This is a genomic window from Tepidimonas sediminis (genome assembly GCF_007556605.1).
Taxonomy (GTDB): domain Bacteria; phylum Pseudomonadota; class Gammaproteobacteria; order Burkholderiales; family Burkholderiaceae_C; genus Tepidimonas; species Tepidimonas sediminis.
Window position 1 is genome coordinate 1 of the sequence record NZ_VJND01000002.1, and the last position, 53,788, is coordinate 53,788.

The following is a 53,788-nucleotide window of genomic DNA, read 5'->3' on the forward strand; positions in this document are numbered from 1 at the left end:
CGCTACCCCCACCCCCCGCACCCCCGACCCCGACAAGGCCAAGGCCCTGCAGGCCGCGCTGGCGCAGATCGAGAAGCAGTTCGGCAAGGGCACCATCATGCGCCTGGCCGAAGGCGAGAAGGTCGAGGACATCCAGGTCGTCTCCACCGGTTCGCTCGGGCTGGATCTGGCGCTGGGCGTCGGCGGCCTGCCGCGCGGGCGCATCATCGAGATCTACGGGCCTGAGTCCTCCGGCAAGACGACGCTGACGCTGCAGGTCATCGCCCAGATGCAGAAGCAGGGCGGCATCTGCGCCTTCGTCGACGCCGAGCACGCGCTGGACGTGCAGTACGCGCAGAAGCTCGGGGTGGACCTGTCCAACCTGCTGATCAGCCAGCCCGACACCGGCGAGCAGGCGCTGGAGATCGTCGACAGCCTGGTGCGCTCCGGCGCGGTCGATCTGATCGTGGTGGACTCGGTGGCGGCGCTGACGCCCAAGGCCGAGCTGGAAGGCGACATGGGCGATGCGCTGCCGGGTCTGCAGGCGCGCCTGATGAGCCAGGCGCTGCGCAAGCTCACCGCCACGATCAAGAAGACCAACTGCATGGTCATCTTCATCAACCAGATTCGCATGAAGATCGGCGTGATGTTCGGCAGCCCCGAGACCACCACCGGCGGCAACGCGCTCAAGTTCTACGCCTCGGTGCGCATCGACATCCGCCGCACCGGCTCGATCAAGAAGGGCGAGGAGGTCATCGGCAGCGAGACCAAGGTCAAGGTCGTCAAGAACAAGGTCGCCCCGCCGTTCAAGACCGCCGACTTCGACATCCTCTATGGCGAAGGCATCAGCCGCGAGGGCGAGATCGTCGATCTGGGCGTGCAGTACAAGGTGATCGAGAAGTCGGGCGCCTGGTACGCCTACAACGGCGAAAAGATCGGCCAGGGGCGCGAGAACGCGCGCGAGTTCCTGAAGGAAAACCCCGACCTGGCGCGCGAGATCGAGAACAGGATCCGCGCCGCGGTGGGCGTGGCGGCGCTGCCGGCGGTGGCGCCGGACGACGAGGTGGAGCCCGACCTGTCGGCGCTGGACGAAGTGTGAGGCCGCGATGGCCGCTGCCGCCCCGACGCTGAAGGCGCGTGCGCTGCGGCTGTTGGCGCGGCGCGACTACACGCGCCAGGAGCTGGCACGGCGGCTGGCGCCGCACGCCGCCGACGCCGAGGAGCTGGAGGCGGTGCTGGACGAGTGCGCGCGGCGCGGCTGGCTGGACGAGGCGCGGGCGCTGGAGGCGCACCTGCACCGCCGCGCGGCAGGGCGCGGCCGCGCCCTGCTGCAGGCCGAGCTGCGCGCGCGTGGCCTCACCGACCCGCAGTTGCTGGAGGAAGCCGACGCGCGCCTCGCCGCCACCGAGGCCGAGCGCGCGCAGGCCGCGTGGGCGCGCCGCTTCGGCGCCGCGCCGCGCGACGCCGCCGAGCGCGCGCGCCAGCTGCGCTTTCTGCTCGCGCGCGGCTTTGCGCCGGAGGTGGCGCGGCGCACCGTGCCGCGCGCCGGCGCCGCGGCCGACGGCGACGCGCCGCAGCGTCTCTCCGTCGATCCCGACGCCGCCTGAGGTGCGGGGCCCCCTGCACCGCGCCGTCAGGAGGCGGGTGTAAGATCCGAACGCGGGGGTCGGTCAGCCCGTCCGGGGCCACCCCGGTGCCGCGTCAGACCGCCCACACCGTCCGAGGAATGCCCGCATGCGCGTCAACCTGCCCGTCACGCAGAAGGCCTATGATTTTCCTGCCGACCAGACGCTGATCTCGGTCACCGACGTCAAGGGCCGCATCACCTACGCCAACAACAACTTCGTGGCGGTCAGCGGCTACACCCGCGAGGAGCTGCTCGGCCAGCCGCACAACATCGTGCGCCACCCGGACATGCCGGAAGAGGCGTTCCGCGACATGTGGCACACCATCCTCGAAGAGGGGCGCCCGTGGACCGGCATCGTCAAGAACCGGCGCAAGAACGGCGACCACTACTGGGTGCGCGCCAACGCCACGCCGGTGCGCGAGGGCGACCAGATCGTGGGCTTCCTCTCGGTGCGCACCAAGCCATCGGCCGAGGAGATCGCGCAGGCCGAGGCGCTGTACGCGCGCATGCGCGCCGAGGCGCAGGCCGGCCGGCTGCGCACGCGGCTGCAGGGCGGCGAAGTGGTGCGTGCCGGCTGGCTGTTCGCGCTCGGGCGCAAGCTGCGCCCGGGTCTGCGCGGCCGCATCCTGATCGCCGTGGCGCTGGCTGGCCTGCTGCCGGTGGTGGGCAACGTCATCGACTGGCCGTGGTGGGGCGATGCGCTCAGCGCCGTGGTGATGGTGGCGTTGTCTGCGGTGCTGCTCGAATTCACCTTCATGCGGCCGCTGCGCCGCATCGTGCGCCAGGCCGAACACCTGGCCTCCGGTGACCTGGTCGAGCCGGTCGTCGTCGACGCGGAGCACGAGCTGCGCCGCATCCAGCTGGCGCTGCAGCAGGTCGAGGTGGGCGTGCGCACGGTGGTGCGCGACATCCGCCACGAGGTGGCCAACCTGCGCGGCGGCACGCAGGAGATCGCCGCCGGCAACCAGGACTTGTCGCACCGCACCGAAAACGCCGCCGCGAGCCTGGAGCAGACGGCGGCCTCGATGGAGGAGATCAACGGCACCACGCAGGAGACCGCTCGGCTTGCCGACCAGGGCGTGGCGCTGGCGCGCCAGACGCTGGAGCTGGCGCGCGCCGGCAGCGAGGCGGTGGGGGCGCTCTCCGGCACGATGCGCGAGATCACCGATTCGTCGCAGCGCATCACCGACATCATCCAGGTCATCGAGGGCGTGGCGTTCCAGACCAACATCCTGGCGCTCAACGCCGCGGTGGAGGCCGCGCGCGCCGGCGAAGCGGGCCGCGGCTTTGCGGTGGTGGCCGGCGAAGTGCGGGCGCTGGCCCAGCGCACGGGCGAAGCCGCCAAGCAGATCCGCCAGCTGATCACCGAATCGCGCGAGCGGGTGCTGGCGGGCGACGCCCGCACCGCCGAGGCCAACGAGCGCATGGCCGCGGTGATGGAGGCGGTGCAGCGCGTGGCGCGCATGTTCGAGGACGTGCACCACTCCGCCAGCGAGCAGACGCAGGGCGTGGCGCAGATCGCCGAGGCGATCGCCAACCTCGATGCGATCACGCAGCAGAACGCCGCGATGGTGGAGCAGCTCGCCGCCGCCGCCGTGTCGCTTGACGAGCAGGTGGGGGTGGTGCACGGCACGATCCGGGTGTTCCGCCTCACGCCCAAGGACAAGCTGCTGGTCAAGGAGGACGCGGTGGCGCTGCGCAAGCAGGCGCAGGCTCATGCCACCGATCCGGACCAGCTCGACTTCGACGCCGCCATCAAGGCCCACCAGCAGTGGCGCATCAGGCTGCGCAACGCGATCCTGAAGGGCGAAAAGCTCGACGTGGCCACGATCCGGCGCGACGACTGCTGCGCGGTGGGCAAGTGGATCTACGGCGCCGGCGGTCGGCAGTGGGGCCACCTGCCGCTGTTTCCGACGCTGGTGGAGCAGCACAAGAAATTCCACCAGGAGACCGGCCACATCGCCGAGCTGGTCAACGCCGGCAAGATGGACGAGGCCAACCGGCTGCTGCAGGGCGAGTCGGCCTTCATCCGCGCCGGCCGCGCGGTGGTGGACACGCTGCAGAAGCTCAAGGCGATGGTGCAGGGGCAGGCCAAGTCGGCGCAAATCCAGCAGCGCGCCGCCCCGCCCGCGCCGAAGGCCCTGCCAGCCACGCCCAAGCCGGCCGCGGCGCCGCGGCCGGGCGGCGGGGCCGCGGCCAAGCCGGCCCCCGCCACCACGGCCGACGACGGCGAGTGGGAGACCTTCTGACGGGGCGGGCCGGGGCGACGCGGTGCCGGGCGCCGCGCCGCACCCTTCAGCCGAGCCAGCGCCGCAGCCGCGCGATCGCCTCCTCGAGGTCGGCATGCGCGGTTGCGAGGGAGAAGCGCACGAAGCGGCCGCCATCGGCGGCGCCGAAGTCCGGGCTGGGGGTGACCACCACCTGGGTGCGCTCCATCATGGCGCGCACGAAGCCTTGGCTGTCGGTGACGCCGGCGCGCGCGAACAGCGGGCTGGCATCGGCCCAGACGTAGAAGGCCCCATCCGGCTCCACCGGCACCTCAAAGCCCAGCGCGCGCAGCGCGGGCACGAAAGCGTCGCGCCGCGCGGCGTACTCGGCGCGGCGGTGCTCGCACTCGGCCAGCGTTTCGGGCTCGAAGCACGCCAGCGCCGCGTGCTGGGCGAGGGTGTTGGCGCAGATGTAGTGGTTCTGTGCCAGCCGCTCCACCACCGGCACCAGCGGCTCGGGCAGCACCAGCCAGCCCAGCCGCCAGCCCGTCATGCCGAAATATTTGGAGAAGCTGTTGACGCTGATGACGTCCTCGCCCAGCGCCAGCGCGCTCTGACCGAAGCGCGCGTCGAACGACAGGCCCAGGTAGATCTCATCGATGACCAGGGCGCCGCCGCGCCGCCGCACGGTGTCCAGCACGCCGCGCAGCGCCGCGGCGTCGATCGACGTGCCGGTCGGGTTGGCGGGCGAGGCCAGCATCACGCCGCGCGTGCGCGATCCCCATGCCGCGTCGAGTTGCGCGGCGGTGGGCTGGTAGCGCGTGGCCGCCGCGGTCGGCAGCAGCGTCGGCGTCACGCCCAGGCTCGCCAGGATCTGCCGGTTGCACGGGTAGCAGGGGTCGGGCAGCAGCACCTCGTTACCGGCGTCGAACAGCGCCAGCGCCGCCAGCTGCAGCCCGGCCGACGCCCCCGCGGTGATCACGATGCGGCTGGCCGGCACGCTCAGCCCGAAGCGCTGCGCATACCACGCCGACAGCCGCTCGCGCAGGGCATCGAGCCCCAGCGCCGGCGTGTATGGGGTGTGGCCGGCGCGGATGGCCGCCTGGGCGGCTGCCTGCACCGCCGCCGGGGCGCCGAAGTCCGGCTCACCGATGTTGAGGTGCAGCATGCGCGGCGCCGCGGGCGGCAGCGTGGCCGCCAGGGCCGCCGCCTCCTTGGCCACCTGCATGACGAGGAAGGGCGCCACGGCCCGGGCGCGCGCGCTGGGGGAGGGAGTGGGCAGGGGGGTGGTGCTCATTTGCCGATGCAGAAGCGCGAGAAGATCGCACCCAGCAGGTCGTCGGCGCCGAAGGCGCCGGTGACGGTGCCGAGGGCTTCCTGCGCCAGGCGCAGTTCCTCGGCCAGCAGCTCCAGCGCCGGCGCCGGGCCGTGCAGCTGCTGCGCGGCGGCCTGCAGGTGGGCCTGCACGCGCCGCAGCGCCTCGACGTGGCGTTGCCGCGCGCTGTAGAGGCCCTCGGGCGTGTGGCGCTCGAAGCCGACCACCTCGAGCAGTCGCTGGCGCAGGGCCTGCAGCCCCGCGCCGCTGCGCGCGGACAGGCGCACGCCGCCGTGGCCGTCTGCACCGGGTTCCACGCCGGCGGCGTCGGCCTTGTTCCAGACCTCGATCACCGGCACCTTCTCAGGCAGGCGGGCGCGGATCGCCGCGTCGGCCTGGGCGTACGCCGGGTCGTGCGCGCGCGTCAGGTCGTGCACGAACAGCACCGCGTCGGCCTGCGCGATGCGCTGCCAGGCGCGCTCGATGCCCAGGCGCTCGACCTCGTCGACCTCGGCGCCGTCGCGCAGCCCGGCGGTGTCGATCACGTGCAGCGGCACGCCCTCGATCTGGATCGCCTGCTGCACGACGTCGCGCGTGGTGCCGGCGATCGGCGTGACGATGGCCACCTCCGCCTGCGCCAGCGCGTTGAGCAGCGAGCTCTTGCCCGCGTTGGGCTGGCCGGCGATGACCACGTGCAGCCCCTCGCGCAGCAGCGCGCCCTGCCGGGTGCGCGCCAGCACCTCCGCCAGCTGCGCCTGCAGCCGCTCGAGTTGCCCCTCGGCGTCGGCCTGGCGCAGGAAGTCGATCTCCTCCTCGGGGAAGTCGAGCGTGGCCTCGACCAGCATGCGCAGCTGCACCAGCGCCTCGTGCAGCGCCTGCACCGCGTGCGAGAACGCGCCGGCCAGCGAGCGCGCGGCGCTGCGCGCGGCGGCCTCGGTGCTGGCGTCGATCAGGTCGGCCACCGCTTCGGCCTGCGCCAGATCCAGCTTGCCGTTGAGAAAGGCGCGTTCGGTGAACTCGCCGGGCCGCGCCAGCCGCAGCCCGGGCAGGCGCGGCCGGCCGCTTTGCGGATCGGGCTCGGTGGCGGCCTGCAGGCAGCGCTGCAGCAGCAGCTGCAGCAGCACCGGCCCGCCGTGCGCCTGCAGCTCCAGCACGTCCTCGCCGGTGCAGGAGTGCGGCGCCGGAAACCACAGCGCGATGCCGTGGTCCAGCGCCGTGCCGTCGGCGTCGAGGAACGGCCCGTAGTGGGCGTGGCGCGGGCTGAGTGCGCGGCCCAGCAGCGGCGCGTGCAGCGCCGCAAGGCCCCGGCCGCTCAGGCGCACGATGCCCACCGCGCCGCGGCCCGGGGCCGTGGCCACGGCCACGATCGGCTCGTCATGGCGCGGCAGCATCGCCGGGCGTTACTTGAACTTCGGCAGGTTGAACTTCAGCGGCACGCCCATCGTGTGGTTGATGTAGGCCTGCTGCGCGATCGTCAGCACGTTGTTGACGATCCAGTACAGCACCAGCCCCGCGGGGAAGAAGAAGAACATCACGCTGAAGACGAGCGGCATGAGCCACATCAGCTTGGCCTGCAGCGGATCGGGCGGCAGCGGGTTGAGCGCCGTCTGCACCACCGTGCTCAGCGTCATCACCAGCGGCAGCACGTAATACGGATCGGGCGAGGACAGGTCCTCGATCCAGCCGATCCACGGCGCGTTGCGCATTTCCACGCTGGCCAGCAGCACCCAGTACAGCGCGATGAACACCGGGATCTGGATCAGGATCGGCAGGCAGCCGCCCAGCGGGTTGACCTTCTCCTCGCGGTACAGCCGCATCATCTCCTGCTGCAGCAGCTGCGGCTTGTCCTTCAGGCGTTCGCGCATCTCCATGATGCGCGGGTTGATCGCCTTCATCCTGGCCATGCTGCGGTAGGCGCTGGCGTTGAGCCAGTAGAACGCCGCCTTGATCAGCACCACCAGCAGCACGATCGCCCAGCCCCAGTTGCCCACCAGCGCGTGGATCTTTTCCAGCAGCCAGTACAGCGGCTTGGCGATGATGGTCAGCCAGCCGTAGTCCTTGACCAGCTCCAGCCCCGGCGCCAGCCGCTCCAGCACCTTCTCTTCCTGCGGGCCGATCACCAGCTGCGCCGAGCTCGCTTGCGTGGCGCCGGGTTCCACCGTCAGCGCCGGCCCGATCTGGCCGACCGCGTACAGGTTGTCGACCTTGCGTGCGTAGTTCTCGCGCTCGATGCCCTGCGGCAGCAGCCAGGCGCTGAAGAAGTAGTGCTGCACCATCGCCACCCAGCCGTCGCGCGCCTGCCGCTGCAGGTCGGCGCGGCCCTTGTCGAGGTCGGCGAACTCGATCTTCTGATACTTGCCTTCGCTGCTGTAGACCGCCGGGCCGGTGAAGGTGGTGTAGAACGGCGTCTCGCTGCCGGCCTTGAGGCCGTCGCGCAGCAGCTGCTGGTACGGGCGCACGCGCGCGGGCGCCTCCCCCTGGTTGACGATCTCGTGCCGCACGTCGAGCACGTAGCTGCCCCGCTGCAGGCCGATGCGCTTGCGCAGCACCAGTCCGTCGACCGGGTCGGACTCGAACACGAGCTCCAGCCGGTCGCCGCCTTCGGGCAGCTCGATCGGGCCGCCGGCGACCGGGCTGACCAGCCGCATCGGTGTCTTGTGGTTGGGCGCGGCGCGTCCCTCGCCGATCAGCCCCGATTGCGCGACGTAGAGCCGCTGACCGTCGTCGACCAGCAGCTGCAGCGGCGTGAACGACTGCCGCAGCGCCTTGCCGGTCTCGGCGGCGTGCTTGAGCAGCCGGGCGCCGGCGACGGTGGCGCCCTCGCTGTCGAACGTCAGTTCCAGCACGTCGGTGCGCACGACGTGGCGCTGGCGCGGGATCGGCGTCGCGGCCGCCGGGGCCGCGCCGGGCGGCGTGGCGCTGGCGACGCCGGGCTGCGGCACGCTGGTCTGGCCGCCGGAGGCGCCGTCGGCCGGGGCGGTGGCGGCTGACCGCGGCGCGCTGGACGGGAAGAAGGTGGCGGGCTGGCCATGGTGCACCTGCCACCGGTCCCACAGCAGGATCAGCGAGAAGCCGAAGATCACCCACAGGATGGAGCGGCGGATGTCGTTCATGACGTCGTCGGGGGATCGGAAGGGGAGGAAGGTGCGGCCCAGTCGAACAGGCGCGGCGCCCGCGCCGGCACCGGATCGTGGCCGCCGGCGCACCACGGGTGGCAGCGCAGGATGCGTCGTGCCGCCACGTAGCCGCCCGCAGCGGCGCCGTGGCGCCGCAGCGCCTCCAGCGCGTAGGCCGAGCAGCTCGGCGTGAAGCGGCACGCCGAGCCGACCCAGGGGCTGAACAGCAGCCGGTAGCCGCGCACCAGCGCGATCAGCGCGGCCTGCGGCAACCGCGCCAGCGTCGCCAGCGGTCCGCCGGAGATCATGGCCGCGCTCCAGCGTACCCGGCGGCGAGCCGCTGCCGCAGCCGCGCCCCGAGCAGCTGCATCAGCTCGGCGCGCACCGCGCGCCGCAGCGGCGCCGAGGCGGCACTGGGGAATTCCGTGGTCGGCCAGCCGCGCTTGAGCCGCAGCACCCACGCGCCGGGCGGCGGGGGCAGTATGGCGGCCACGGCGCGTGCCTGACGCTTGATCAGGTTGCGCGTGACGGCGCGGCGCGCCCAGCGCCGCGGCACCACCAGGCCGAGCCAAGGCCCCGGCGCGGCCGGCAGCATCGGCTGCCCGCCCGCGTACGGCCACGGCACGCCGTGCAGCGCGAAGTGGGCCGTCTGGACCATCGGCGGGGTGGCGAGCACGGCCTCGAACTGCGCGCGCCGCCGCAACGGCTGCGGCCGCGGCGCGGGGGCGGGGCTGGCCGGGGCGGCGCTCACCGCGGCGGCGCCGGCGCTCAGACGGCCAGGCGCTTGCGGCCCTTGGCGCGGCGGGCGTTGATGACCTTGCGGCCGCCGCGCGTCTTCATGCGGACGAGAAAGCCATGCGTGCGGGCGCGACGGACTTTGGAGGGTTGGTAGGTGCGCTTCATGGAAATCGGCTCGTGGTCAAAGGGGCTACGTCCAGCGAAGGCGCGCCAGCCGGCAGCCAAGACCGGCAGCGCACGAAAACCCTCAATTATGGCAAAAGCCGCGCCGCACTGCCACACGACCGGTCCGGGCGGGGCGGCCGTGCCGGCGTGGCGGCAGGGTCATCCCGCTGTGGATAACTGGTGCGGCCGGCTACAATCCCGGCCAGTCATGAGTTCCGTGCGCTCCGTTTCCGATTCCGCCGAGGCGCGCCGCCCCGAGGCAGGGGCCGACCTGTGGTCGGCCTGCCTGCAGCGGCTGGCCCAGGAGCTGCCGGCGCAGCAGGTCGGCACCTGGCTCAAGCCGCTGGTGGCGCGCGTGGCCGACGACGGCTCGCGCGTGACGCTGACGGTGGCCAACCGCTTCAAGCTCGACTGGGTGCGCGCGCAGTACGCCGGCCGCATCAGCGCGGCGCTGCAGGAGCTGGCCGGCCAGCCGGTGGCGCTGGAGCTGGTGCTGGCCCCGCGCGAGGCGCCGGCGGCGCCGGCCGGCCGCGCGCCCGGGGCGCGCGCGGCGCTGCCGCTGCGCGCCGAGGCCGCGCTGCCGCCGCTGGCCGAATCCCCGGCAGCCGAGACGCCGCCGGCCGAACACCGCACGCGCCTGAACCCGGCGCTGACGTTCGCCACGCTGGTGGAGGGTTCGGCCAACCGCATGGCGCGCGCCGCGGCGATGCACGTGGCCTCCAGCCCCGGCCAGCTGTATAACCCGCTGTTCATCTACGGCGGCGTGGGCCTGGGCAAGACGCACCTGGTGCACGCGATCGGCAACCAGCTGCTGGCCGAGCGGCCCGAGGCCAAGGTGCTGTACGTGCACGCCGAGCAGTTCGTCTCGGACGTGGTCAAGTCGTACCAGCGCAAGACCTTCGACGCCTTCAAGCAGCGCTACCACAACCTGGACCTGCTGCTGATCGACGACGTGCAGTTCTTCGCCAACAAGGACCGCACGCAGGAGGAGTTCTTCAACGCCTTCGAGGCGCTGCTGGCCAAGAAGAGCCACATCGTGATGACCAGCGACACCTACCCGAAGGGGTTGACGGACATCCACGAGCGGCTGGTGTCGCGCTTCGACTCCGGGCTGACGGTGGCCATCGAGCCGCCGGAGCTGGAGATGCGCGTGGCCATCCTGATCAGCAAGGCGCAGGCCGAGGGCGCCACGATGCCCGAGGACGTGGCCTTCTTCGTCGCCAAGAACGTGCGCTCCAACGTGCGCGAGCTGGAAGGCGCGCTGCGCAAGATCCTGGCGTATGCGCGCTTCAACCAGCGCGAGGTCTCGATCGCCGTGGCGCGCGAGGCGCTCAAGGATCTGCTCAGCATCCAGAACCGCCAGATCAGCGTCGAGAACATCCAGAAGACGGTGGCCGACTTCTACAAGATCAAGGTCGCCGACATGTATTCGAAGAAGCGGCCGGCGGCCATCGCGCGGCCGCGCCAGATCGCCATGTACCTGGCCAAGGAGCTGACGCAGAAGAGCCTGCCGGAGATCGGCGAGCTCTTCGGCGGGCGTGACCACACCACCGTGCTGCACGCGGTGCGCAAGATCGCCGCCGAGCGCCAGGTCGACAGCGAACTCAACCAGCAGCTCCACGTGCTGGAGCAGACCTTGAAGGGGTAACCCGCGCATGATCGTCCTGCAAGCGACGCAAGAGCGGCTGCTGGCCGCGCTGCAGTCCGTCAGCGGCATCGTCGAGCGCCGCCACACCGTGCCCATCCTGGCCAACGTGCTGATCCGCCGTGACGGCGGCGTGGTGCAGTTCACCACCTCGGACCTGGAGATCCAGATCCGCGCCAGCGCCGACTTCGGCGGCGACGCCGGGCCCTATGCCACCACGGTGGGCGCGCGCAAGCTCATCGACATCCTGCGCACGCTGCCGGCGGAGCAGACCGTCACGCTGGACGCCAGCGGCGGGCGCGTGGTGCTCAAGGCCGGCAAGAGCCGCTTCACGCTGCAGACGCTGCCGGCGGAGGACTTCCCGCTGGTGCAGGAGTCGCCCGCGTTCGGGCCGGCGTTCGCGGTGCCGCAGAAGGTGCTCAAGCGGCTGCTGGCGCTGGTGTCGTTCGCGATGGCGGTGCAGGACATCCGCTACTACCTCAACGGCGTGCTGTTCGTCGCCGAGGGGCGCACGCTGACGCTGGTGGCCACCGACGGCCACCGGCTGGCGCTGGCCAGCGCCGAACTGGAGGTCGAGGTGCCGCGCCAGGAGGTGATCCTGCCGCGCAAGACGGTGCTGGAGCTGCAGCGCCTGCTGGCCGACCAGGACGAGCCCATCGAGCTGCGCTTCGCCAGCAACCAGGCCAAGTTCACGCTCGGCGGCCTGGAGTTCGTCACCAAGCTGGTGGAGGGCCGCTTCCCGGACTACCAGCGCGTGATCCCCACCGCGCACCGCAACGTCGTCGTCCTCGGTCGCCTGCCGCTGCTGGCGGCGCTGCAGCGCGCCGCCATCATGACCAGCGACAAGTTCAAGGGCGTGCGCCTGCACCTGGAGCCGGGCCTGCTGCAGGTGGCGGCCAACAACGCCGAGCAGGAGGAGGCGGTCGACGAGCTCGACATCGAGTACGGTGGCGACGTCATCGACATCGGCTTCAACGTGCAGTACCTGCTGGACGTGCTGGGGGTGCTGACGGCCGAGCACGTGCGCATCGAGCTGCAGGACGGCAACGCCTCGGCCTTGATCACCGTGCCCGGGGACGAGCATTTCAAGTACGTCGTGATGCCGATGCGCATCTGAAGCCCATCCATGACCGAACCGAATCCTTCCGCCGCGCCGGGCGCGGGCTACGGCGCCGACGCCATCCAGATCCTGGAAGGGCTGGAGGCGGTGCGCAAGCGCCCCGGCATGTACATCGGCGACACCTCCGACGGCACCGGCCTGCACCACCTGGTCTTCGAGGTGGTGGACAACTCGATCGACGAGGCGCTGGCCGGCCACTGCGACGACATCGTCGTCACCATCCACAGCGACAACTCGATCAGCGTGCTGGACAACGGCCGCGGCATCCCCACCGGCATCAAGTGGGACGACCGCCACGAGCCCCGGCGCAGCGCCGCCGAGATCGCGCTGACCGAGCTGCACGCCGGCGGCAAGTTCAACCAGAACGCCTACAAGGTCTCCGGCGGCCTGCACGGCGTGGGGGTCAGCTGCGTCAACGCGCTGTCGCGCTGGCTGCGCCTGACGGTGCGCCGCGACGGCAAGGTGCACTATCTGGAGTTTGCGCGCGGCGAGGTGGTGGGGCGCCTGGTCGAGGAGGCCACCGCGCCCGACGGCAGCCGCGTGCTCGTCTCGCCGATGCGGGTGCTGGGCGCCACCGACAAGCGCGGCACCGAGGTGCACTTCCTGCCCGATGCCGAGATCTTCCGCGAGAACCACGACTTCCACTACGAGATCCTGGCCAAGCGGCTGCGCGAGCTGAGTTTCCTGAACAACGGCGTGCGCATCCGGCTGATCGACGAGCGCAGCGGCAAGAGCGACGACTTCGCCGGCGCCGGCGGGGTCAGGGGGTTCGTCGAGTTCATCAACGCCGGCAAGAAGGTGCTGCACCCGACCGTCTTCCACGCCACCGGCAGCCGCCCGGCGGCCGACTACGGCGGCATCCCCGGCACCGAGATCGGGGTGGAGGTGGCGATGCAGTGGAACGACGGCTACAACGAAAGCGTCCTGTGCTTCACCAACAACATCCCGCAGCGCGACGGCGGCACGCACCTGACCGGCCTGCGCGCGGCGATGACGCGCGTCATCGGCAGGTACATCGAACAGAACGAGCTGGCCAGGAAGGCCAAGGTCGAGGTCACCGGTGACGACATGCGCGAGGGGCTGTGCTGCGTGCTCTCGGTCAAGGTGCCGGAGCCGAAGTTCTCCAGCCAGACCAAGGACAAGCTGGTCTCCTCCGAGGTGCGTGCGCCGGTGGAGGACATCGTGGCCAAGGCGCTGACCGACTACTTGGAGGAGCACCCGCAGGACGCGCGCATCATCTGCGGCAAGATCGTCGAGGCCGCGCGCGCGCGCGAGGCGGCGCGCAAGGCGCGCGAGATGACGCGGCGCAAGGGCGTGCTCGACGGTCTGGGGCTGCCCGGCAAGCTGGCCGACTGCCAGGAGAAGGATCCGGCGCTGTCGGAGATCTACATCGTCGAGGGCGACTCGGCCGGCGGCAGCGCCAAGCAGGGCCGCGACCGCAAGTTCCAGGCCATCCTGCCGCTGCGCGGCAAGATCCTCAACGTCGAGAAGGCGCGCTACGAGAAGCTGCTGGCCAGCCAGGAGATCCTGACGCTGATCACGGCGCTGGGCACCGGCATCGGCCGCGCCAGCGACGACGAGGGCGGGCGCGGCCGCAACGGCGGCGCGGACGACTTCGACATCACCAAGCTGCGCTACCACCGCATCATCCTGATGACCGACGCCGACGTCGACGGCGCGCACATCCGCACGCTGCTGCTGACGTTCTTCTATCGACAAATGCCGGAGCTGATCGAGCGCGGCCACGTCTACATCGCGCAGCCGCCGCTGTACAAGGTCAAGTCCGGCAAGGAGGAGCTGTACCTGAAGGACGACCATGCGCTGCAGGCCTACCTGCTGCGCGTGGCGCTGCAGGGCGCGCGCGTGCACACCGGCGGCGCGCAGCCACGCGTCATCGAGGGCGAGGAGCTGCAGGCGCTGGCGCAGCGGCACCAGGCGGCCGAAAGCGTGGTGATGCGGCTCAGCGCCGTGATGGATGCCGAGGCGCTGCGTGCGATTGCCGCCGGCGTGGCGCTCGACCTCGACGACATGGAGGCCGCCGCGGCCAGCGCCGCGGCGCTGCAGGCGGCGCTGCGCGCCGGCGCCCGCAACGGCAGCGCCCCCGAGGTGCGCGCCGAGCTCGACCCCCGCACCGACAAGCCGCTGCTGCGCATCAGCCGCCGCCACCACGGCAACGTGCGCTCGAGCGTCATCACGCAGGACTTCGTGCACGGCGAGGACTACGCGGCGCTGGCCGATGCCGCGCGCACGCTCTCGGGCCTGCTCGGCGAGGGCGCCAAGGTGCAGCGGGGCGAGGGCGAGCGCCAGCGCGAGGCGGCGGTGGACGACTTTGCCGGCGCGATGCGCTGGCTGCTGGCGGAGGCCGAGCGCACCACCACGCGCCAGCGCTACAAGGGTCTGGGCGAGATGAACCCCGAGCAGCTGTGGGAGACGACGATGAACCCGGCGGTGCGTCGCCTGCTGCAGGTGCGCATCGAGGACGCCATCGAGGCCGACCACGTCTTCACGATGCTGATGGGCGACGACGTCGAGCCCCGCCGCGCCTTCATCGAGGCCAACGCGCTGCGCGTGGCCAACCTGGACGTGTGAGGCGGAGTGGTTGACGCGGTGGTCGGGCATCCTTACATTCACAGAAAGGTAAGGAGACCGCGATGCACGAAGCCGCCGTCACCAGCAAGGGGCAGGTCACGATTCCGGCCGCGATCCGGCGTGCTCTGGGCTTGCGCGAGCACGACCGCCTGACCTTCACGCCGATGCCGGACGGCACCGTGGTGCTGCGCGCCAAGACGCGCAGCCTGCGCGAGCTGCGCGGCCTGCTGCCGGCGCCGCCGGGCGAGCCGCGGCCGGTCGAGCAGCTCGGGCTCGGGCAGGGCTGATGCCGTCGCTGGACACCAACGTCCTGGTGCGCTGGCTGGTGGCCGACGACGCGACGCAGGCCGACCGCGTGCTGGCGCTGCTGGCGCAGGCGCAGCGCCGCGGCGAGCCGCTGTGGGTGCCGGTGACGGTGGTGCTGGAACTGGAATGGGTGCTGCGCTCGCGTTACGGTTACCGCAGGGCCCAGATCCTCATGGCGCTGGACGCCCTGCTGCAGACGCGCGAGCTGGCCTGGCAGCACGAGGCGGCGGTGGAGGAGGCGCTGTGGCGCTGCCGCCGTGACGAGGCACCCGACTTCGCCGACTGCCTGCACCTGGCGCTGGCGGCGCAGGCCGGCCAGACCCCGTGGTGGACGTTCGATCGGCGGGCGGCGCGCGCCGATCCGGCGCGCTGGCTCGCCGCACCTTCGACCGACGACGCATGAACGAGATGACGACCGGCTCGATTCACCCTGACGGCCGCTGGCGCAGCACCTTCCGTGTGCCGGCGATGGACTGCCCGTCGGAGGAAAACCTGATTCGCGCCGCGCTGCGCGGGCTGCGGGGAGCGCGGCTGACGTTCGACCTGCCCGGGCGTACGCTGGTGGTCGAGCACGCCGGGCCGGCCGAAGCCGTGCTGCAGCGCCTGCAGCCGCTCGAGCTCGGGGCGCAGCTGGTGGGCAGCGTCGCGCTGACCGAGCCCGGCCCGGCCGGGGCGGAGGCCGACCTGGCCGCCGAGGCGCGCGTGCTGCGCGCGCTGCTGGCGATCAACGCGCTGATGTTCGTCGTCGAGCTGGCGGTGGGCTGGTGGGCGCAGTCCACCGGGCTGATGGCCGATGCGCTGGACATGCTGGCCGACGCGGCGGTCTACGGCACCGCGCTGCTGGCGGTGGCGCGCGGCGCGGCCAGCCAGGCCGCGGCGGCGCGCGTGGCCGGCTGGACGCAAGGGCTGCTCGCGCTGCTGGCGCTCGTGGAGGTGGCGCGGCGGGCCTGGTTCGGCAGCGAGCCGGTGTCGCTGCTGATGATGGGGGTGGGGGCGCTGGCGCTGGTGGCCAACGTGGCCTGCCTGCTGCTGATCGCGCGCCACCGCGACGGCGGCGTGCACATGCAGGCGAGCTACATCTTTTCCGCCAACGACGTGCTGGCCAACCTCGGCGTCATCGTCGCCGGTGCGCTGGTGCTGGCCACTGGCTCGCCGTGGCCGGACCTGCTGATCGGCACCGTGATCGCCGTGGTGGTGCTGCGTGGGGCGCGGCGCATCCTCGCGCTGACCTGAGGCCGGGCTGGCGCCGCGGCGCGTGCGCCGTCCGTCGCGGCAGGCTTGACGCCGACTCGGGCAAGCCGCCGCCGGTTCCCGCAAGAGTTCAATGATTCATGTAATATGTGAACATGATGAACGAGCGCGAAGCCGTGCAGGCGCTGGCCGCGCTGGCCCAGCCGGTGCGGCTGCGTGCCTTCCGCGCGCTGGTGCAGGCCGGCGCCGAGGGGCTGACGCCCGGCGCGCTGGCCGAGGCGCTGCACGTCACCCCCAGCGCCTTGTCCTTTCATCTCAAGGAGCTGCTGCACGCCGGCCTGGTGACGCAGCAGCGCCAGGGCCGGCACCTGATCTACCGTGCCGCGTTCACGACGATGCAGGCCCTGCTGGCCTACCTCACCGAGAACTGCTGCCGCGGCCAGGCATGCGCCGTGGCGGCGGACGAGCTGTCCTGCCCGACCTGAGTCCCCTTCCCCCTTCCTTGCGTGAGGATCATCCGATGAAGCGCTTCCATGTCCATGTCCACGTGCGCGATCTGGCCGGCAGCATCGCGTTCTACAGCCGCCTGTTCGGTGCCGCACCGGTGCGCGTCGAGGCCGACTACGCCAAGTGGATGCTCGACGACCCGCGGCTGAACTTCGCCATCTCGACCCGGGGCGCCACGCCCGGCGTGGATCATCTGGGATTCCAGGTCGACGACGCGGCGGAGCTGGCGGAGCTGAAGGCGCGCGCGCAGGCAGCCGATCAGGCGTTGCTGGAGGAGGGCATCACCACCTGCTGCTACGCGCGCAGCGACAAGCACTGGGTGACCGATCCGCAGGGCATCGCCTGGGAGCACTTCCACACGCTGCACGACATCCCGGTGTTTCGCGAGCAGGCGGCCGCCGCCGCGGCATGCTGCGCGCCGGCGCCGGAGGTGGCGCCGCGATCCAGCGCCGCGGCCGCCCCATCCTGCCGCGCCGGGGCGCGCGACCCGGCCAACCGTTGCTGCTGAAGGAGACCCGGGCGATGGCCGTGCGACCTCTCAACGTGCTGTTCCTGTGCACCCACAACTCGGCGCGCAGCATTCTGGCCGAGGCGCTGCTGAACCATCTCGGTGAGGGGCGGTTCCGGGCGTTTTCCGCCGGCAGCAGCCCGCGCCCGAACCAGCAGCCCAACCCGCTGGGTCTGCAGGTGCTGCGCGAGGCCGGCATCCCGACCGAGGGCCTGCGCAGCAAGTCGTGGGACGTGTTCGCCGCCCCCGGCGCGCCGGTGATGGATCTCGTCGTCACCGTCTGCGACGGCGCCGCCGGCGAGGTCTGCCCGGTCTGGCCGGGGCAGCCGGCGCGGGCGCACTGGGGCTACCCGGATCCATCGGCGGGCGACGCGCCCGACGAGGTCAAGCTGGCGGCCTTCCGTGCCGTGCGCGACCGGCTGCGCGCGCGGTTGACGAAGCTGGTGCAGCGCTGTCCCGCCGGGGCCGACGCGGCGGGGCTGCAGCGGCTGGCGCTCGAACTGGCCACGGAGGGCGACGATGAGCGCGCAGTGTGAGGTCACCGCCCGGCGTGCCGCGGGTGCGCCGATGGGCGTGTTCGAGCGCTACCTGACGCTGTGGGTGGCGCTGTGCATCGTGGCGGGCATCCTGCTGGGGCAGCTGTGGCCGACGCTGTTCCAGGCGGTGGCGCGGCTGGAGGTGGCGCAGGTCAACCTGCCGGTCGGGCTGCTGATCTGGGTGATGATCATCCCGATGCTGCTCAAGGTGGACTTCGGCGCGCTGCCGCAGGTGCGCCGGCACGTGCGCGGCATCGCCGTGACGGTGGCGGTCAACTGGCTGGTCAAGCCGTTCTCGATGGCGCTGCTGGCGTGGCTGTTCGTGCGCCAGCTGTTCGCGCCGTGGCTGCCGGCCGAGCAGCTCGACGGCTACGTGGCCGGCCTGATCCTGCTGGCCGCCGCGCCGTGCACGGCGATGGTGTTCGTCTGGAGCCGGCTGTCCGGCGGCGATCCGCTGTTCACGCTGAGCCAGGTGGCGCTCAACGACACCATCATGGTGTTCGCGTTCGCGCCGATCGTGGGCCTGCTGCTGGGGCTGGCCTCGATCAGCGTGCCGTGGGCCACGCTGCTGGTGTCGGTGGGGCTCTACATCGTGGTGCCGGTGCTGCTGGCGCAGGCGTGGCGGCGGGCGTTGCTGCAGCGCGGCGGCGAGGCGGCGCTGCAGGCCACGCTGGCGCGCCTGGGCCCTTGGTCGATCGCGGCGCTGCTGCTGACCCTGGTGCTGCTGTTCGGCTTCCAGGGCGAGGCGATCCTGCGCCAGCCGCTGGTGATCGCGCTGCTGGCGGTGCCGATCGTCATCCAGGTGGTGTTCAACTCGGCGCTGGCCTACTGGCTCAACCGCCGCGTCGGCGAGGCGCACTGCGTGGCCGCGCCGTCGGCGCTGATCGGGGCCTCCAACTTCTTCGAGCTGGCGGTGGCCACCGCGATCAGCCTGTTCGGCTTCGAGTCCGGCGCGGCGCTGGCCACGGTGGTCGGGGTGTTGATCGAGGTGCCGCTGATGCTGGCGGTGGTGGCGGTGGTCAACCGCACGCGCGGCTGGTACGAAGCCGGCGCGGCCCGCGCGGCGCCGGGCCGCTGAGGCCGGCTCAGTCGTCGTCCTCGTGGTGCACCGCAGCGCCGAGGGCTGGGACGCGCCAGCCAGCCTCGGTCTGCGGCCCGCGCGGCGCCTGCGTCCACTCCCACGCCCAGTAGGCCAGCACCGCCAGCACCAGCAGCCACGCCAGCCAGCCGCGGTTGTGCGTGACCAGGTCCGGGCCGCGGCCCGGGGTGCGGCCGGTCAGCATCGGCCGCGCCAGGTTCTGCCGCCGCCACGCGCTCAAGGCGGCCAGCAGCCCCAGGTGCGCCAGTACCAGCGCGAGCATCCCGTTGCCGAAGGCCTCGTGCACCTCCTCCAGCCACTCGCCGCCCCAGTCGTGGAAGGTGGCCACGCCGCTGGCCACCAGCGGCGGCGCCGCCAGCAGCAGCGCCGCGATGACGCCGGCCAGCGCCAGGTTCTGGCCCTGCCGGCCGGTGCCACCCAGCGCCGCCAGGTCACCGGTGCGCAGCGCCTGCAGCGTGGCGCGCGCCCACGCCGGGGCGGCGGCGAGCCTGCGCGCCAGCGCCGCCAGCCGCACGTGGCGCGGGCCGATGAGGCCATCCAGCACGCGCCAGCCCAGCAGCCCGGCCATCGTGTAGCCCAGCACGACGTGCACCAGCCGCCAGCGCTCGCCGTCGGCGGTCAGGTAGGCGCCCACGAAGCTGAGCGCGAACAGCCAGTGGAAGGCGCGCGTCGGCGCGTCGATCACGCGCCGGCCGGGGGTCGGCGAGGTGGTGGCGGCGCCCGGGGCGCGCTCGGGGAGACCGGGGCGGGTGGTGGCGATCATGGTGTCGACTCCTGAAGAAGCGGTCAATCGTCGAGGAAGGCGGAGCGGTAGCGCGCCGGCAGGCCGGCGGGCATGCGCAGGTCGTGCTCGTCGAAGCGGCCCTGCTCGGCGCCGCCGTGGCAGGCGGCGCAGTTGGCCGCGCTCTTGACGCTGGGCAGGCGCCAGACGACCTCGTCGAGCTTGCGGTGCTTGCGCTCGAACCAGGCGCTGCGCGTGATGCGGTCCTGCGGCGGCGGCTCGGGGCCGACGCGCTTGCCCGTGCCGGCGTGCGCCTGCAGCCAGGCGCTGAGCTGCTGCACGGTGGCGGCGTCGAGCGAGGCGTCGGTGCCGTAGTGGCGCTCCAGGCTGCCCATCAACCGCTGCCACGACGCCGCCGGCAGCAGCCCGGGCGGGTAGGCGACGTGGCAGGCGCCGCACTCGCTGCGGTAGGCGGGCGGCACCTGTGCCGGCAGGCGCACGCCGTCGGCCAGCGCCGGCCAGACGGGCAACGCGGCCAGCAGGAGGGCGGCCAAGCGCCGCGGGCGTGATCGGGACGAGAGGGAAGGCATGGTCGAGACTCTTTCGGGCGTCCGGGCGGGGTCAGCGCAGGCGGGTCAGCCAAGCCAGCACGTCGGCCTTCTCGGCGGCGGTGCAGGCGCGGCCGAGCACGTCGCCGCAGTTGCGCCGCAGCCACTTGTCGACCTTGGCGCGCTCGGTCAGCGCATCCGGGTTGGCGGCGGGGGCCAGCGGCGGGATCGTCTTGCCGGTGCTGGCGTGGCGGCCGGGGCGGGTTGGCAGGTCGCCGTGGCAGCTGCTGCACGACCACTCGCCGCCGTGGCGCTGGGTGAACAGGCGCTGGCCGGCGGCGGCGTCGCCGGCGCGGCCGGCCTCGGCCTCGAAGCGCGCCAGCTCCGCCGCCGGCGTGGTGTCGCCGGCGTGCGCCAGCAGCGCCGCCAGCGCCAGGCCGGCGGCCAGCGCCGCGCGGCGCGCGCAAGTGCCGGGGGTGCGCAGCAAAGAGCAGTCGGACATGGTGGACTCCTGAAGTCACGGCATCGAATGCCGGCAGCATGCCAAGGGGCGGTCGTCGCCAGCGTGAACGCCGCATTCATCTGGCATTAAGCTTTCAGCCGTCAGCATCGGCGTGGCCGTCGTGGAGCCGCCCATCGGGGGTGGCCGGCGGCACGGGACCAGGAAAGGCGTGGCGATGAGCAGACCAACGATCGGGTGGCGGACGCTGGCGGCGGCCGCCGTGGGCGCGCTGCTGGCCGGCCCGCTGCAGGCGGCCGACCCGGTGACCACCGCCCTGCAGCAGGCCTACGCGCCGTACCGCATGGCGCTGTTCCGCACCAACCAGAGCGACGTCGAGGCGGCGCGCGCGGCGCTGGCCGAGGCCCGCGCCGCGTGGCAGCGCGTGCTGCGCGAGCACGCCCAGCCGTCCGTGCCGTACGCCGGCGACCCGGAGTACGGGCGCACGCTGCAGCAGGTGGCGCAGGTGCTGGAGGAGGCCGCCACGCTGGTGGAGGCCGGCCGGCTGCCGGCGGCGCACGACCGGCTGGAGGCGGTGCGCGACCTGCTGGCCGCGCTGCGCCAGCGCAACCAGGTGATCGTCTTCAGCGACCACATGAACGCCTACCACGAGGCGATGGAGCTGGCGCTGACCGAGGGGCCGAAGCTGCTGGAGCAGCCGCAGGGCCGGCTGGCGCTGGCCGAGCACGCCGGCGTGCTGCACCACCTGGCGCAGCGGCTGCAGACGCAGGCGCCGCCCGAGCTGCGCGCGAGCAGTGAGTTCCGCGACGGACTGCAGGCGGTGCTCGCCTCGGTGCAGGCGCTGCGCGCGGCGGTGCAGCAGGGCGACGCCGAGGCGATGCGCAAGGCGCTGGGCGGCCTCAAGGGGCCGTACGCGCGCCTGTTCGTCAAGTTCGGCTGACCGGGACGGCGCGCGCGGCGCCTCGCCGCGCGGGCGCCGCCGCAGCGGCGGCCCCGGGCGCCCGGCCGCGGTTCATCCGCGGTTCAGCTCCTGTGCCCTATCCTCTCGGGCATGAATCGCGCTTGGCCGCCGCTGCCTGCCTGCTGCCCGCCGCGGTGGCGCTCCGGGCGGCGGCGCGCGTCCCTGGCAGCGCTCGTGACGCTGCTGGCCGTCGCCTGGTCGGGCGCGTGGGCCGATGGCGGCGGCGACCAGCGGCGCGCGCGCGAGGCCGTGCTGGCCGGCGAGATTCGGCCGCTGGCCGAGATCCTGCAGCGGGTGCAGCCGCTGCTTGATGGCGAGATCATCGCCACCGAGCTGGAGCGCGAGCACGGCCGCTGGGTGTACGAATTCAAGGTGCTGCGCCCCGACGGGCGGCTGGTCGAGTGGTACGTGGATGCGCGCGACGGCCGCGTGCTCAAGACCGAAGTGAAGAAAGGCAAGCGGTGAGGGTGCTGCTGGTGGAGGACGAGGCGGCGCTGGCGCAGCGGCTGGCGGCCAGCCTGCGCGCGGCCGGCTACACGGTGGACGTGGCCGCCGACGGCCGCCGCGCGTGGGAGCTGGGCGGCGTGGAGCCCTACGACGCCATCGTGCTGGATCTGGGTCTGCCGCAGCTGGACGGCCTGACGGTGCTGCAGCGCTGGCGCGCCGAAGGCGTGACGGCGCCGGTGCTGATCCTGACCGCGCGCGACGCGTGGCAGGACAAGGTGGCCGGCATCGACGCCGGGGCGGACGACTACCTGACCAAGCCGTTCCACACCGAGGAGCTGCTGGCGCGCGTGCGCGCGCTGATCCGCCGGGCGCACGGCGCCGCGCACCCGGTGCTGCGCTGCGGCGCGCTGGAGCTGGACACGCGCCAGCAGCGCGCCAGCGTCGATGGCCAGCCCCTCGTGCTGACGGCGCAGGAGCTGCGCGTGCTGTCGTACCTGATGCACCGCGCCGGTCAGGTGGTGCCGCGCACCGAGCTGGCCGAGCACCTGTACGGCAGCGACGCCGAGCGCGACTCCAACACCATCGAGGTGTTCGTCGCCCGGCTGCGGCGCAAGCTGCCGCCCGGCAGCATCGAGACGGTGCGCGGCCTGGGCTACCGGCTGGAGGCCGCCGCCGGATGAGGCGCTGGACCGCCTCGCTGCGCTGGCGCCTGCTGCTGGCGGCGCTGCTGGCGGTGTCGCTGGCGCTGGTGCTGGCCGGGGTGGTGATCGCGCGGCTGTTCGAGCGCCACGTGACGCAGCAGTTCGACCTGCGGCTGCAGGACCAGCTCACGCAGCTGCTGGCGGCGCTGGAGCCGGACGCCGACGGGCAGCCGGTGCTGGCGCGCCCGCTGGCCGACCCGCGCTGGCAGCGCCCCTACGGCGGCCTGTACTGGCAGGTGCAGGCGGTGGGGCGCGCCGAGGCGGAGCCGGCGCTGCGCTCGCGCTCGCTGTGGGACGAGCGGCTGGCGCTGGCGGACGATGCGCTGCCGGACGGCGCGCTGCACCGGCATGCGCTGCCCGGGCCGGCGGGGCAGCGGCTGCGGGCGCTGGAGCGCGCCGTGCAGTGGGGCGAGCAGGGGCCGCGCTGGCGCGTCGTCGTCGCCGCCGACACGCGCGAGCTGGAGCAGGCGCGCGCCGCCTTTCACGGCGCGCTGGCGCTGTCGCTGGCCGGGTTGGGGGCGGCGCTGCTGGCGGCGGTGGCGGCGCAGCTGTGGCTGGGGCTGCGGCCGCTGCGCGCGCTGCAGCAGGCGCTGCACGCGGTGCGCGGCGGCCACCAGACGCGGCTGCAGGGGCGCTTCCCTGCCGAGGTGCAGCCGCTGGTGGACGACTTCAACCGCGTGCTGGCGTACGACGAGCAGGTGGTGGAGCGGGCGCGGCGGCTGGCCGGCAACCTGGCGCACGCGATCAAGACGCCGCTGGCGGTGATGGCGACGCTGGCCGAGGAGCTGCGGCCGCGCGAGCCGGCCGCCGCCGCCGCGCTGCAGGAGCAGGTGCAGCGCCTGCGCGAGCAGGTCGACTGGCACCTGCGCCGCGCGCGCGCCGCCAGTGGCACGCATCCGTCGCGCCAGACGGCGGTGCAGCCGGTGCTGGAAGGGCTGTTTCGCGTGATGCGCAAGGTGCACGCGGCGCGTGCCGAGGGCGCCGGCGAGCTGGAGCTGACGCTGCAGGGCGAGCCGGAGGCGGTGTTCGCCGGCGAGGCGCAGGATCTGCAGGAGATGGCCGGCAACCTGCTGGACAACGCCTGCAAGTGGGCGCGCCGGCGCGTGCGGGTGTCGGTGCGGCGCGAAGGCCGGCGGCTGCTGCTCACGGTGGACGACGACGGCCCGGGCCTGACGCCCGAGCAGTGCCGGCAGGTGCTGGCGCGCGGGGTGCGGGCCGACGAGCGCGTGCCCGGCAGCGGCCTGGGGCTGGACATCGTGCGCGAGGTCGCGTCGCTCTACGGCGGCTCGTTGACGCTGGCGCGCGCGCCGCTGGGCGGCCTGCGTGCGCAGCTCGAGCTGCCGGCAGGTCAGGCGGCGGGCAGCAGCCGACGAATGGCGTGAACCGCGGCACGGTAGCGCGGAACTTCCGGGCCGGCGCCGGCCTCAGAACAGGCGTGAGTCGTCGTTGGGTTTGATGCGACCGCGAAGCGCGGCGCGACGCCGGTGGTTGCACGGCGCGCGCCAACATGGCCGGCCGGGGCGGTTCTCCTCCTCCCTCCCTCCTCCTGTTGTCCCGGTCGGTGCTTCGCGGTCTTTTTTTGTCCGTTCGCGGCCACGCGCGCCATCAGGCCGCGGGCGGCAGCGTCTCGGCAAAGCTCGGGCGCTGCATCAGCCGCTCGTGCAGACGCGCGAGGTTGGGGTAGGCGGCACGCCAGTCGATCGCCGGGAAGCGGAAGTCCAGGTAGCCCAGCGCCACGCCGACGGCGATGTCGGCCAGCGTCAGGTGCAGCCCGTGGCAGTGCGGCCGGTCGCCGAGGCCCAGGCTCATCGCCTTCAGGGCGCGCTGCACGGCGGCCAGCTGGCGGTCGATCCACGCCTGGCTGCGCTCGTGCGGCGCGCGGCCGCTCCAGACCTGCTCCATGCGCGCGGCCACCGCCGCATCCAGCACGCCGTCGGCCAGCGCTTCCCAGGTCTTGACCTCGGCGCGCTCGCGCCCGCTGGCCGGGATCAGCTTGCCCACCGGCGACAGCGTGTCCAGGTACTCGACGATGACGCGCGAGTCGAACACGGCCTCGCCGCCTTCCATCACCAGACACGGCACCTTGCCCAGCGGGTTGGCTTCGGGCACCGTGCTGTCGGCGGCCCAGGGGTCGGCCAGCTCGAACTGGAAGTCGAGCTTCTTTTCGGCCATGACGATGCGCACCTTGCGCACGTAGGGGCTGGTGAGGCTGCCGATGAGCTTGAGTTTCATGGTCATGGAGGATGGGCCTGGCGGCGCGGTCTTCCCCGCGGGAATCGGGCGCCGGCTGCGCCGATTGTAGAGAGGCCGGCGCGCCGCGGTGGCCGCGCGGGCGCCGGCGGCAGGGACGAGCGCCCCCTACAATCGGGGGCCACTATGCAAGCCCACGCTGACGCTTCCCTTGCCACGCCGGACGCCGCGCTGACGGCGCTGTCGCCGCTGGACGGCCGCTACGCCGCCAAGGTCGCCGCGCTGCGGCCGATCTTCAGCGAATACGGCTTCATGCACCGGCGCGTGCAGGTGGAGCTGACGTGGTTCGAGCGCCTGAGCGACCTCGGCCTGCCGGAGTTCCCGCCGCTGTCGGCGGCGGCGCGCGCGCACCTGCGGCGCGTGGTGCGGGACTTTGCGCCGGCGGATGCGGCGGCGATCAAGGCGATCGAGAAGACCACCAACCACGACGTCAAGGCGGTGGAGTACTGGATCCGCGGCCACGCCGAGCTGGGCGTGCCGGGGGTGTTCGCCGGCTGGCCGGAGCTGCAGCGCGCCGGCGAGTTCGTGCACTTCGCCTGCACCAGCGAGGACATCAACAACACCAGCCACGCGCTGCAGCTGCAGGCCGGCCGCGCGGTGCTGCTGCAGGGGCTGGACGCGATCGTGGCGCGCCTGCGCGAGCTGGCGCACGCGTGGGCCGAGGCGCCGATGCTGTCGCGCACGCACGGCCAGACCGCGAGTCCCACCACCGTCGGCAAGGAGCTGGCCAACGTGGTGGCGCGGCTCGAGGCCGCGCGCGAGCGCATCGCCGCCGTGCCGCTGCGGGCCAAGATGAACGGGGCGGTGGGCAACTACAACGCGCACCTGGCGGCCTACCCGGACGTGGACTGGGAGGCGTTCGCGCGCAGCGTGGTGGAGACGCCGGCGCCGGGGCCGGAGACGCCCCCGGAGGCGCCGATCGGCCTGGGGCTGACGTTTCAGCCCTACAGCATCCAGATCGAGCCGCACGACTACATGGCCGAGCTGTTCGACGCCGTGGCGCGCAGCAACACCATCCTCGTCGATCTGGCGCGCGACGTCTGGGGCTACATCAGCCTGGGCTACTTCAGGCAGAAGCTCAAGGCCGGCGAGATCGGCTCGTCGACGATGCCGCACAAGGTCAACCCGATCGACTTCGAGAACGCCGAGGGCAACCTGGGGCTGGCCAACGCGCTGCTGCGCCACCTGAGCGAAAAGCTGCCGGTGAGCCGCTGGCAGCGCGACCTGACCGACTCCACCGTGCTGCGCAGCATGGGCGTGGCGCTGGGCTACGCGGTGCTGGCGCACCAGTCGCTGCTGACGGGGTTGGGCAAGCTCGAGCTCAACGCCGCGGCGCTGGCGGCCGACCTGGACGCGGCGTGGGAGGTGCTGGCCGAGCCGATCCAGACCGTGATGCGGCGCTACGGCGTGCCGGGCGCCTACGAGCGGCTGAAGGAGGCTACGCGCGGCCAGCAGGTCACGCGCGCGGCGCTGCACGCGCTGATCGACGACCTGCCGATCCCGGAAGCGGAAAAGGCGCGCCTGCGCGCGCTGACGCCGGCGGCGTACACCGGCAAGGCCGCGGAGCTGGCGCGGCGCATCTGAGCCCGCAGGCGGTGCCGGACCGAAGCCGCGGCTGGCTGGTGCCGGCCCCCGACTGGGCCGCACGGGGGCTCAGGCGGCAGGCTGGGGCGGGGTCGCGGGTGCGCGTTCAGCTCCGGTGCCCTGCCGTTCCACCGCGCGCTCGGCGTAGATGTTGAAACGCCAGGCGCTGCCCTCGCGCGTGATGCGGCGCCACACCGCCCGCTTTTCGCCCGGCGTCATCGCCGGCCAGCGCGTCACCTCCTCGTGCGTGCGGCCGCAGCCCTTGCAGACCGCATCGCCCTGGTTGGTGGAGCAGATCGCGATGCACGGCGTGTCCGGGGTGGTGTCGTACCATGCCTTCCACGCTTCCCACGCGGCACGCGGCATGGTGCGCTCGTCGGCTTCGTCCTCGCCGAAATGGATCAGCAGCGCGTACACCTCCGCCAGCGCGCGCAGCGGCGCCGGCAGCGTGACGCCGTCGGGCGAGGGCTGGCGCTGACGCCAGAAGTTGATCGCGGCCTCGATGTCCGTGATGTGGATACCGGCCATGGTCGAGCCAGGATGAGTCATGCGCAACGTTTCCGGGGGTGCGCATGATAGCCGGGCCGGTTGCCCTTGCAGCGGATGCGGGTCCGCTTCTTCAGCGCCGCCGCGCCGCCGCCTCCTGCTCGCGCAGCAGCGCCTCGACGTGGCGCACGCGCGCGTCCAGCACCGCCAGCTCCTGCCAGTCCGTGCCGTGCTGCTGCCCGGCCAGGCGCTGGGTGGCGCGGAAGCGGTCCAGCGCGCCGGTCAGGTCCAGCTCGGCCAGACGTGCCTCGCCCTCGGCGCGGCCGGCGCGCAGCGGCTGACCGAGTGCGCGCTGCAACGGCGCCAGCGCCTCCCAGGCGCCGGCGTCGAGCGGGTGCTGCACGCACCACGCCTGCAGCCGTGCCGCCGTCTCGCGCACGAGCGGTGCGTCGGCGTACGGGGCGGCCCGGGCGGCCAGCAGCAGGCCGGCGCGTGTGCCGTCGGCAAGCACCTGCCGCGCCAGCGCAGGCAGGCGCGCGCGCTCGGCCGGCGGCAGCGCCGGTTCGTCGTGCAGCCGCGTGAGCGCCTCCAGCCGCAGCCAGGCAGCCGCGCGATGCAGCGCCGGCGAACCTTCCGTCTCCAGGCCGTCGAGCGCCTCCAGGGCGGTGCCGGCGTCGCGCCGCAGCGTGGCGGCCAGCGCGGCGCCGTAGCGGCTGCCGGGGTCGTGGCGCGGCGCCAGCGCGTGCCCGCGCAGGCGCTCGGCGCTGGGATCGGCCAGCACGCGCGCGCGCGCGGCCATCGCGGCATGCCAGTCGTCCGCCACCGGCGCCGGCGCCGCCGCCGTCGCGGGCAGCAGGCCCAGCCGAGCGCGCATGTCGGCGATGCGCTCGGTGGTCAGCGGATGGCTGCGCAGATAGGGAAAGCTGCCGTCGTCGTTGAGGCGCGCGGACTGCTGCAGCCGCTCGAACATGCCGATGAAGCCGTGGCCCGGGAAGCCGGCGGCCTGCAGCACCGCCAGCCCGATGCGGTCGGCCTCGCGTTCCATGTCGCGCGAGAAGTTGAGCTGGCCCTGCAGCGCCACCGCCTGGCCGCCGGCGATGGCGGCGCCGGCGATGTCGGCGTTCCTGGCCGCGCTGGCCGCCAGCGCCCCGAGGATCATGGCCGCCAGCACCAGCGGCGCCTGCTGGCCCTGGCGCGTCAACAGGCGCGCGATGTGGCGCTGCGTGACGTGGCTGAGCTCGTGCGCCAGCACGCTGGCCAGCTCCTCGGGTCGCTGCGTCACGCCGATCAGGCCCAGGTGCACGCCGAAGTAGCCGCCCGGCAGCGCGAACGCGTTGACGGTGGGGTCGCGCCCGAGCAGCAGCCGCCAGGCGAAGCGCTCGGCCAGCTCGTCGGGGAGCTCGCCGCGCTGGCGCGCGCCGGCCAACAGCGGCTGCCAGACAGCCTGCAGCAGCTCCGCCAGCGGTGCGTCGTCTAGGTAGGCCGGATCGCGGAAGAGCGCGCGCGCGATGCGGTCACCCAGCTCGCGCTCCTGCGCCAGCGTCAGTTCGCCGCCGTCGCCCAGCGTCGGCAGGCTGCCCTGCGCGCGCGCCGGCGGCGGGGCGGCCAGCCACGGCAGCAGCACCCCGGCTGCCGCCGCGCCGAAGGCGCTTCGCAGCACGCGCCGCAGCCAGTCGCGCCGGCTGCAGGCAGGCAGCGGGCGCCAGCGCGCCGGCGCGCCGTCGTTCGTCGTCGCCTCGTCCATGCGCCTATGATGCGCCAATCCGCGCGACAATTCCGCGCATGGACACGCCGCCGACTTCCTCGCCGCTGACCCATTTCGACGCCCACGGCCAGGCCCACATGGTGGACGTGGGCGCCAAGGCCGCCACGCACCGCGTCGCCGTGGCCGAAGGGCGCATCCGCATGCAGGCTGCCACGCTCGCCCTGATCGAGCAGGGCAGCGCGAAGAAGGGTGACGTGCTCGGCGTGGCGCGCATCGCCGGCATCATGGCCGCCAAGCGCACCAGCGACCTGATCCCGCTGTGCCACCCCGTGGCGCTGACGCGCGTGGCACTGGACTTCGTGGCGGAGCACGACCCGCCGGCGGTGCGCGTGCGCGCCACCGCCGAGACGGTGGGGCCGACCGGCGTCGAGATGGAGGCGCTGACCGCGGTGCAGGTGGCGCTGCTGACCATCTACGACATGTGCAAGGCGGCCGACCGCGGCATGGTGATCGGCGAGGTGCGCCTGCTGGAAAAGCTCGGGGGCAAGTCGGGCCACTTCGTCGCCGCACCGCTGCCGCCGGCGGTGTGAGCGGGAGCGGGCGCGCGCCCGCCCCACTGGGCACGGGGCGCGCCTCAGCCCCCGGCGCGGCCCCTCATGCGTAGGTGTAGACGCCGCGGCCGCTCTTGCGGCCCAGGTAGCCGGCAGCCACCATCTCCTTCAGCAGCGGGCAGGGGCGGTACTTGCTGTCGTTGAACTCGGCGAAGTACACGTTCATCACCGCCAGGCACACGTCCAGCCCGATCATGTCGGCCAGCGCCAGCGGCCCGATCGGGTGGTTGCAGCCGAGCTTCATGCCGGCGTCGATGTCCTCCGGGCTGGCCAGCCCCTCGGCCAGCACGAAGAAGGCCTCGTTGATCATCGGCACCAGGATGCGGTTGACGACGAAGCCGGGCGAGTTCTTGACCGTGATCGGCGTCTTGCCGAGCTTGAGCGCCAGGTCGCGCACGGCGTCGTGCGTGGCGTCGCTGGTCTGCAGGCCGCGAATGATCTCCACCAGCGCCATCATCGGCACCGGGTTGAAGAAGTGCATGCCGATGAAGCGGTCCGCGCGCCCGGTGACGGCGGCCAGTTGCGTGATGCTGATCGAGCTGGTGTTGGTCGCGACGATGGCCTCGGGTGCCAGCAGGCCGTCGAGCTGGCGCAGGATCTTGAGCTTGAGCTCGAGGTTTTCGGTGGCGGCCTCGATGACGAGCTGCGCGCCCTTCAAGTCGTCGTATTGGGTCGAGGTGCGGATGCGCGCCAGGGTCGCCTCCTTGTCGGCGGCGGTGATCTTGTCTTTCTTGAGCAGGCGATCCAGGCTGCCGGCGATCGTGGCCATGCCCTTGGCCAGGGCGGCGTCGCTGACGTCGATCATGACGACCTGCAGGCCGCTGGCGGCGCAGACCTGCGCGATGCCGTTGCCCATGGTGCCGGCGCCGACGACGCCGATGGTGTCGATGGACATGAGACTCCTCCGTGCGAATGGGTGGATGGCGATCGGGATGAGGCGATTATGCGCCGCCTCGCCGGGGCGCCCGGCCATGAAAAAGGCCACCCCGGGGGGTGGCCCGACATGGCCGGGATGGCGCGCGGATGCTCAGGCCGCCGCCTTGCTGGCCGTGCGCGGGGCCTTGGTGGCGGCCACGGCGGTGCTGGCCACGGCCTTCAGGTTGGCGTCGGCCAGCTCCGCGGCCTGCTTGACCGCCTTCTGCACCGACTCCATCGCGGCGGCGGCGGTGGTGACGGCCTGCTTCATCGCGGCCACGGCCGGTTCGGTGCCCTGCGGCGCGTTCTTGACCAGGCCGTCGAGCGTGGCGATGAACTGCTTGTGCGCCTCCTGGGCCTGGGCTTCCAGCGCCTTGGCCAGCTCGGTCTGCACGCCCGAGGCGATGTCGTAGACGTGACGATGGTAGGAGGCCACCTTCTCGCCCATCGGCTGGAAGACGGCGTTGTGCAGCGCCACCAGGTCCTGCATGTCCTTGACGGCCAGCGCGGTCTGGGTGTGCTCGGCAGCCTCGGCCAGCAGCGTCTTGACGGTCTGCAGGTTGAGCTCGGCCAGCTTCTCGACGCCGGCGAACGCCTTGTCGGCGAGGTCGAAGGCGGCGGCGACGTTTTTCTTGTGCAGGGCGACGAGTTGGTCGACGGTCATCATGGCAGGACTCCTTGTGTGTGGACGATGTTGCAGTGCAACAAAGCCTAGTATAGGGACCTCGCGTGACAACGCAAGGGCATTTGTTGCATTGCAACAAACGAGCCGACGAACGGTCGTTGCCGGCCCGCGGCGGGGGGCTCAGCGCGTGGGCGGCTGACCCTGCAGCGGCAGCTCCACCACACGCAGGTCCGGATCGTCCGGGTGCGGGCGGATGGCAAACCCCAGCCGCGCCACCAGCGCCAGCATGCCGGCGTTCTCGCGCAGCACCTGGCCGACGATGCGGCGCGTGCCGTGCGCGCGCAGGTAGCGGATGAGCTTGTCCATCAGGATGCGCCCGAGCCCGCGGCCTTTGAGGTCGGAGCGCACCAGGATGCCGTACTCGGCGCTGTCGTTGTCGGGGTCGCAGATGCCGCGCACCACGCCGAGCGTTTCCTCGCCGTCGCCGTCCGGGCGGGGGCGCGTGGCGATGAAGGCCATCTCGCGGTCATAGTCGATCTGCGTCAGGCGGGCGAGTTCGCTGTGCTCGATGCTGCGCCGGCTGTAGAAGATGCGCAGGCGGATGTCCTCCGGGTCGACGCGTTCGAGAAACGCCAGGTGCTGCGCCTCGTCCTCCGGCCGGATCGGCCGCAGCGTGATCACCCCGCCGTCCCAGGGCAGCACCTCGATGAGCTCCTGCGGGTAGGGCCGGATCGCGAAGTGCGCCGCGCCGCCGGGGCGGTGCGCGCTGACGCGCACGCGCGCATCGAGCGCCACGGCGCCCTGCGCGTCGACCACCAGCGGGTTGATGTCGAGCTCGGCGATCTCGGGTACGTCGGCCAGCAGCTGCGCCACCGCCAGCAGCGCGGCGTGGATGCTGGGCCGGTGCGCCGGCGGCACGTCGCGCCAGCCGCGCAGCAGCCGGGCCACGCGCGTGCGCTCGATCAGCGCCTCGGCCAGCGCGACGTTGAGCGGCGGCAGGGCCACCGCGCGGTCTCCCAGCACCTCCACCGCGGTGCCGCCGGCGCCGAACAGGATCACCGGTCCGAACAGCGGGTCGATGGTGGCGCCGACGATGAGCTCGTGGGCGTGGCGCCGCTGCACCATCGGCTGCACCGCGAAGCCCTCCAGCCGTGCGCCGGGACGCCGCTGCGCCACGCATTGCAGCATGGCGCTGGCGGCGCTGCGCACCTCGGCGGCGTCGTGCAGGTTCAGGCGCACGCCGCCGACGTCGGACTTGTGCGTGATGTCGGGCGAGAGGATCTTGAGCACGACGGGGTAACCCAGCGCCTCGGCGGCGGCCGCGGCGGCTTCCGGCTCGGGGGGTACGCAGCGCACCGGCGTGACCGGGATGCCGGCCAGCGCCAGCAGCTGCTTGGCCTCCGGCTCGCTCAGCCACTCGCGCCCTTCGGCCAGCACCCGCTGCACCAGCGCCTGGATCGCCGGCAGGTCCAGCCCGATGCCGGGCGGCGCCGGCGGCGTCTCCAGCAGCTCGGCCTGGTGGCGGTGGTACTGGCGCAGGAACGAGAACGCCCGCACCGCTTCCTCCGGCGTGGCAAAGTCCGGGATGCCGGCGGCGCGGAAGCGTTGGCGCGCGGCGGCCACCGCGCCGCTGCCGAGCCAGCAGCCCAGCACGCGCGGCGGGCGCTCGGCCGCCATGGGCAGCAGCGCCTGGGCGATCTCGTCGCTGGGCACGATGGCGGTGGGGGCCTGCACGAACAGGATCGCACTGTCGCGGTCCTCGCGCAGGATGCGCAGCGCCTCCACGTAGCGCTGCGCGGGCGCATCGCCGATGATGTCCACCGGGTTGGCGCGCGACCAGTTGCCGGGCAGCACCTCGTCGAGCCGGCGCACGGTGGTCTCGTGCAGGGTGGCCAGCTCCACGCCCATGTGGGCGGCGGCGTCGGCGGCCATCACGCCGGCGCCGCCGCCGTTGGTCAGCACCAGCAGCCGCTCGCTGCGGTTGTCGCGGAAGCGCGCCAGGATCTCCGCGGCGAGGAACAGCTGGTGCAGCGTGTGCACGCGCAGCATGCCGGCGCGCGAGATCGCAGCGTCGAACACCTCGTCGGAGCCGGCCAGCGCGCCGGTGTGCGAGCAGGCCGCGCGCGCGCCCTGCGCCGAGCGGCCGGCCTTGACCAGCACCACCGGCTTGTTGCGCGCGGCGGCGCGCGCGGCCGACATGAACTTGCGCGGTGCGGTGACCGACTCGACGTACATCAGGATGGCGCGCGTGCGCGCGTCGCTGCCCAGGTAGTCGAGCATGTCGCCGAAGTCGACGTCGGCGTGCTCGCCCAGCGAGACGAAGTGCGAAAAGCCGATGCCGCGGTCGTTGGCCCAGTCCAGCACGGCGGTGACCAGTGCGCCGGACTGCGACACGAAGGCGATGTTGCCGGGGGCGGCGCTGGCGTGGGCGAAGCTGGCGTTGAGCCCCAGGTGCGGCACCAGCATGCCGATGCAGTTGGGGCCGAGGATGCGCAGCGTGTGCGGGCGCGCGGCCTGCAGCATGGCCTGCTTCAGGCCGGCGTCCAGTCCGGCCGTGATGACCACCGCGGCGCGGCAGCCGCGCGCACCCAGCCGTCCGATCAGCTCCGGCACCGTGGCCGGGGGTGTGCAGATGACCGCCAGGTCGGGGGGGGCGGGCAGTTCCTCCACCGTGGCCACCACCGGCGCGCCCAGCGCCGGGCGGCGCGGGTTGACGGCGAACAGCTCGCCCTGGAAGGTGCCGTGCAGGTTGCGCCAGACGGTGGCACCGACGCTGCCGGGGCGGTCGGAGGCGCCGACCACCACGACGCGGCGCGGCTGGAAAAGGGCATCGAGGTTGCGGATCGTCATCGCGAAGGCTCCTGCGGGCGGGCGCGGCGGCCCGGGTCGACGGCGGGAGGAGGGGAGGCGCCCGGGGCCATCCAGGCGATCAGCGACTGGCGCATGGCCTCCTCCACGCTCATCGCGATCGGGTTGACCCAGGCGCGCGGCACGAAGACGGTGTAGCCGCCGATCATGTAGCCCATCGGCAGGTAAACGGCCACGCGGTCGCCGTCCAGGAAGCCGGCCGGCAGCCCGTGGGTGTGCTGGCGCGTCACCAGGCCCACCACCTCCCACTCGGCGCCGGGCGGGCGCACCACCACCACCTGCTGCGCCGGGCGGTCGTGGCGGTGCGGCGCGAAATAGTCGGCAAAGCTCTTCAGCGACGAGTAGATGCTCTTGACCACCGGCAGGTTGGTGAACGGCAGCTCGATCCAGCCCAGCACGCGCGAGGCGGCCTGGCTGGAGACGAGCAGGCCGGCCAGCAGGATCAGCGCCAGCGTCAGCACCAGCCCGAGGCCGGGGAAATAGACCTCGCCGATGAAGGGGCGCAGCAGCTGCAGCGCCAGCCGCTCGGACCACACCACCAGCGCCCACAGCAGGTACACCGTCAGCGCCAGCGGCAGCAGCGCCAGCAGGCCACGCAGCAGCAGTTGGGACAGGCGTCGCATCATCGGGTACTGGGTTCGGCCGTGGCGGCGGCGTACAGGGCGTCGCGCGGCGCGCCGGTGATCGCCGCCGCCAGCCGCGCCGCACGCGCCGGCGGCAGCTCCTGCAGCAGCAGCGCCAGCACGCGCCGCGCCTCGGGCGTCAGCGCGCCGCCATCGTGCGGCGCGGATGTGTCGGGCGGATGAACGAGCAGCGTGAACTCGCCGCGGCGCCGCTGCGGCTCGGCCGCCAGCCAGGCGGCCAGCCCGGCGCACGGCAGCGTGACGATCTCCTCGAACTGCTTGGTCAGCTCGCGCCCGACGGTGAGCGTCCGCGGGCCCAGCGCGCCAAGCTCGGCGGCCAACAGCTCGATGCGGTGCGGCGCCTCCAGCAGCACGAGTCCGGTGGGCAGCGCGGCCCAGTGCCGCCAGGCCTCGGCGCGCGCGCGGCCCTTGGGCGGCAGGAAGCCGACGAAGGTGACGGCCTCGGCGCTCACGCCGGCCACGCTCAGCAGCGCGGTGACGCTGCTGGCGCCGGGCACCGGCACGCAGCGCAGGCCGGCGGCGCGCACCGCCGCGCACAGGCGCGCGCCGGGGTCGCTGATGCCGGGCGTGCCGGCGTCGCTGACGTAGGCGACGCGCTGGCCGGCGCGCAGCCGCTCCACCACGCCGCGCGCGGCGGCGACCTCGTTGTGCTCGTGCAGCGCCAGCAGCGGCCGCTGCAGGCCGTAGCCGCGCAGCAGCTGCGCCGTGTGGCGCGTGTCCTCGCATGCCACCGCGTCGGCCAGCGCCAGCACGTGCAGCGCGCGCAGCGTGATGTCGGCGCGGTTGCCGATCGGCGTGGCCACCACGTACAGCGCCCCGGCCGGATAATGCTGGGCGGCGGCCAGCGCGGCGGGATCCGCGGCGCTGGCGGGGGCGCAAGGCGCGCCGGAAGGGAGATCTTCGGCCATGGCGACGACGGCAGGACGGCGGCGGGCGACGGGCCCCGGCCCCACCACCAAGGCGCGCGGCGACGCCGCCGAGGCGCTGGCGTTGCGCCACCTGCAGGCACGCGGCCTGCGCCTGGTGCGGCGCAACGTGCGCTCGCCCGGCCGTGGGGGCGGGGAGGTCGACCTCATTATGGCCGAGCCGGACGGCACGCTGGTCTTCGTCGAGGTGCGCCAGCGCAGCCGTGGGGACCACGGGGGTGCCGCCGCCAGCGTCGGCCGGGTCAAGCAGCGGCGCATCGTCTGGGCGGCGCGGCACTTCCTGGCGCGGCTGTCGCCGGTGCCGCCGTGCCGTTTCGACGTCGTCGTCATCGACGGGGAACTCGACGGCGCCGCGCCGCCTCGCATCGAGTGGCTGCGCGCCGCCTTCGATGCCGGCGCCTGGGATTGAGAGGAAGGACCGCACCACCGCACCGCTTAAGATTGCGCCCCATGCTGACGCCGCGCATCCAGCAGCATTTCGTCGACGGAGCCGACCTGCAGTACCAGTGCGCCCAGGCGCTGGGCGCCCAACTGGAGGCCGCCGCCGGCGTGTTGCTGCACGGCCTGACCAGTGGCGGCAAGGTGCTGGTGTGGGGCGGCGGCGTGGCCGCCGCGCTGGCGCAGGCCTTCGTCGCGCAGCTGGTGGGGCGCTTCGAGCGCGAGCGGCCGGAGCTGGCCGCGCTGGCGCTGGGCACCGCCGTGGCGCCGGCCGACGCGGCGGCGTGGCCGACGGTGCGACAGCTGCGCGCGCTGGGCCTGCCGGGTGACGTGCTGGTGCTGCTGAGCGCCAGCGTGCCGGCGGCCGACGCGCTGGCGCTGCTGGAGGCCGCGCACGAGCGCGAGATGGCCGTGGTGGCGCTGACCGGCGCGCGGCCCGGCGAGCTGCCCGACGCGCTGCGTGACGGCGACGTCTGGGTGGCGGTGCCGACCGAGCGGCCGGCGCGCGTGCTGGAGGCGCAGCTGGTGGCGCTGCACGCGCTGTGCGACGCGCTGGATGCCCAGCTGCTGGGCGACGAGGACATGGAGACGGTGACCGCATGAGCAGGACAGGCAAGCAGGAGACCGTGTGCCGCAGGGCGCTGGTGCTGGTGTTGGCGACGGCGCTGGGGGTGGCGTCCAGCGGCTGCGCGCCGCTGGTGGCCGGCGCCGCGGTGGGCGGCACGGTGCTGGTGGCCACCGACCGCCGCACCGCCGCCACGCAGCTGGAGGATCAGACCATCGAACTGAAGGCGGCCAACCGCGTGCGCGAGCAGCTCGGCGAGCGCGCGCGCGTCAACGCCACCAGCTTCAACCGCAAGGTGCTGCTGACCGGCGAGGTCGCCTCCGAGGCCGACCGCCAGACCGTGCTGCGCATCGTGCAGGGCGTGGAGAACGTCGCCGGCGTGGTCGACGAACTGGCGGTGATGGGTTCGCCGTCGCTGACGGCGCGTTCGTCGGATGCGCTGGTGACCGCGCGCGTCAAGGCCGCCTTCGTCGATGCCAAGGACCTGTCGGCCAACGCCATCAAGGTCACCACCGAGCGCGGCACGGTCTATCTGATGGGGCTGGTGACGGCGCGCGAGGCGCAGCGCGCCGCCGACATCGCGCGCACCGTGCCGGGCGTGCAGCGCGTGGTGCGCGTGTTCGAGATCATCAGCGAGGCCGAGCTGGCGCGCCTGCAGCCGCCCCCGCCGAAGCAGGACCAAGCCGCGCCGGCCGGCGGCCGCTGAGGCGCCGCGCCGCCGCCCGCCGCGGGCGGCGGCGTCAGCGCAGGCGGCGGATCAGGCTGGAGGTGTCCCAGCGCCCGCCGCCCATGGCCTGCACGTCGGCGTAGAACTGGTCCACCAGCGCCGTCACCGGCAGGCGCGCGCCGTTGCGCCGCGCCTCCTGCAGGCACAGCGCCAGGTCCTTGCGCATCCAGTCCACCGCGAAGCCGAAGTCGAAGCGGTCCTCCACCATCGTCTTGCCGCGGTTGTCCATCTGCCAGCTCTGCGCCGCGCCCTTGCCGATCACGTCCAGCACCAGCTTCATGTCCAGCCCGGCGCGCTGGCCGAAGGCGATGGCCTCGGCCAGCCCCTGCACCAGCCCGGCGATGCAGATCTGGTTGACCATCTTGGCCAGTTGGCCGGCGCCGCTGGCGCCGATGCGGGTGACGGCGCGCGCGTAGGCGCCCATCACCGGCCGCGCGCGCGCGAACGGCGCCTCGTCGCCGCCGCACATGATGGTGAGCTGGCCGTTTTCGGCGCCGGCCTGCCCGCCGGAGACCGGTGCATCGACGAAGTGGCACCCGCGCGCGCGCGCGGCAGCGTGCAGCTCGCGCGCCACCTCGGCCGAGGCGGTGGTGTGGTCGACGAACACCGCATCGGCCGCCATGCCGGCCAGCGCCCCCTCGGGCCCGAGCACGACGCTGCGCAGGTCGTCGTCGTTGCCGACGCAGGCCATCACGAAGGCGGCCCCTTCGGCGGCGGCGCGCGGCGTGGCGGCCGTGCGCACGCGGTCGATGCCGCGCGCGGCCATGGCCTGCACCAGGGCCTCGGCCTTGGCGGCGGTGCGGTTGTAGACGGTGACGGTGTGGCCGGCCAGCGCCAGGTGCGCGGCCATCGGCCAGCCCATCACGCCAAGGCCGATGAAGGCCACGCGCTGCGGGGCAACGGCATCGTAGGAGGGCTTGGGGTTGACGTTGGGCATGAGAGTGCGGTTCAGACGATCTGCAGGTGTTCGGTGCCGGCGGCCAGGTCGCTGTTGCGCGCGCGCTGGCTCTCCAGCTTGATGCGCAGCTTGATGTCGTTTTGCGAGTCGGCGTTGCGCACCGCGTCCTCGTAGGAGATCTGGTAGGCCTCGAAGGCGTCGAACAGCGCCTGGTCGAAGGTCTGCATGCCGACCTCGGTGCTGCGCTTCATGACCTCCTTGATCTCGTTGATCTCGCCCTTCATGATGAGGTCGGCGATCAGCGCGCTGTTGAGCAGCACCTCGACGATGGCCACGCGCCCCTTGCCGTCCTCGCGCGGCAGCAGGCGCTGCGCCACCATGCCGCGCAGGTTGAGCGAGACGTCCTTGAGCAGCTGCGCGTGGCGCTCCTGCGGGAAAAAGTTGATGATGCGCTCCATGGCCTGGTTGGCGCTGTTGGCGTGCAGCGTGGCCAGGCACAGGTGGCCGGTCTCGGAGAAGGCGATCGCGTGCTCCATGGTCTCGCGGTCGCGGATCTCGCCCATCAGGATGACGTTGGGCGCCTGGCGCAGCGAGTTCTTCAGCGCGATCTCCCAGCTGTCGGTGTCGATGCCGACCTCGCGCTGGGTGACGATGCAGTTCTTGTGCGTGTGCACGAACTCCACCGGGTCCTCGATGGTGACGATGTGGTCGTGCGTGTGCTCGTTGCGCCAGTCCACCATCGCCGCCAGCGTGGTGGACTTGCCGGTGCCGGTGCCGCCGACGACGATGCAGATGCCGCGCTTGGCCAGCGCCAGCTGCTTGAGGATCTGCGGCAGGCCGAGCTCGTCGATGGTGGGGATCTTGGACGGGATGGTGCGCAGCACCAGCCCGACCTTGCCCATCTGCACGTGGGCGTTGACGCGGAAGCGCCCGATGCCGGCCGGCGCGATGGCGAAGTTGCACTCCTTGGTGCGCTCGAATTCCGCGGCCTGCTTGTCGTTCATGATGGCGCGCGCCAGCGCCTGGGTGTGCTGGCCGGTCAGCGGCTGCTGCGACACCTTGGTGATGACGCCGTCGACCTTGATGGCCGGCGGAAAGTCGGCGGTCAGGAACAGGTCGCTGCCATTGCGGCTGACCAGCAGCCGCAGCAGCTCATGGATGAAGTTGGTGGCTTGGTCGCGTTCCATCGCGCGCTCCTGCAGCGGGGCGGGCCGCCGTCAGACGGGGAAGTTCTCGGGATTCTTGGCCTTGGCGCGCGCCTCGGCGGCGGTGATGACGTTGCGGCGCACCAGATCCATCAGCGCCTGGTCCAGCGTCTGCATGCCGTACTGCTGGCCGGTCTGGATCGCGGAGTACATCTGCGCCACCTTGTTCTCGCGGATCAGGTTGCGGATCGCCGGGGTGCCGATCATGATCTCGTGCGCCGCCACCCGCCCGCGGCCATCGGCGGTCTTCAGCAGCGTCTGCGAGATCACCGCCACCAGCGACTCCGACAGCATCGCGCGGATCATGTCCTTCTCCTCGGCGGGAAAGACGTCGACGATGCGGTCGATGGTCTTGGCGGCGCTGGAGGTGTGCAGCGTGCCGAACACCAGGTGGCCGGTCTCGGCCGCGGTCATGGCGAGGCGGATGGTCTCCAAGTCGCGCATCTCGCCCACCAGGATCACGTCCGGGTCCTCGCGCAGCGCCGAGCGCAGCGCCGCGGCGAACGAGTGCGTCATCGGCCCGACCTCGCGCTGGTTGACCAGGCTCTTCTTGGACTCGTGCACGAACTCGATCGGATCCTCGATCGTCAGGATGTGGCCGGGGTCGTTCTCGTTGCGGTGGTTGACCATGGCCGCCAGCGTCGTCGACTTGCCCGAGCCGGTGGGGCCGGTGACCAGCACCAGCCCGCGCGGCTTCATCGCCAGGTCGGCGAAGATGCGCGGGCAGTTCAGGTCCTCCAGCGTCAGCACCTTGGACGGGATGGTGCGGAACACCGCCGCCGCGCCGCGGTGCTGGTTGAAGGCGTTGACGCGGAAGCGCGACAGGCCCGCGATCTCGAACGAGAAGTCGACCTCCAGAAATTCCTCGTACGCCTTGCGCTGCGCGTCGGTCATGATGTCGTAGACCATCGCGTGAACCTGCTTGTGATCCAGCGGCTCGACGTTGATGCGGCGCACGTCGCCGTGCACCCGTATCATCGGCGGCAGCCCTGCGGACAGGTGCAGGTCGGAGGCCTTGTTCTTGACCGCGAAAGCCAGCAGTTGCGTGACGTCCATCCCGAATTTCCGAGGTTGGACGGACGGGCCGGCCTCCCCCAGCCGGCCCCGGTCCGTGTGCATTGATCGACGGGTTCATTATGGCAACGATTGCCGACAACCTCCAAACCGTGCGTGAGCGCATCGCGCGCGCCTGCGCCGCCGCCGGGCGCGACCCGGCCGCGGTGCGGCTGCTGGCGGTGTCCAAGACCTTCGGCCCGGCGGCGGTGGCCGAGGCCGCCGCCGCCGGCCAGCGCGCCTTCGGCGAGAACTACGTGCAGGAAGGCGTGGAGAAGATCGTCGCGTTGCGCGAGGCCGGCGTGGCGGGTCTGGAGTGGCACTGCATCGGCCCGCTGCAGAGCAACAAGACGCGGCTGGTGGCCGAGCACTTCGACTGGGTGCAGTCGGTCGACCGGCTCAAGATCGCGCAGCGCCTGAGCGCGCAGCGCCCGGCGCATTTGCCCCCGCTGCAGGTGTGCCTGCAGGTCAACGTCGATGGCGCGCCGACCAAGGCGGGCGTGGCGCCGGCCGAGGCGCTGGAGCTGGCGCAGGCGGTGGCAGCCTTGCCGCGGCTGCGGCTGCGCGGGCTGATGGGCATCCCCGATCCGCAGCCGGATGCGGCGGCGATGCGGCGCGTGTTCGCGCAGGCCGCGCAGCTGTTTCACCAGCTGCGCGCGCAGCTCGGTGCGCCGGACGACTTCGACACGCTGTCGCTGGGCATGAGCGACGACCTGGAACTGGCCATCGCCGAGGGCAGCACGCTGGTGCGCGTGGGCAGCGCGATCTTCGGGCGGCGGGCCTACGCCGCCCAAGCCGATCCGGCGGCTTGACCGGTGCCGGAGGGTGCCCCGGTCGCGGGGGCGTGCCGGGCACCGGCGCCTGCCGTGCGTCAGTCCAGCGCCATCAGCGTGGCGTTGCCGCCGGCGGCGGCGGTGTTGACGCTGACGCTGAGCTCGGTCAGCAGCCCCGCGGGCGGCTGGGCCGCGTCGGGCATGCCGGTGACGACCGGCACCACCGGCCCCGCGAGCGCCGCCAGCGCCTGCTGCAGCGTCACCAGCTGCGCGGCGTCGCCGTCGAACCACGCCACCTCCGGCGCCGTCGGCAGGGCGGCCAGCGCCGCCGCCATCGGGGCGGCGTCCACCAGCTCCAGCGGCTGGCCGCCCTGCGCCCGCACCACGTCGGCCATCGCGCGGCGCGTGGCAGCGTCGCGCGCCACGCACAGCACGTGCCGGCGCGGCCGCAGCGTCCAGGTGTCGCGCTGCCCCGTCGGGCCGCGCAGCACCACCGGCGCGCGCCAGTCCGACGGCTCAGCTGCCCCCATGAAGGCGCGTGCGCGCGCCACCGCGTCGGCGGGCGGGTCGGCCAGCAGCCGGTAGAGGTAGAGCGGCCCGCCGGCCTTCGGCCCCGTGCCTGACAGCCCTTCGCCGCCGAACGGCTGCACGCCGACCACCGCGCCGATCATGTTGCGGTTGACGTAGTGGTTGCCGGCGCGCACCCGCTGCGTCAGCGCCTCGATCGTCTCGTCGATGCGGCTGTGCACGCCGAACGTCAGGCCGTAGCCGGTGGCGTGGATGGCCTCGATCAGCGCCGGCAGCTGCCCGCGCCGCCAGCGCAGCACGTGCAGCACCGGGCCGAACACCTCGCGCTCGGGCAGGCGCAGGCCGTCGAGCTCGATCAGCGTCGGCGGCACGAAGGTGCCGGCCTGCGCCTCGGGCGGCAGCGGCAGCTGCCAGACGGCGCAGCCGCGCGCGCGCATCGCCTCGATGTGCGCGACGATGCCGGCGCGCGCCGGCTCATCGATGACCGGGCCGACGTCGGTGGCCAGCCGCGTGGGTGGGCCCAGGCGCAGCTCGCGCATGGCGCCGCGCAGCATCGCCAGCAGGCGCGGCGCGGCCTCCTCCTGCACGCACAGCACGCGCAGCGCCGAGCAGCGCTGGCCGGCGCTGTCGAAGGCCGAGGCGAGCACGTCCTGCACCACCTGCTCCGGCAGCGCCGAGGTGTCCACGACCATGGCGTTCTGGCCGCCGGTCTCGGCGATCAGCGGCACCGGCTGCGCGCGCCCGTCCGCGCCGCTGCGCGTGCGGCCCGCCAGCGCCCGCTGCAACAGCCGCGCCACCTCGGTGGAGCCGGTGAAGACCACGCCGGCGATGCGCGCGTCGGCCACCAGCGCCGCGCCGACCGTCTCGCCGGGGCCGGGCAGCAGCTGCAGCACGTCGCGCGGCACGCCGGCCTCGTGCAGCAGCGCGGTCATGCGCGCGGCCACCAGCGGCGTCTGCTCCGCCGGCTTGGCCAGCACCGGGTTGCCGGCGGCCAGCGCGGCGGCGAGCTGCCCGGTGAAGATGGCCAGCGGAAAGTTCCACGGGCTGATGCACGCCACCGGCCCGAGCGGCCGGGCCGCGCGCGGCCAGTGCGCGTCGGTGATCTGCGCGGCGTCGAAGCGCAGGAAGTCGATCGCCTCGCGCACCTCGGCCACCGCGTTGGCCGCGGTCTTGCCGGCCTCGCGCATCAGCAGCGCCACGAACGCCGGCATCTGCGCCTGCAGGGCATCCGCCGCACGGCGCAGGATGTCCGCGCGCGCCTCGGGCGCGGTGGCGGCCCAGCGCGGTGCGGCGGCCTGCGCCGCGGCCACGGCGGCGGCGACGTCGTCGGCGCACGCCTCGGCCACCGTGCCGACGACGTCGCCGTGGTCGGCCGGGTTGACGACGGGGCGGGCCGCGCCTCCGCCAGCGGGCGTCAGCCCCTCGGCCAGCCGCGGCGCGGCGTGCGGCGGCGCGGCGCGGCTGGCGTCCAGCGCGCGCTGCAGGGCGGTGAGCGTCCCTTCGTCGTTCAGATCCAGCCCGGCGCTGTTGGCGCGCATCGGGCCGTACAGCGCCGCCGGGGCCGGGATGCGCGGGTGCGGCAGGCCCGGCGCGCCTTCCGCGCGCGCCCAGCCCTCGACGGTGGCCACGGGGTCTTCCACCAGCGCCGCAAGCGGCACGCGGGCGTCCGCGATGCGGTGCACGAACGACGTGTTGGCGCCGTTTTCCAGCAGGCGGCGCACCAGGTAGGCCAGCAGCGTCTCGTGCGTGCCGACCGGGGCGTAGATGCGGCACGGCCGGCCGAGCCCTCCGGCCTCCACCGGCGCCACCACCTGTTCGTAGAGCGGCTCGCCCATGCCGTGCAGGCACTGGAACTCGTACTGGTGCGGGTGCCAGGCGGCGGGGTCGGCCATCTCGTGGATCGCCGCCAGCGTCTGCGCGTTGTGGGAGGCGAACTGCGGGAACACCGCCTCCGGCGCGGCCAGCAGCCGCCGCGCGCACGCCAGGTACGACACGTCGGTGTAGGCCTTGCGCGTGTAGACCGGGTAGTCCAGCCCGTCGAGCTGGGCGCGCTTGATCTCGCTGTCCCAGTAGGCGCCCTTGACCAGCCGCACCAGCAGCCGCCGTCCGCTGCGCCGTGCCAGCGCGATTACGTGATCGACCACCGCCGGCGCGCGCTTCTGGTACGCCTGGATGACGAAGCCCAGGCCCGCCCAGCCGGCCAGCGACGGCTCGTGCGCCAGGCGCTCGAGCAAATCCAGCGACAGCTCCAGCCGTTCGCTCTCCTCGGCGTCGATGTGCAGGCCGATGTTCACCTTGCACGCCGCTTCGGCCAGCGCGCGCAGCCGCGGGTAGAGCTCCTCCATCACGCGCGCATACTGGGCGCGGCCGTAGCGCGGGTGCAGCGCCGACAGCTTGATCGACACGCCGGGCCCGTCGATCACGCCGCGGCCGGCGTTGGCCGCGCCGATGGCCTCGATCGCGCTGCGGTAGGCGTCGAAGTAGCGCTGCGCGTCCTCCTCGGTCAGCGCCGCCTCGCCGAGCATGTCGTAGGAGTAGCGGAAGCCCTGCGCCTCGCGCGCGCGGGCGCGCTCGAGCGCCTGCTCGATCGTCTGGCCGGTGACGAACTGCTCGCCGAGCAGCCGCATCGCCATGTCCACCGCGCGGCGGATCAGCGGCTCGCCGCCCTTGCGCAGCAGGCCGGTGAGCGCCGCGCCCAGCCCTTCCTCGCTGTGGGTGGCGGTCAGGCGCCCGGTCAGCAGCAGGCCCCAGGTGGCGGCGTTGACGAAGGTCGAGGGGCTGCGGCCCAGGTGAGCGCGCCAGTCGCCGCGGCCGATCTTGTCGCGGATCAGCGCGTCGCGCGTGGCCGCATCCGGGATGCGCAGCAGCGCCTCGGCCAGGCACATCAGCGCCACGCCCTCCTGCGACGACAGGGCGTATTCCTGCAGCAGCGCCTGCACCAGCCCCTCGCGGCCGCGCTGCGGGGCGCGCCGGCGCAGCCCCTCGGCCAGCCGCCGCGCCAGCGCGGCCACGCGCGCGCCGGTGGCGGCGTCCAGCCGGGCCTCCTCCAGCAGCGCCGGCAGCAGCTCGGGCTCCGGCGCGCGCGCACGCGCCGGCAGCGCCGCCATCGTCGGGGCGCGCGCGATCGGGCCGTCGGCGAAGCGACTGACCCCGTGGGCAGGGTCGTCGGATGGTGGCGCGGGCGTGGCGGAGGCGGTGGGGGTGGGGATGGCGATGGTAGGCATGGCGGTCTTCACCTCGCGGTCCGATGGATCGCAAGTTTGATCCGGCCATCATCGAATGAGTGTCGTTTTTTGCGCTCGTTTACCGAATGTTCAGCTAAAGTGAAGGCCCATGGAAGGAAGATCTTCGAGTCCACGCACGGACCTGGACCGTCTCGATCTGCGCATCCTCGACGTGCTGCAGCGCGACGGCCGCATCACCAACCTGAAGCTGGCCGAGACGGTGGGGCTGTCGCCGACGGCGGTGCTGGCGCGCGTGCAGCGGCTGACGCGCGAGGGTTACATCCTCGGCTACGAGGCGCGTCTGAACCCGGCCAAGCTGGGGGCCGGGTTGCTGGTGTTCGTCGAGGTGCTGCTGGACCGCACCACCCCCAACGTGTTCGAGCACTTCAGGGCCGCGGTGCAGGCCGCGCCGCAGGTGCTGGAGTGCCACATGGTGGCTGGCGGGTTCGACTACCTGCTCAAGACACGCGTGGCCGACATGGCCGACTACCGCCGCTTCGCCGGCGACGTGCTGTGGCAGCTGCCCGGCGTGCGCGAAACCCGCACCTACGCGGTGATGGAGGAGGTCAAGAGCACCCACCGCCTGCCGCTGGCGTGAGCGGTGTCCGCGGCGGTGCCGGGCCGCGCCCGGCTTCAGCGGGCTGCGGCGGCCAGCGCGCAGCGGGCCGCGGCCAGATCCCAGCCGGCCCAGCCGCAGCTCTTGAAGAACACCGGCCCGCCCGCCCGGCGCGCGCGCCGCCAGGCCGGCGTGTCGCGCACCACGTCCGCCAGGGTGGGCAGCGCCGCCACGTCCAGCCCGGCCTGCAGCAGGTCGCCGGCCTCGTGGTCGGCGTCACGCGTGTCCACCACCAGCGTGCCGGTGGCGGCCAGATGCCGGCACACGTCGGGCGCCCACTCCACCATGCGCGGGGTGAAGGCGCCCACCGCGGCGACGAAGGCGTCGGGACGCGGCCGTGCGCGCAGCGCCACCGCCTGCGCGGGGGTGCAACTGACCACCAGCGGACAGTCGGCCAGCGCCGCGTCGGCGTCGTCCACGCGCTGCGCCTCCAGCCCCAGCCCGCGCGCATGGGCCACGAGCGCGTCGGCACTGGCGGCGCTGCGCGAGGCGACTTGCACCGCGCGCACGCCGAGCCCGGCCGCGAAGGCTTCCAGATGCGCGCGGCCCTGCACGCCGGCGCCGACGATCAACAGCGGCCCCTGCGGGCGTGGCGCCAGCCGCCGCGCGGCCAGCAGCGACACCGCCGCCGTGCGCCGCGCGGTGACGGTGGGGCCGTCCAGCACGGCGCGGCGCTGCCCGCTGCGTGCGTCGAAGACGACGACGTCGCCCTGGATGGCGGGACGGCCGTGGGCAGGGTTGTCGGGCACGAAGGTGATCAGCTTGGTGATGGCCAGGGCGGCGTCGGCCGCAGGCATCACGAACAGGCTGCCGCCGCCGGTCAGCGGCTGCACCAGGCGCGGCGGCACGACCACGGTGTCGTCGCGCAGCAGAGCCTCGAGGGCGTCGGCCAGTGCGGGGTAGGGCAGGGCGGCCGCAGTGGCGGCGGCATCGAGCAGTGCCGTCACGACGGGTCTGCACCGGCCGGTGGCTCGCTGCCCAGCGGCGGCAGCGTGAAGGTGAACGTGGCGCCCTCACCGGGCCGGCCCTCGGCCTGGATGCGGCCGCCGTGGCGCTCGACGATGCGCCGCGCCAGCGCCAGGCCGATGCCGGTGCCCTCGAACTCCTGTGCGCGGTGCAGGCGCTGGAACATGCCGAACAGCCGCTCGGCGCGCGCCGGATCGAAGCCGACGCCGTTGTCGCGCACCCAGAACACCGCCTGCGGCGCGCCGTCCGGGCCGCGCCGCAGCTCGCCGCCGACCTCGATGACGGCCGGCCGGCGCGGGCGGCTGTACTTGAGCGCGTTGGCCAGCAGGTTGTCCCATACCTGGGCCAGCAGCAGCGGATCACCCTGCACGCTGGGCAGGGCTGCGGGCAGCCTCAGCTCGACCTCGCCGGGCGCGCGCTGCAGCGCCGGATCGTGCAGCACGCGGTTGAGGCTGGCGCGCAGCAGACCCAGCATGTCCACCGCCTCCCACTGCAGCGCGGCGCGTCCGGTGCGCGCGAACGCCAGCAACCCCTCGATCAGGCGCCCCATGTGGGCGGCGGCCTCCTCGATGGTGCGCAGGTCCTCGGCGACGTCGGGCGCCAGCGGCGCGCCCAGATCCTCACGCAGCAGCTGCAGGTAGCTGGTGATGTGGCGCAGCGGCGCGCGCAGGTCGTGCGACACCGAGGAGGCGAACGCCTCCAGGTCGTCCACCGCCGCCTGCAGCGCCTGCGTGCGCTGCTGCACCTGACGCTCCAGCGCCTGGTTGAGCTCGCGCAGCAGCTCTTCCAGCCGGCGCACCTCGGTCATGTCGCGCACCAGGCAGGCCGTGCCCAGCGCTTCGCCGTCCGGCCCGCTCAGCGTCGTGTAGACCACGTGCGCCCACAGTCGCGAGCCGTCGGCGCGCCGCACCCAGCCGGTCGATTCGCTCTGGCCCAGCAGGGCGGCGCGTTCCAGCGCCTGCGGGGCGTCGGGCGGCAGCGGATGCGGGGCGTCGGCGCGGTCCGGGCCGTGGGTGCCCAGCACCGCCGCCGCCGGGTAGCCGAGCAGCCGCTCGGCGCTGGCCGGCCAGTCGCGGATCGCGCCGTCGGGGTCGAGGAAGAAGATCGCCGCATCGCGCAGCGCCGCCGACAGCGCCTGCCAGCGCGCCTGCTGCAGCACCAGATGCTGATCCTGTTGCTGCAGGCGCTGCCGCAGCGCCTGCTGCTGGCGCTCGCGCTCGGCCTCGGCGCGCTGCTGCGCCGTCTCGTCGCGCAGCAGCACGAACAGCCCGGCCACCGCGCCGTCGAGCCAGTCCGGTGCGAGCGTCACCTGCCAGTGGCGCGCGCGGCCGCCCTGCTGGCGCTGCACCACCAGCTCGCCGCGTTCGCCCCGCAGCGCCGGGGCCACCCACGGCAGCAGCGTGTCGAGCCAGTCATCGTCCAGCGCCTCCTGCCACGGCAGGCCGGCCGCCGTCTCCGGCGTCAGGTGCGCACGCAGCAGCGGCTGCGCCGCCGCGTTGGCACCGCGCACGCACAGCTGCGCATCCAGCATCAGCACGCCATCCGGCAGCGCCTGCAGCAGCCGCCAGGCCGCGGAGGGTTCCCCCTGGGCGGGCGGATCCGGCTGCGCGGGCGGGGCCGGCTGCAGCGCCGCGAAGAACGAGGGCGGCAGGTGCGTCGGCCAGGGATCGCGCGGCAGCGGCTGCATGGGAGCTACTGTAGCGCAAGGCCCGCGCCGTCCCGCGGCCCGTGTCCCCCTCGGGGGGTCAGAAGCGCGGCAGCTCGGGGTGCGGCAGCCGCCCGCCGCGCACCAGCATCTTGCCGTACTCGGCGCAGCGGTGCAGCGTCGGGATGACCTTGCCGGGGTTGAGCAGGCCGTGCTCGTCGAAGGCGCGCTTGAGCGCCAGCATCTGCGAGCGCTCCTCGGGGCTGAACTGCACGCACATGCTGTTGAGCTTCTCGACGCCGACGCCGTGCTCGCCGGTGATGGTGCCGCCCATGGCGACGCTGGTCTCGAGGATCTCGGCACCGAACGCCTCGGCGCGGCGCAGCTGCTCGGGGTCGTTGGCGTCGAACAGGATCAGCGGGTGCAGGTTGCCGTCACCGGCATGGAACACGTTGGCGCAGCGCAGCCCGTACTTGCCCTCCATCGCCGCGATGGCCTCCAGGATGTCCGCGAGGCGCTTGCGCGGGATGGTGGAGTCCATGCACATGTAGTCGGGGCTGATGCGCCCGCTGGCCGGAAAGGCATTCTTGCGCCCGCTCCAGAAGCGCAGCCGCTCGGCCTCGTCGCGGCTGACGGCCAGGCGGGTGGCGCCGGCCTGGCGCAGCACCGCGCTCATGCGTTCGATCTCCTCGGCCACCTCCTCGGGCGTGCCGTCGGATTCGCACAGCAGGATGGCCTCGGCGTCCAGGTCATAGCCCGCGTGGACGAAGTCCTCCACCGCCGCGGTCATCGGCTTGTCCATCATTTCCAGCCCCGCCGGGATGATGCCGGCGGCGATGATGGCGGCCACCGCGTCGCCGGCGGCGCGCACGCTGGCAAAGCTGGCCATGATGCAGCGCGCCAGCTGCGGGCGCGGGATCAGCCGCACGACCACCTCGACGACCACCGCCAGCATCCCCTCCGAGCCGATCACCGCCGGCAGCAGGTCCAGCCCCGGGGCGTCCGGCGCCAGGCTGCCGAAGGTCACCGGCTCGCCTTCCACGGTGAAGCCGCGCACCTGCAGCACGTTGTGCAGCGTCAGGCCGTACTTCAGGCAGTGCACGCCGCCGGAGTTTTCGGCGACGTTGCCGCCGATCGTGCAGGCGATCTGGCTGCTCGGGTCGGGGGCGTAGTACAGGCCGTGCGGCACGGCGGCCTCGCTGATGGCCAGGTTGCGCACGCCGGCCTGCACGGTGGCGGTCTGCGCCAGCGGGTCGATGGCCACGATGCGGTTGAACTTGGCCAGCGACAGCGTCACCCCCAGCGGGTGCGGCATCGCCCCGCCCGACAGCCCCGTGCCGGCGCCGCGCGCCACCACCGGCACCTTCAGCAGGTGGCAGGTGCGCAGCACCGCCTGCACCTGCTCCTCCGTTTCCGGCAGCGCCACCGCCAGCGGCCGCTCGCGGTAGGCGGTCAGACCGTCGCACTCGTACGGCGTGGTGTCCTCCGGAGTCCACAGCAGCGCGTGCGCCGGCAGCACCGCGGCCAGCGCGCGCACCACCTCGGCTTGGCGCGCGGCGCGCGCGCTGGCGTCGACGGGCGGGGCAGCGTCCATGGGGTGGCAGTGTAGGTCAACGTGGCGACGGTGGCGTTGAAATTCTGCGCAAGCCCCCTTGAAACGCGGCGGCGGCGGCGCCACCATAAGGATCGACGCGCATCGCGTCGGCCTGCCGGGGTGGAGGCGGCGGGCCGCCGCGGACCCCACACCCTCCACGACGCGAAGAGGAGTGAAGACGATGAGCAACCTGATTCCGCGCCGCATGAGCCTGTTCGATGAGTTCTTCCGTGACCTGGCGCCGGGCTTCTACATTCGCCCGCTGCACGGCGACCCGCTGCCGCAGCAGATCAAGGTCGAAGTCAAGGAGAACGACCAGGCCTACGTCATCTCGGCCGAGATGCCCGGCGTCGGCAAGGACAACATCCACGTCACGGTGGAGAACAACGTCGTGACGATCGCCGCCGAGGTCAAGCAGGAGGACGCCAAGCGCGACGGCGAGAAGGTGCTGCACAGCGAGCGCTACTACGGCCAGGTGTCGCGCAGCTTCGCGCTGCCCAGCGACGTCGACGAGTCCGCCGCCAGCGCCAAGTACGACGACGGCGTGCTGACCCTGACGCTGCCGAAGAAGGTGGCGGTGGCCGGCAAGCGCATCCGCATCGAGTGATGCCGCGCGGGCGCGGCGGCCGGGGCGGCGGTGGCGGCGCTCAGGCCACCGCCTGCTTGAGCCAGGCGGCAAACGTCGCGCACTCCCAGCGCTCCATCGCCCCCGCGCGCCAGCACAGGTAGTGCGCGTGGGGGCTGGGCACGTTGTGCGGGTACAGCCGCACCAGCGTGCCGTTGTCCAGCCACGGTGCGCCGAGCTTCAGGCGCACCAGCGCCACGCCCATGCCGGCGGCGGCGCCGTCGCACATCAGGCCGATGTCGTTGAACTGCGAGCCGTCGGCCGGCTCCGGCCAGTCCAGATGGTGGGCGGCGAACCACGTGCGCCACGGCTCCAGCGGGCTGCGCAGCAGCGGCACGCCCTGCAGGTCCTCGGGCTTCTCGAACGGCCCGTGCTCACGCACGAACGACGGCGAGGCCAACGGCGTGACCTCGTCCTTCAGGATGCAGGTGAACTCCACGTCCTGGTAGCGCCCGGTGCCGAAGCGGATCGTCAGGTCCGCATCCTCGGCCACCACGTCCAGCAGCGGGATGCTGACCTGCAGCGTCAGGTCGATCTCCGGATAGGCCTCGGCGAACTGGCGCAGCCGCGGCATCAGGATCGAGCGGGCGAAGGTCGGTGTGACCGCCAGCCGCAGCTTGCGCCGCCCGGGCGTGGCGCCGCGGCTCGGGAAGCGCTGCAGGCAGGCCAGCGCCTCGCGCACCTGGGCCAGGTACTCGCTGCCCTCGGTGGTGAGCGAGAAGTCCGCGCGCCCGAACAGCTTGACGCCGAGCTGCTCCTCCAGCTGGCGGATGCGGTGGCTGACGGCGCTGGGGGTGACGCACAGCTCGTCGGCGGCCTGCGTGACGCTGCGCAGGCGCGCCAGCGCCTCGAACGTCAGCAGGCACTGGATCGGTGGAATGCGCGGCGCGGGCATGGCAGGGGAACCGAAATCAGGCGAACAAGGGGCCGTCGGCGGCGAGCGCCTCTGCGGCGCCCAGCCAGAGGCACAGCAAGGGCGCGGGCACGCGCATGACGGGGGTGGGGCGGTCAGCGCCAGCGTCCGGCACCCCTTCGACGGGGCCGAAGTCGTCCAGTGCCTTGGTGACCACGTAGGCGCGCGTCACTGCACGGCTCTGGCACAGTTCGCGCAGGCCGCGCAGTTCGCGCGCGCCGGTGTGCTGGGTGCGGTACTTCACCTCGAAGGCCAGCAGCTCGTGGCCGGCTTCGACCAGCAGATCGACCTCCAGGTCACGCCGGCCGCGCCAGTAGCTGAACCGAACCCCTTGGCTGTGCTGGCGTCCGACCAAATGATTCAGCACCGCCGTCTCGGTGGCCACGCCCAGCGCCGTGGGGTCTTCCAGCATCGCTTTGCCGCGCAGCATGACGGCCGGGGCGATGGCGGGATCGGCCAGATAGACCTTGAAGCGCCCACGCAGCACGTCCTTGCCGTAGCCGAACGGCGGCAGGCGGTGGATCAGGTGCGTGGCTTGCAGCAATTCGATGAAGTGCTGCGCCGTCGGTCGTTTGACCTGAAGGTTGCTGCACAGGTCGGTCATGTCCAGCAGGCCACCGTCGTGCAGGCACAGGTACAGGAAGGTGTGCTCCAGGTCCAGCACGCGGCGCACGCCAAACAGCGCCGTCATGTCGCGCTTGAGCACCTTGTCGATGATGTCCTCGCGCAGCAGGCGCTGCGCCTGCGTGACGCTGTCGATCAGCGCCGTCTGCGGAAAGCCACCCCGCACCAAGTACTCATGAAAGTGCCCGACGTAAGGCGCAGCACGCTGGCCGATGCGCCGGAATTCGGCCGCATCCCACTCGAACAGGCTTTGCAGCGACGGCGGCGTCGGCAATTCCGGCAGCGCCAGCCGCTTGATCTGGAGGTACTCGTGGAACGACAGCGTGGTCAGGCGGATGGTGTGCCAGCGGCCGACGCCGGATTCCACGCCTTCGCCCGCTTGCAGCGGCATGGCCGAGCCGGTGAAGGCGATGCGGCGGTCGCGGCGGAAGTCCACCTGATGCTTGATCCACGTGCCCCAGTCCCGGATGAACTGGGCCTCGTCCAGCAGCAGGATTTCGGGGCCGTCCGCCCTGGGCTCCCGCTCGCGCCACGCCTGCAGGGTGGCCTCCACGCCGGCCAGCTTCAGGATCGGGTGATCGAAGGTGGCGTAGAGAATGTTGGCGGCGGGAACCCCGTCCTGCAGCAGGGCCTGCACGGCCTGCAGCAGCAGCGTCGTCTTGCCGACCTGGCGGGCGCCACTGAGCAGCACGGCGCGCGGCGCCGGCGGGCTGCGCAGCCAGCCGAGCAGTTCCCTGAACGCGGCCCGGCGCCACGCCGGCAGCTCCGCCGGCGGTTCGCCGTGCCACCAGGGGTTGAACTGCGCCAGCACGGCGCCAATTTCGGCTCCCGTGACCTTCATCGGCGCGATTTTGCTTGTAGATGGTTTTTAGTGCAACCACACTTGCACTAAAAGTTACCGGAACACCACCGTGCGCTGGCCGTTGAGCAGCACGCGGTGCTCGCTGTGCCACTTGACGGCGCGCGCCAGCACCTGGCTTTCGGTATCGCGGCCGATGGCGGTGAGGTCCTCCACCGTCATCGCGTGATCGACGCGCGCCACGTCCTGCTCGATGATCGGGCCTTCGTCGAGGTCGGCGGTGACGTAGTGCGCGGTGGCGCCGATCAGCTTGACGCCGCGCTCGTGCGCCTGGTGATAGGGACGCGCGCCCTTGAAGCTGGGCAGGAAGCTGTGGTGGATGTTGATCGCGCGGCCGGCCAGCCGCTCGCACATGCCGTCCGACAGGATCTGCATGTAGCGCGCCAGCACCACCAGCTCGGCGCCTTCCTGCTCGATGATCTCGAGCTGGCGCGCCTCGGCCTGCGGCTTGGTGGCGGCCGTCACCGGGATATGGTGGAACGGCACGTCGTAGCCGGCGGCCAGTTGGTAAAAGTCGCGGTGGTTGCTGATGATGGCGCGGATGTCCAGCCGCAGCAGGCCGCTCTTCCAGCGAAACAGCAGGTCGTTGAGGCAGTGACCCTGCTGGCTGACGAAGATGACGGTGCGCATCGGCTCGTGCCACGGGTGCAGGGTGCACGTCATGCCGTGCTGCTGGCCGAACGCCTGCGCGGCGGCACGCAGGCCGGCCGTCTCGCGCCCCGGACAGCTGAACTGCACGCGCATGAAGAAGCGGCCGCTGTCGCGGTCGTTGAACTGGGCGGCCTCCTCGATGTTGCCGCCCAGCTCCAGCAGGAACCCGGAGACGGCGTGCACGATGCCGGGGCGGTCCTGGCACGAGAGGGTAAGGACGAAGGTGTCTTGCATGGAGGGCGATTGTCGCAGGCTGCCGGACGGCGCCGCGCGCGTCATGCCGACTCGGCGCGTGCCTGCTGCAGCGCCCGCACCAGGGTGTGCAGCGCCTGGTTGACCGGCGCGGCCAGCCCGTGTGCGGCGGCACGCGCCACCACGTAGCCATTGAGGTGGTCGATCTCGGTCGGGCGGCCGCGCAGCAGGTCGCGCGCGGTGGACGACAGCTGCGTGGCCATGCTGGTGGCGATGCGCTCGACCTCGGCCTGCAGCGCGGCCTCATCCAGCGCGATGCCCTCGGCGGCGGCCACCGCGACGCACTCGCGCACCACCTGGCGCAGCAGCGCCGGCACGCCCGGCTGCGCCCACAGCCAGCCGTAGGGCCGCGCGGTGATCGCCGACAGCGCGTTGTAGGCGCAGTTGATGGCGAGCTTGGTCCACAGCGCCTGCGGCACCGCCGGCGACACCATGGTGGGCACGCCGGCGTGGGCAAAGGCGGCCTGCACCGCGGCCGCCTCGGGAAACGGCGCCAGCACCAGCTCGCCGCGGCCATGGTGGCGCACGTGGC

The 53,788-nt window shown here is 73.0% G+C and carries 53 protein-coding genes (1 of these 53 cut by a window edge); 25 read left to right on the top strand and 28 right to left on the bottom strand.

The genetic code is table 11. The annotated features are described in order from the left end of the window. Positions 1-46 precede the first annotated feature (46 nt). The 3 genes from recA to Tsedi_RS01950 all read left to right on the top strand — a co-directional run bounded on the left by recA (position 47) and on the right by Tsedi_RS01950 (position 3,855). Positions 47-1,078 (top strand): recombinase RecA, encoded by a 1,032-nt coding sequence (gene recA, locus Tsedi_RS01940; RefSeq protein WP_246099152.1) that lies wholly within the window; start codon positions 47-49, stop codon positions 1,076-1,078. A gap of 7 nt (positions 1,079-1,085) precedes the next feature. Beyond that, positions 1,086-1,586: a recombination regulator RecX gene (recX, locus tag Tsedi_RS01945; protein WP_143893077.1), complete on the top strand. Its 501-nt coding sequence runs from the start codon at positions 1,086-1,088 to the stop codon at positions 1,584-1,586. 127 nt (positions 1,587-1,713) lie between these two features. Continuing rightward, positions 1,714-3,855, top strand: a complete 2,142-nt coding sequence (locus Tsedi_RS01950) for a methyl-accepting chemotaxis protein (RefSeq protein WP_185970548.1) — start codon at positions 1,714-1,716, stop codon at positions 3,853-3,855. A gap of 46 nt (positions 3,856-3,901) precedes the next feature. Here the strand turns inward: Tsedi_RS01950 and Tsedi_RS01955 are convergent, their stop codons facing one another. The 6 genes from Tsedi_RS01955 to rpmH are packed head-to-tail and all read right to left on the bottom strand — an operon-like array spanning position 3,902 to position 9,147. Beyond that, positions 3,902-5,110, bottom strand: coding sequence for a pyridoxal phosphate-dependent aminotransferase (locus Tsedi_RS01955; protein WP_143893079.1), 1,209 nt, complete (start codon positions 5,108-5,110; stop codon positions 3,902-3,904). Then, entirely contained in the window at positions 5,107-6,519 is a 1,413-nt protein-coding gene (mnmE, locus tag Tsedi_RS01960; RefSeq protein ID WP_143893081.1) for a tRNA uridine-5-carboxymethylaminomethyl(34) synthesis GTPase MnmE, read from the bottom strand. Before mnmE ends, Tsedi_RS01955 begins: the two co-directional genes overlap by 4 nt. 9 nt (positions 6,520-6,528) lie before the next feature. After that, positions 6,529-8,241 (bottom strand): membrane protein insertase YidC, encoded by a 1,713-nt coding sequence (gene yidC / locus Tsedi_RS01965; protein ID WP_143893084.1) that lies wholly within the window; start codon positions 8,239-8,241, stop codon positions 6,529-6,531. Then, a complete protein-coding gene (gene yidD, locus Tsedi_RS01970) occupies positions 8,238-8,516 on the bottom strand; it encodes a membrane protein insertion efficiency factor YidD (protein WP_185970565.1) in 279 nt (92 codons plus the stop codon). The genes yidC and yidD overlap by 4 nt, the downstream gene beginning before the upstream one ends. Positions 8,517-8,548: 32 nt before the next feature. Further along, positions 8,549-8,995: a ribonuclease P protein component gene (locus tag Tsedi_RS01975; protein ID WP_185970549.1), complete on the bottom strand. Its 447-nt coding sequence runs from the start codon at positions 8,993-8,995 to the stop codon at positions 8,549-8,551. 17 nt (positions 8,996-9,012) lie between these two features. Continuing rightward, entirely contained in the window at positions 9,013-9,147 is a 135-nt protein-coding gene (rpmH, locus tag Tsedi_RS01980) for a 50S ribosomal protein L34 (protein ID WP_047197195.1), read from the bottom strand. Positions 9,148-9,355: 208 nt separating this feature from the next. On the opposite strand from rpmH, the gene dnaA reads away from it, so the two are divergent. The 10 genes from dnaA to arsB all read left to right on the top strand — a co-directional run bounded on the left by dnaA (position 9,356) and on the right by arsB (position 18,627). Beyond that, on the top strand, positions 9,356-10,795 hold the full coding sequence (gene dnaA, locus Tsedi_RS01985) for a chromosomal replication initiator protein DnaA (protein ID WP_143893088.1): 1,440 nt from the start codon (positions 9,356-9,358) through the stop codon (positions 10,793-10,795). 7 nt (positions 10,796-10,802) lie between these two features. Beyond that, positions 10,803-11,909 (top strand): DNA polymerase III subunit beta, encoded by a 1,107-nt coding sequence (gene dnaN / locus Tsedi_RS01990; RefSeq protein WP_143893090.1) that lies wholly within the window; start codon positions 10,803-10,805, stop codon positions 11,907-11,909. Positions 11,910-11,918: 9 nt separating this feature from the next. Continuing rightward, complete coding sequence (gene gyrB / locus Tsedi_RS01995) at positions 11,919-14,501, top strand: DNA topoisomerase (ATP-hydrolyzing) subunit B (RefSeq protein WP_143893091.1); 2,583 nt, start codon at positions 11,919-11,921, stop codon at positions 14,499-14,501. A gap of 62 nt (positions 14,502-14,563) precedes the next feature. Then, positions 14,564-14,788, top strand: a complete 225-nt coding sequence (locus Tsedi_RS02000; RefSeq protein ID WP_143893092.1) for an AbrB/MazE/SpoVT family DNA-binding domain-containing protein — start codon at positions 14,564-14,566, stop codon at positions 14,786-14,788. Beyond that, complete coding sequence (locus tag Tsedi_RS02005) at positions 14,788-15,210, top strand: type II toxin-antitoxin system VapC family toxin (RefSeq protein WP_143893093.1); 423 nt, start codon at positions 14,788-14,790, stop codon at positions 15,208-15,210. Before Tsedi_RS02000 ends, Tsedi_RS02005 begins: the two co-directional genes overlap by 1 nt. Beyond that, a complete protein-coding gene (locus Tsedi_RS02010) occupies positions 15,207-16,040 on the top strand; it encodes a cation efflux transmembrane domain-containing protein (protein ID WP_143893094.1) in 834 nt (277 codons plus the stop codon). Before Tsedi_RS02005 ends, Tsedi_RS02010 begins: the two co-directional genes overlap by 4 nt. Before the next feature lie 116 nt (positions 16,041-16,156). Further along, on the top strand, positions 16,157-16,483 hold the full coding sequence (locus Tsedi_RS02015) for an ArsR/SmtB family transcription factor (protein ID WP_143893540.1): 327 nt from the start codon (positions 16,157-16,159) through the stop codon (positions 16,481-16,483). A 35-nt stretch (positions 16,484-16,518) separates the two neighbouring features. Beyond that, entirely contained in the window at positions 16,519-17,013 is a 495-nt protein-coding gene (locus tag Tsedi_RS02020; RefSeq protein ID WP_143893096.1) for an ArsI/CadI family heavy metal resistance metalloenzyme, read from the top strand. A 14-nt stretch (positions 17,014-17,027) separates the two neighbouring features. After that, entirely contained in the window at positions 17,028-17,549 is a 522-nt protein-coding gene (locus Tsedi_RS02025; protein ID WP_143893098.1) for an arsenate reductase ArsC, read from the top strand. Further along, positions 17,533-18,627: an ACR3 family arsenite efflux transporter gene (gene arsB / locus Tsedi_RS02030; protein WP_143893100.1), complete on the top strand. Its 1,095-nt coding sequence runs from the start codon at positions 17,533-17,535 to the stop codon at positions 18,625-18,627. The genes Tsedi_RS02025 and arsB overlap by 17 nt, the downstream gene beginning before the upstream one ends. 7 nt (positions 18,628-18,634) lie before the next feature. Here the strand turns inward: arsB and Tsedi_RS02035 are convergent, their stop codons facing one another. From Tsedi_RS02035 to Tsedi_RS02045, 3 genes are read right to left on the bottom strand one after another with little or no spacing between them, the layout of a single operon-like run. Further along, positions 18,635-19,411, bottom strand: a complete 777-nt coding sequence (locus Tsedi_RS02035) for a cytochrome b/b6 domain-containing protein (RefSeq protein ID WP_143893102.1) — start codon at positions 19,409-19,411, stop codon at positions 18,635-18,637. Positions 19,412-19,434: 23 nt separating this feature from the next. Beyond that, positions 19,435-19,959 carry a diheme cytochrome c gene (locus Tsedi_RS02040; protein WP_143893104.1) on the bottom strand — a complete coding sequence of 175 codons (525 nt, stop codon included), beginning with the start codon at positions 19,957-19,959 and terminating at the stop codon, positions 19,435-19,437. Between the two features lie 31 nt (positions 19,960-19,990). After that, entirely contained in the window at positions 19,991-20,419 is a 429-nt protein-coding gene (locus Tsedi_RS02045; RefSeq protein WP_143893106.1) for a DUF1924 domain-containing protein, read from the bottom strand. A gap of 175 nt (positions 20,420-20,594) precedes the next feature. On the opposite strand from Tsedi_RS02045, the gene Tsedi_RS12140 reads away from it, so the two are divergent. The 4 genes from Tsedi_RS12140 to Tsedi_RS02065 all read left to right on the top strand — a co-directional run bounded on the left by Tsedi_RS12140 (position 20,595) and on the right by Tsedi_RS02065 (position 23,868). Next, positions 20,595-21,317, top strand: a complete 723-nt coding sequence (locus Tsedi_RS12140; protein WP_185970550.1) for a hypothetical protein — start codon at positions 20,595-20,597, stop codon at positions 21,315-21,317. A gap of 195 nt (positions 21,318-21,512) precedes the next feature. After that, positions 21,513-21,803 (top strand): PepSY domain-containing protein, encoded by a 291-nt coding sequence (locus tag Tsedi_RS02055; RefSeq protein WP_221934186.1) that lies wholly within the window; start codon positions 21,513-21,515, stop codon positions 21,801-21,803. Then, on the top strand, positions 21,800-22,465 hold the full coding sequence (locus Tsedi_RS02060; protein ID WP_143893110.1) for a response regulator: 666 nt from the start codon (positions 21,800-21,802) through the stop codon (positions 22,463-22,465). The genes Tsedi_RS02055 and Tsedi_RS02060 overlap by 4 nt, the downstream gene beginning before the upstream one ends. Further along, positions 22,462-23,868, top strand: a complete 1,407-nt coding sequence (locus Tsedi_RS02065) for an ATP-binding protein (RefSeq protein ID WP_143893112.1) — start codon at positions 22,462-22,464, stop codon at positions 23,866-23,868. Before Tsedi_RS02060 ends, Tsedi_RS02065 begins: the two co-directional genes overlap by 4 nt. Before the next feature lie 223 nt (positions 23,869-24,091). Here the strand turns inward: Tsedi_RS02065 and Tsedi_RS02070 are convergent, their stop codons facing one another. Further along, on the bottom strand, positions 24,092-24,718 hold the full coding sequence (locus Tsedi_RS02070) for a glutathione S-transferase N-terminal domain-containing protein (protein WP_143893114.1): 627 nt from the start codon (positions 24,716-24,718) through the stop codon (positions 24,092-24,094). Positions 24,719-24,862: 144 nt separating this feature from the next. Here Tsedi_RS02070 and purB point away from each other — a divergent pair, with 144 nt between their 5' ends. Then, positions 24,863-26,320, top strand: coding sequence for an adenylosuccinate lyase (gene purB, locus Tsedi_RS02075; protein ID WP_143893116.1), 1,458 nt, complete (start codon positions 24,863-24,865; stop codon positions 26,318-26,320). Between the two features lie 69 nt (positions 26,321-26,389). Here the strand turns inward: purB and Tsedi_RS02080 are convergent, their stop codons facing one another. Together Tsedi_RS02080 and Tsedi_RS02085 are read right to left on the bottom strand one after the other, a co-directional pair. Then, positions 26,390-26,848, bottom strand: a complete 459-nt coding sequence (locus Tsedi_RS02080) for a DUF3717 domain-containing protein (RefSeq protein ID WP_143893118.1) — start codon at positions 26,846-26,848, stop codon at positions 26,390-26,392. Positions 26,849-26,939: 91 nt separating this feature from the next. Next, the gene (locus Tsedi_RS02085) at positions 26,940-28,550 is read right to left on the bottom strand and encodes a M48 family metalloprotease (protein ID WP_143893119.1); all 1,611 of its coding nucleotides are present in this window, start codon (positions 28,548-28,550) and stop codon (positions 26,940-26,942) included. A gap of 38 nt (positions 28,551-28,588) precedes the next feature. On the opposite strand from Tsedi_RS02085, the gene moaC reads away from it, so the two are divergent. After that, complete coding sequence (gene moaC, locus Tsedi_RS02090) at positions 28,589-29,101, top strand: cyclic pyranopterin monophosphate synthase MoaC (RefSeq protein ID WP_143893122.1); 513 nt, start codon at positions 28,589-28,591, stop codon at positions 29,099-29,101. A gap of 64 nt (positions 29,102-29,165) precedes the next feature. Here moaC and Tsedi_RS02095 read toward each other — a convergent pair whose 3' ends face one another. The 5 genes from Tsedi_RS02095 to rsmI all read right to left on the bottom strand — a co-directional run bounded on the left by Tsedi_RS02095 (position 29,166) and on the right by rsmI (position 35,082). After that, on the bottom strand, positions 29,166-30,017 hold the full coding sequence (locus tag Tsedi_RS02095) for a 3-hydroxybutyryl-CoA dehydrogenase (RefSeq protein WP_143893124.1): 852 nt from the start codon (positions 30,015-30,017) through the stop codon (positions 29,166-29,168). A 132-nt stretch (positions 30,018-30,149) separates the two neighbouring features. Continuing rightward, complete coding sequence (gene phaP, locus Tsedi_RS02100; RefSeq protein ID WP_143893126.1) at positions 30,150-30,704, bottom strand: phasin family protein; 555 nt, start codon at positions 30,702-30,704, stop codon at positions 30,150-30,152. Positions 30,705-30,842: 138 nt separating this feature from the next. Then, positions 30,843-33,512 (bottom strand): bifunctional acetate--CoA ligase family protein/GNAT family N-acetyltransferase, encoded by a 2,670-nt coding sequence (locus tag Tsedi_RS02105; protein WP_143893128.1) that lies wholly within the window; start codon positions 33,510-33,512, stop codon positions 30,843-30,845. After that, complete coding sequence (locus tag Tsedi_RS02110; RefSeq protein WP_143893130.1) at positions 33,509-34,156, bottom strand: DUF502 domain-containing protein; 648 nt, start codon at positions 34,154-34,156, stop codon at positions 33,509-33,511. The genes Tsedi_RS02105 and Tsedi_RS02110 overlap by 4 nt, the downstream gene beginning before the upstream one ends. Beyond that, positions 34,153-35,082 carry a 16S rRNA (cytidine(1402)-2'-O)-methyltransferase gene (gene rsmI, locus Tsedi_RS02115; RefSeq protein ID WP_143893132.1) on the bottom strand — a complete coding sequence of 310 codons (930 nt, stop codon included), beginning with the start codon at positions 35,080-35,082 and terminating at the stop codon, positions 34,153-34,155. Before rsmI ends, Tsedi_RS02110 begins: the two co-directional genes overlap by 4 nt. Here rsmI and Tsedi_RS02120 point away from each other — a divergent pair. The 3 genes from Tsedi_RS02120 to Tsedi_RS02130 are packed head-to-tail and all read left to right on the top strand — an operon-like array spanning position 35,081 to position 36,809. Continuing rightward, complete coding sequence (locus Tsedi_RS02120) at positions 35,081-35,509, top strand: YraN family protein (protein WP_143893134.1); 429 nt, start codon at positions 35,081-35,083, stop codon at positions 35,507-35,509. The two genes, rsmI and Tsedi_RS02120, sit on opposite strands and share 2 nt — an antisense overlap. 41 nt (positions 35,510-35,550) lie before the next feature. Next, entirely contained in the window at positions 35,551-36,141 is a 591-nt protein-coding gene (locus tag Tsedi_RS02125) for an SIS domain-containing protein (protein ID WP_143893135.1), read from the top strand. Next, positions 36,138-36,809, top strand: coding sequence for a BON domain-containing protein (locus Tsedi_RS02130; RefSeq protein WP_143893137.1), 672 nt, complete (start codon positions 36,138-36,140; stop codon positions 36,807-36,809). The genes Tsedi_RS02125 and Tsedi_RS02130 overlap by 4 nt, the downstream gene beginning before the upstream one ends. Positions 36,810-36,843: 34 nt before the next feature. Here Tsedi_RS02130 and Tsedi_RS02135 read toward each other — a convergent pair whose 3' ends face one another. Genes Tsedi_RS02135 through Tsedi_RS02145 form a run of 3 tightly spaced genes read right to left on the bottom strand, consistent with a single transcriptional unit; the run spans position 36,844 to position 39,989 of the window. Then, complete coding sequence (locus tag Tsedi_RS02135; RefSeq protein ID WP_143893139.1) at positions 36,844-37,767, bottom strand: NAD(P)-dependent oxidoreductase; 924 nt, start codon at positions 37,765-37,767, stop codon at positions 36,844-36,846. A gap of 11 nt (positions 37,768-37,778) precedes the next feature. Then, a complete protein-coding gene (locus Tsedi_RS02140; protein WP_143893141.1) occupies positions 37,779-38,915 on the bottom strand; it encodes a PilT/PilU family type 4a pilus ATPase in 1,137 nt (378 codons plus the stop codon). A 30-nt stretch (positions 38,916-38,945) separates the two neighbouring features. Further along, the gene (locus Tsedi_RS02145; RefSeq protein ID WP_143893143.1) at positions 38,946-39,989 is read right to left on the bottom strand and encodes a type IV pilus twitching motility protein PilT; all 1,044 of its coding nucleotides are present in this window, start codon (positions 39,987-39,989) and stop codon (positions 38,946-38,948) included. 80 nt (positions 39,990-40,069) lie between these two features. On the opposite strand from Tsedi_RS02145, the gene Tsedi_RS02150 reads away from it, so the two are divergent. Next, the gene (locus Tsedi_RS02150) at positions 40,070-40,798 is read left to right on the top strand and encodes a YggS family pyridoxal phosphate-dependent enzyme (protein ID WP_143893145.1); all 729 of its coding nucleotides are present in this window, start codon (positions 40,070-40,072) and stop codon (positions 40,796-40,798) included. A gap of 59 nt (positions 40,799-40,857) precedes the next feature. On the opposite strand, the gene putA is transcribed toward Tsedi_RS02150, so the two are convergent. Then, positions 40,858-44,511 carry a bifunctional proline dehydrogenase/L-glutamate gamma-semialdehyde dehydrogenase PutA gene (gene putA / locus Tsedi_RS02155; RefSeq protein WP_143893147.1) on the bottom strand — a complete coding sequence of 1,218 codons (3,654 nt, stop codon included), beginning with the start codon at positions 44,509-44,511 and terminating at the stop codon, positions 40,858-40,860. Between the two features lie 109 nt (positions 44,512-44,620). On the opposite strand from putA, the gene Tsedi_RS02160 reads away from it, so the two are divergent. Beyond that, complete coding sequence (locus tag Tsedi_RS02160; RefSeq protein ID WP_143893149.1) at positions 44,621-45,109, top strand: Lrp/AsnC ligand binding domain-containing protein; 489 nt, start codon at positions 44,621-44,623, stop codon at positions 45,107-45,109. Positions 45,110-45,144: 35 nt separating this feature from the next. On the opposite strand, the gene Tsedi_RS02165 is transcribed toward Tsedi_RS02160, so the two are convergent. From Tsedi_RS02165 to Tsedi_RS02175, 3 genes are read right to left on the bottom strand one after another with little or no spacing between them, the layout of a single operon-like run. Next, positions 45,145-46,065, bottom strand: a complete 921-nt coding sequence (locus Tsedi_RS02165) for a delta(1)-pyrroline-2-carboxylate reductase family protein (protein WP_143893542.1) — start codon at positions 46,063-46,065, stop codon at positions 45,145-45,147. Positions 46,066-46,070: 5 nt separating this feature from the next. Continuing rightward, positions 46,071-47,780 (bottom strand): sensor histidine kinase, encoded by a 1,710-nt coding sequence (locus Tsedi_RS02170; protein ID WP_143893151.1) that lies wholly within the window; start codon positions 47,778-47,780, stop codon positions 46,071-46,073. Between the two features lie 58 nt (positions 47,781-47,838). Further along, positions 47,839-49,332 carry an FAD-linked oxidase C-terminal domain-containing protein gene (locus Tsedi_RS02175; protein WP_143893153.1) on the bottom strand — a complete coding sequence of 498 codons (1,494 nt, stop codon included), beginning with the start codon at positions 49,330-49,332 and terminating at the stop codon, positions 47,839-47,841. A gap of 181 nt (positions 49,333-49,513) precedes the next feature. Here Tsedi_RS02175 and Tsedi_RS02180 point away from each other — a divergent pair, with 181 nt between their 5' ends. Beyond that, on the top strand, positions 49,514-49,939 hold the full coding sequence (locus Tsedi_RS02180; protein ID WP_143893155.1) for an Hsp20/alpha crystallin family protein: 426 nt from the start codon (positions 49,514-49,516) through the stop codon (positions 49,937-49,939). Between the two features lie 40 nt (positions 49,940-49,979). Here the strand turns inward: Tsedi_RS02180 and Tsedi_RS02185 are convergent, their stop codons facing one another. The 4 genes in view from Tsedi_RS02185 to Tsedi_RS02200 are tightly spaced (at most 54 nt apart) and all read right to left on the bottom strand, a layout consistent with a single transcriptional unit that may run on beyond the window. Further along, positions 49,980-50,852 (bottom strand): LysR substrate-binding domain-containing protein, encoded by an 873-nt coding sequence (locus Tsedi_RS02185; RefSeq protein WP_143893157.1) that lies wholly within the window; start codon positions 50,850-50,852, stop codon positions 49,980-49,982. Between the two features lie 16 nt (positions 50,853-50,868). Continuing rightward, complete coding sequence (locus Tsedi_RS02190; protein ID WP_143893159.1) at positions 50,869-52,335, bottom strand: ATP-binding protein; 1,467 nt, start codon at positions 52,333-52,335, stop codon at positions 50,869-50,871. A gap of 54 nt (positions 52,336-52,389) precedes the next feature. Beyond that, a complete protein-coding gene (gene purU, locus Tsedi_RS02195; RefSeq protein WP_143893161.1) occupies positions 52,390-53,238 on the bottom strand; it encodes a formyltetrahydrofolate deformylase in 849 nt (282 codons plus the stop codon). 41 nt (positions 53,239-53,279) lie between these two features. Further along, positions 53,280-53,788, bottom strand: the 3' portion of a protein-coding gene (locus Tsedi_RS02200) for a ketopantoate reductase family protein (RefSeq protein WP_143893163.1). The gene runs 448 nt beyond the window's last position; 509 of the gene's 957 nt are visible here — the last part of the coding sequence; the start codon falls outside the window, past its right edge; the stop codon is at positions 53,280-53,282.

Bases quoted from the DNA above. Each gene is read 5' to 3' on its own strand.
- recX (WP_143893077.1), top strand. From the start codon at position 1,086: ATGGCCGCTGCCGCCCCGACGCTGAAGGCGCGTGCGCTGCGGCTGTTG.
- Tsedi_RS01950 (WP_185970548.1), top strand. From the start codon at position 1,714: ATGCGCGTCAACCTGCCCGTCACGCAGAAGGCCTATGATTTTCCTGCC.
- Tsedi_RS01955 (WP_143893079.1), bottom strand. From the start codon at position 5,110: ATGAGCACCACCCCCCTGCCCACTCCCTCCCCCAGCGCGCGCGCCCGG.
- mnmE (WP_143893081.1), bottom strand. From the start codon at position 6,519: ATGCTGCCGCGCCATGACGAGCCGATCGTGGCCGTGGCCACGGCCCCG.
- yidC (WP_143893084.1), bottom strand. From the start codon at position 8,241: ATGAACGACATCCGCCGCTCCATCCTGTGGGTGATCTTCGGCTTCTCG.
- rpmH (WP_047197195.1), bottom strand. From the start codon at position 9,147: ATGAAGCGCACCTACCAACCCTCCAAAGTCCGTCGCGCCCGCACGCAT.
- dnaA (WP_143893088.1), top strand. From the start codon at position 9,356: ATGAGTTCCGTGCGCTCCGTTTCCGATTCCGCCGAGGCGCGCCGCCCC.
- dnaN (WP_143893090.1), top strand. From the start codon at position 10,803: ATGATCGTCCTGCAAGCGACGCAAGAGCGGCTGCTGGCCGCGCTGCAG.
- gyrB (WP_143893091.1), top strand. From the start codon at position 11,919: ATGACCGAACCGAATCCTTCCGCCGCGCCGGGCGCGGGCTACGGCGCC.
- Tsedi_RS02000 (WP_143893092.1), top strand. From the start codon at position 14,564: ATGCACGAAGCCGCCGTCACCAGCAAGGGGCAGGTCACGATTCCGGCC.
- Tsedi_RS02005 (WP_143893093.1), top strand. From the start codon at position 14,788: ATGCCGTCGCTGGACACCAACGTCCTGGTGCGCTGGCTGGTGGCCGAC.
- Tsedi_RS02010 (WP_143893094.1), top strand. From the start codon at position 15,207: ATGAACGAGATGACGACCGGCTCGATTCACCCTGACGGCCGCTGGCGC.
- Tsedi_RS02015 (WP_143893540.1), top strand. From the start codon at position 16,157: ATGAACGAGCGCGAAGCCGTGCAGGCGCTGGCCGCGCTGGCCCAGCCG.
- Tsedi_RS02020 (WP_143893096.1), top strand. From the start codon at position 16,519: ATGAAGCGCTTCCATGTCCATGTCCACGTGCGCGATCTGGCCGGCAGC.
- Tsedi_RS02025 (WP_143893098.1), top strand. From the start codon at position 17,028: ATGGCCGTGCGACCTCTCAACGTGCTGTTCCTGTGCACCCACAACTCG.
- arsB (WP_143893100.1), top strand. From the start codon at position 17,533: ATGAGCGCGCAGTGTGAGGTCACCGCCCGGCGTGCCGCGGGTGCGCCG.
- Tsedi_RS02035 (WP_143893102.1), bottom strand. From the start codon at position 19,411: ATGATCGCCACCACCCGCCCCGGTCTCCCCGAGCGCGCCCCGGGCGCC.
- Tsedi_RS02040 (WP_143893104.1), bottom strand. From the start codon at position 19,959: ATGCCTTCCCTCTCGTCCCGATCACGCCCGCGGCGCTTGGCCGCCCTC.
- Tsedi_RS02045 (WP_143893106.1), bottom strand. From the start codon at position 20,419: ATGTCCGACTGCTCTTTGCTGCGCACCCCCGGCACTTGCGCGCGCCGC.
- Tsedi_RS12140 (WP_185970550.1), top strand. From the start codon at position 20,595: ATGAGCAGACCAACGATCGGGTGGCGGACGCTGGCGGCGGCCGCCGTG.
- Tsedi_RS02065 (WP_143893112.1), top strand. From the start codon at position 22,462: ATGAGGCGCTGGACCGCCTCGCTGCGCTGGCGCCTGCTGCTGGCGGCG.
- Tsedi_RS02070 (WP_143893114.1), bottom strand. From the start codon at position 24,718: ATGAAACTCAAGCTCATCGGCAGCCTCACCAGCCCCTACGTGCGCAAG.
- purB (WP_143893116.1), top strand. From the start codon at position 24,863: ATGCAAGCCCACGCTGACGCTTCCCTTGCCACGCCGGACGCCGCGCTG.
- Tsedi_RS02080 (WP_143893118.1), bottom strand. From the start codon at position 26,848: ATGGCCGGTATCCACATCACGGACATCGAGGCCGCGATCAACTTCTGG.
- Tsedi_RS02085 (WP_143893119.1), bottom strand. From the start codon at position 28,550: ATGGACGAGGCGACGACGAACGACGGCGCGCCGGCGCGCTGGCGCCCG.
- moaC (WP_143893122.1), top strand. From the start codon at position 28,589: ATGGACACGCCGCCGACTTCCTCGCCGCTGACCCATTTCGACGCCCAC.
- Tsedi_RS02095 (WP_143893124.1), bottom strand. From the start codon at position 30,017: ATGTCCATCGACACCATCGGCGTCGTCGGCGCCGGCACCATGGGCAAC.
- phaP (WP_143893126.1), bottom strand. From the start codon at position 30,704: ATGATGACCGTCGACCAACTCGTCGCCCTGCACAAGAAAAACGTCGCC.
- Tsedi_RS02105 (WP_143893128.1), bottom strand. From the start codon at position 33,512: ATGACGATCCGCAACCTCGATGCCCTTTTCCAGCCGCGCCGCGTCGTG.
- Tsedi_RS02110 (WP_143893130.1), bottom strand. From the start codon at position 34,156: ATGATGCGACGCCTGTCCCAACTGCTGCTGCGTGGCCTGCTGGCGCTG.
- Tsedi_RS02120 (WP_143893134.1), top strand. From the start codon at position 35,081: ATGGCGACGACGGCAGGACGGCGGCGGGCGACGGGCCCCGGCCCCACC.
- rsmI (WP_143893132.1), bottom strand. From the start codon at position 35,082: ATGGCCGAAGATCTCCCTTCCGGCGCGCCTTGCGCCCCCGCCAGCGCC.
- Tsedi_RS02125 (WP_143893135.1), top strand. From the start codon at position 35,551: ATGCTGACGCCGCGCATCCAGCAGCATTTCGTCGACGGAGCCGACCTG.
- Tsedi_RS02130 (WP_143893137.1), top strand. From the start codon at position 36,138: ATGAGCAGGACAGGCAAGCAGGAGACCGTGTGCCGCAGGGCGCTGGTG.
- Tsedi_RS02135 (WP_143893139.1), bottom strand. From the start codon at position 37,767: ATGCCCAACGTCAACCCCAAGCCCTCCTACGATGCCGTTGCCCCGCAG.
- Tsedi_RS02140 (WP_143893141.1), bottom strand. From the start codon at position 38,915: ATGGAACGCGACCAAGCCACCAACTTCATCCATGAGCTGCTGCGGCTG.
- Tsedi_RS02145 (WP_143893143.1), bottom strand. From the start codon at position 39,989: ATGGACGTCACGCAACTGCTGGCTTTCGCGGTCAAGAACAAGGCCTCC.
- Tsedi_RS02150 (WP_143893145.1), top strand. From the start codon at position 40,070: ATGGCAACGATTGCCGACAACCTCCAAACCGTGCGTGAGCGCATCGCG.
- putA (WP_143893147.1), bottom strand. From the start codon at position 44,511: ATGCCTACCATCGCCATCCCCACCCCCACCGCCTCCGCCACGCCCGCG.
- Tsedi_RS02160 (WP_143893149.1), top strand. From the start codon at position 44,621: ATGGAAGGAAGATCTTCGAGTCCACGCACGGACCTGGACCGTCTCGAT.
- Tsedi_RS02170 (WP_143893151.1), bottom strand. From the start codon at position 47,780: ATGCAGCCGCTGCCGCGCGATCCCTGGCCGACGCACCTGCCGCCCTCG.
- Tsedi_RS02175 (WP_143893153.1), bottom strand. From the start codon at position 49,332: ATGGACGCTGCCCCGCCCGTCGACGCCAGCGCGCGCGCCGCGCGCCAA.
- Tsedi_RS02180 (WP_143893155.1), top strand. From the start codon at position 49,514: ATGAGCAACCTGATTCCGCGCCGCATGAGCCTGTTCGATGAGTTCTTC.
- Tsedi_RS02185 (WP_143893157.1), bottom strand. From the start codon at position 50,852: ATGCCCGCGCCGCGCATTCCACCGATCCAGTGCCTGCTGACGTTCGAG.
- Tsedi_RS02190 (WP_143893159.1), bottom strand. From the start codon at position 52,335: ATGAAGGTCACGGGAGCCGAAATTGGCGCCGTGCTGGCGCAGTTCAAC.
- purU (WP_143893161.1), bottom strand. From the start codon at position 53,238: ATGCAAGACACCTTCGTCCTTACCCTCTCGTGCCAGGACCGCCCCGGC.